56 protein-coding genes and 2 pseudogenes (1 of these 58 only partly in view) are annotated in these 55,770 nt (G+C 67.5%); 45 read left to right on the top strand and 13 right to left on the bottom strand.

All coding sequences use genetic code 11. The annotated features are described in order from the left end of the window. Positions 1-426 carry the 3' end of a LysR substrate-binding domain-containing protein gene (locus tag HWX39_RS06370; RefSeq protein WP_175966249.1) on the top strand. It extends 435 nt beyond the left edge of the window, so 426 of the gene's 861 nt are visible here — the last part of the coding sequence; its start codon lies beyond the left edge, outside the window; it ends in the stop codon at positions 424-426. A 51-nt stretch (positions 427-477) separates the two neighbouring features. Here the strand turns inward: HWX39_RS06370 and HWX39_RS06365 are convergent, their stop codons facing one another. Further along, a complete protein-coding gene (locus HWX39_RS06365) occupies positions 478-828 on the bottom strand; it encodes a VOC family protein (protein ID WP_011355015.1) in 351 nt (116 codons plus the stop codon). Positions 829-1,088: 260 nt separating this feature from the next. On the opposite strand from HWX39_RS06365, the gene HWX39_RS06360 reads away from it, so the two are divergent. The 10 genes from HWX39_RS06360 (at position 1,089) to HWX39_RS06315 (ending at position 11,207) form a co-directional block, all read left to right on the top strand. Further along, the gene (locus tag HWX39_RS06360; protein ID WP_175966247.1) at positions 1,089-2,228 is read left to right on the top strand and encodes an LLM class flavin-dependent oxidoreductase; all 1,140 of its coding nucleotides are present in this window, start codon (positions 1,089-1,091) and stop codon (positions 2,226-2,228) included. 165 nt (positions 2,229-2,393) lie between these two features. Then, the gene (locus HWX39_RS06355) at positions 2,394-3,587 is read left to right on the top strand and encodes an acyl-CoA dehydrogenase family protein (protein ID WP_175966245.1); all 1,194 of its coding nucleotides are present in this window, start codon (positions 2,394-2,396) and stop codon (positions 3,585-3,587) included. A gap of 10 nt (positions 3,588-3,597) precedes the next feature. Next, the gene (locus tag HWX39_RS06350) at positions 3,598-5,358 is read left to right on the top strand and encodes an FAD-dependent oxidoreductase (protein WP_175966242.1); all 1,761 of its coding nucleotides are present in this window, start codon (positions 3,598-3,600) and stop codon (positions 5,356-5,358) included. Continuing rightward, positions 5,355-5,873, top strand: coding sequence for a flavin reductase family protein (locus HWX39_RS06345; RefSeq protein WP_175966240.1), 519 nt, complete (start codon positions 5,355-5,357; stop codon positions 5,871-5,873). Before HWX39_RS06350 ends, HWX39_RS06345 begins: the two co-directional genes overlap by 4 nt. Before the next feature lie 15 nt (positions 5,874-5,888). Further along, complete coding sequence (locus HWX39_RS06340) at positions 5,889-6,938, top strand: ferredoxin--NADP reductase (protein ID WP_175966237.1); 1,050 nt, start codon at positions 5,889-5,891, stop codon at positions 6,936-6,938. A 39-nt stretch (positions 6,939-6,977) separates the two neighbouring features. Further along, entirely contained in the window at positions 6,978-8,564 is a 1,587-nt protein-coding gene (locus tag HWX39_RS06335) for a FadD3 family acyl-CoA ligase (RefSeq protein ID WP_279613065.1), read from the top strand. Positions 8,565-8,596: 32 nt separating this feature from the next. After that, positions 8,597-8,773 (top strand): hypothetical protein, encoded by a 177-nt coding sequence (locus HWX39_RS06330; protein WP_244134931.1) that lies wholly within the window; start codon positions 8,597-8,599, stop codon positions 8,771-8,773. A gap of 734 nt (positions 8,774-9,507) precedes the next feature. Next, on the top strand, positions 9,508-10,161 hold the full coding sequence (locus tag HWX39_RS06325) for a hypothetical protein (RefSeq protein WP_175966233.1): 654 nt from the start codon (positions 9,508-9,510) through the stop codon (positions 10,159-10,161). A 406-nt stretch (positions 10,162-10,567) separates the two neighbouring features. Further along, entirely contained in the window at positions 10,568-10,804 is a 237-nt protein-coding gene (locus HWX39_RS06320) for a DNA-binding protein (RefSeq protein ID WP_014899176.1), read from the top strand. Continuing rightward, positions 10,737-11,207 (top strand): type II toxin-antitoxin system VapC family toxin, encoded by a 471-nt coding sequence (locus HWX39_RS06315; protein WP_175966231.1) that lies wholly within the window; start codon positions 10,737-10,739, stop codon positions 11,205-11,207. Before HWX39_RS06320 ends, HWX39_RS06315 begins: the two co-directional genes overlap by 68 nt. Before the next feature lie 133 nt (positions 11,208-11,340). Here the strand turns inward: HWX39_RS06315 and HWX39_RS36775 are convergent. Continuing rightward, a pseudogene (locus tag HWX39_RS36775) lies at positions 11,341-11,562 on the bottom strand (hypothetical protein); the annotation flags it as partial. A gap of 152 nt (positions 11,563-11,714) precedes the next feature. Between HWX39_RS36775 and HWX39_RS36125 the strand changes: the two are divergent. Then, a complete protein-coding gene (locus tag HWX39_RS36125) occupies positions 11,715-11,960 on the top strand; it encodes a hypothetical protein (RefSeq protein WP_244134930.1) in 246 nt (81 codons plus the stop codon). Between the two features lie 13 nt (positions 11,961-11,973). Here the strand turns inward: HWX39_RS36125 and HWX39_RS06305 are convergent, their stop codons facing one another. Then, positions 11,974-13,419, bottom strand: a complete 1,446-nt coding sequence (locus HWX39_RS06305) for a GSCFA domain-containing protein (RefSeq protein ID WP_175966229.1) — start codon at positions 13,417-13,419, stop codon at positions 11,974-11,976. Between the two features lie 545 nt (positions 13,420-13,964). On the opposite strand from HWX39_RS06305, the gene HWX39_RS06300 reads away from it, so the two are divergent. From HWX39_RS06300 to infA, 20 genes are all read left to right on the top strand, one after another. Continuing rightward, positions 13,965-14,861, top strand: a complete 897-nt coding sequence (locus tag HWX39_RS06300) for a VOC family protein (protein ID WP_175966227.1) — start codon at positions 13,965-13,967, stop codon at positions 14,859-14,861. 9 nt (positions 14,862-14,870) lie between these two features. Next, positions 14,871-15,764: a CoA transferase subunit A gene (locus HWX39_RS06295; RefSeq protein WP_175966225.1), complete on the top strand. Its 894-nt coding sequence runs from the start codon at positions 14,871-14,873 to the stop codon at positions 15,762-15,764. A gap of 10 nt (positions 15,765-15,774) precedes the next feature. Beyond that, a complete protein-coding gene (locus HWX39_RS06290; protein WP_175966223.1) occupies positions 15,775-16,572 on the top strand; it encodes a ketoacid CoA transferase in 798 nt (265 codons plus the stop codon). 8 nt (positions 16,573-16,580) lie between these two features. Continuing rightward, positions 16,581-17,507 carry an enoyl-CoA hydratase gene (locus tag HWX39_RS06285; protein WP_175966221.1) on the top strand — a complete coding sequence of 309 codons (927 nt, stop codon included), beginning with the start codon at positions 16,581-16,583 and terminating at the stop codon, positions 17,505-17,507. Next, complete coding sequence (locus HWX39_RS06280; protein ID WP_175966219.1) at positions 17,504-18,592, top strand: nitronate monooxygenase; 1,089 nt, start codon at positions 17,504-17,506, stop codon at positions 18,590-18,592. Before HWX39_RS06285 ends, HWX39_RS06280 begins: the two co-directional genes overlap by 4 nt. Positions 18,593-18,617: 25 nt before the next feature. Beyond that, positions 18,618-19,427 (top strand): enoyl-CoA hydratase family protein, encoded by an 810-nt coding sequence (locus HWX39_RS06275; protein ID WP_175966217.1) that lies wholly within the window; start codon positions 18,618-18,620, stop codon positions 19,425-19,427. Continuing rightward, positions 19,424-20,593: an acyl-CoA dehydrogenase family protein gene (locus HWX39_RS06270; RefSeq protein ID WP_175966215.1), complete on the top strand. Its 1,170-nt coding sequence runs from the start codon at positions 19,424-19,426 to the stop codon at positions 20,591-20,593. Before HWX39_RS06275 ends, HWX39_RS06270 begins: the two co-directional genes overlap by 4 nt. Positions 20,594-20,628: 35 nt before the next feature. Then, the gene (locus HWX39_RS06265; RefSeq protein WP_175966213.1) at positions 20,629-21,699 is read left to right on the top strand and encodes an acyl-CoA dehydrogenase family protein; all 1,071 of its coding nucleotides are present in this window, start codon (positions 20,629-20,631) and stop codon (positions 21,697-21,699) included. Next, on the top strand, positions 21,696-22,847 hold the full coding sequence (locus HWX39_RS06260) for an acetyl-CoA C-acetyltransferase (protein WP_175966211.1): 1,152 nt from the start codon (positions 21,696-21,698) through the stop codon (positions 22,845-22,847). Before HWX39_RS06265 ends, HWX39_RS06260 begins: the two co-directional genes overlap by 4 nt. A 33-nt stretch (positions 22,848-22,880) precedes the next feature. Beyond that, positions 22,881-23,759, top strand: coding sequence for an SDR family oxidoreductase (locus tag HWX39_RS06255; protein ID WP_175966208.1), 879 nt, complete (start codon positions 22,881-22,883; stop codon positions 23,757-23,759). Positions 23,760-23,762: 3 nt separating this feature from the next. After that, positions 23,763-25,001, top strand: coding sequence for an acyl-CoA dehydrogenase family protein (locus HWX39_RS06250; protein WP_175966206.1), 1,239 nt, complete (start codon positions 23,763-23,765; stop codon positions 24,999-25,001). Next, positions 24,998-26,200, top strand: a complete 1,203-nt coding sequence (locus HWX39_RS06245) for an acyl-CoA dehydrogenase family protein (RefSeq protein ID WP_175966204.1) — start codon at positions 24,998-25,000, stop codon at positions 26,198-26,200. Before HWX39_RS06250 ends, HWX39_RS06245 begins: the two co-directional genes overlap by 4 nt. Continuing rightward, positions 26,197-26,997: an SDR family oxidoreductase gene (locus HWX39_RS06240; protein ID WP_175966202.1), complete on the top strand. Its 801-nt coding sequence runs from the start codon at positions 26,197-26,199 to the stop codon at positions 26,995-26,997. Before HWX39_RS06245 ends, HWX39_RS06240 begins: the two co-directional genes overlap by 4 nt. After that, positions 26,997-27,482, top strand: coding sequence for a MaoC family dehydratase (locus tag HWX39_RS06235; RefSeq protein WP_175967604.1), 486 nt, complete (start codon positions 26,997-26,999; stop codon positions 27,480-27,482). Before HWX39_RS06240 ends, HWX39_RS06235 begins: the two co-directional genes overlap by 1 nt. A gap of 18 nt (positions 27,483-27,500) precedes the next feature. Then, complete coding sequence (locus HWX39_RS06230) at positions 27,501-28,706, top strand: acetyl-CoA C-acyltransferase (protein ID WP_175966200.1); 1,206 nt, start codon at positions 27,501-27,503, stop codon at positions 28,704-28,706. Between the two features lie 150 nt (positions 28,707-28,856). After that, positions 28,857-29,816 carry a sialidase gene (locus HWX39_RS06225; protein WP_175966198.1) on the top strand — a complete coding sequence of 320 codons (960 nt, stop codon included), beginning with the start codon at positions 28,857-28,859 and terminating at the stop codon, positions 29,814-29,816. A gap of 55 nt (positions 29,817-29,871) precedes the next feature. Continuing rightward, positions 29,872-32,337, top strand: a complete 2,466-nt coding sequence (locus HWX39_RS06220; protein WP_175966196.1) for an MMPL family transporter — start codon at positions 29,872-29,874, stop codon at positions 32,335-32,337. A 66-nt stretch (positions 32,338-32,403) separates the two neighbouring features. Continuing rightward, positions 32,404-33,483, top strand: a complete 1,080-nt coding sequence (locus tag HWX39_RS06215; RefSeq protein ID WP_175966194.1) for a Rieske 2Fe-2S domain-containing protein — start codon at positions 32,404-32,406, stop codon at positions 33,481-33,483. A 290-nt stretch (positions 33,484-33,773) separates the two neighbouring features. Further along, positions 33,774-33,977: a cold-shock protein gene (locus HWX39_RS36770; RefSeq protein ID WP_006483056.1), complete on the top strand. Its 204-nt coding sequence runs from the start codon at positions 33,774-33,776 to the stop codon at positions 33,975-33,977. A 471-nt stretch (positions 33,978-34,448) separates the two neighbouring features. Then, positions 34,449-34,712, top strand: coding sequence for a translation initiation factor IF-1 (gene infA / locus HWX39_RS06205; protein ID WP_175966183.1), 264 nt, complete (start codon positions 34,449-34,451; stop codon positions 34,710-34,712). A 173-nt stretch (positions 34,713-34,885) separates the two neighbouring features. On the opposite strand, the gene HWX39_RS06200 is transcribed toward infA, so the two are convergent. Beyond that, complete coding sequence (locus tag HWX39_RS06200) at positions 34,886-36,040, bottom strand: alpha/beta hydrolase (RefSeq protein ID WP_244134929.1); 1,155 nt, start codon at positions 36,038-36,040, stop codon at positions 34,886-34,888. 72 nt (positions 36,041-36,112) lie between these two features. On the opposite strand from HWX39_RS06200, the gene HWX39_RS06195 reads away from it, so the two are divergent. Further along, the gene (locus tag HWX39_RS06195) at positions 36,113-37,360 is read left to right on the top strand and encodes an alkaline phosphatase family protein (protein ID WP_175966181.1); all 1,248 of its coding nucleotides are present in this window, start codon (positions 36,113-36,115) and stop codon (positions 37,358-37,360) included. After that, positions 37,357-37,605, top strand: a complete 249-nt coding sequence (locus HWX39_RS06190) for a hypothetical protein (protein WP_175966179.1) — start codon at positions 37,357-37,359, stop codon at positions 37,603-37,605. The genes HWX39_RS06195 and HWX39_RS06190 overlap by 4 nt, the downstream gene beginning before the upstream one ends. Positions 37,606-37,772: 167 nt before the next feature. Here HWX39_RS06190 and dmpG read toward each other — a convergent pair whose 3' ends face one another. The 6 genes from dmpG to HWX39_RS06160 all read right to left on the bottom strand — a co-directional run bounded on the left by dmpG (position 37,773) and on the right by HWX39_RS06160 (position 44,544). Then, positions 37,773-38,804 carry a 4-hydroxy-2-oxovalerate aldolase gene (gene dmpG / locus HWX39_RS06185; protein ID WP_175966177.1) on the bottom strand — a complete coding sequence of 344 codons (1,032 nt, stop codon included), beginning with the start codon at positions 38,802-38,804 and terminating at the stop codon, positions 37,773-37,775. Positions 38,805-38,820: 16 nt separating this feature from the next. Continuing rightward, complete coding sequence (locus HWX39_RS06180; RefSeq protein WP_175966175.1) at positions 38,821-39,720, bottom strand: acetaldehyde dehydrogenase (acetylating); 900 nt, start codon at positions 39,718-39,720, stop codon at positions 38,821-38,823. A 10-nt stretch (positions 39,721-39,730) separates the two neighbouring features. After that, positions 39,731-40,513 (bottom strand): 2-oxopent-4-enoate hydratase, encoded by a 783-nt coding sequence (gene dmpE / locus HWX39_RS06175; protein WP_175966173.1) that lies wholly within the window; start codon positions 40,511-40,513, stop codon positions 39,731-39,733. 109 nt (positions 40,514-40,622) lie between these two features. Next, complete coding sequence (locus tag HWX39_RS06170) at positions 40,623-42,005, bottom strand: DUF1329 domain-containing protein (protein ID WP_175966170.1); 1,383 nt, start codon at positions 42,003-42,005, stop codon at positions 40,623-40,625. A 40-nt stretch (positions 42,006-42,045) separates the two neighbouring features. Continuing rightward, on the bottom strand, positions 42,046-43,611 hold the full coding sequence (locus HWX39_RS06165; protein WP_175966168.1) for a DUF1302 family protein: 1,566 nt from the start codon (positions 43,609-43,611) through the stop codon (positions 42,046-42,048). A gap of 153 nt (positions 43,612-43,764) precedes the next feature. Continuing rightward, a complete protein-coding gene (locus tag HWX39_RS06160; protein ID WP_175966166.1) occupies positions 43,765-44,544 on the bottom strand; it encodes an SDR family oxidoreductase in 780 nt (259 codons plus the stop codon). Between the two features lie 137 nt (positions 44,545-44,681). On the opposite strand from HWX39_RS06160, the gene HWX39_RS06155 reads away from it, so the two are divergent. The 8 genes from HWX39_RS06155 (at position 44,682) to HWX39_RS06120 (ending at position 51,249) form a co-directional block, all read left to right on the top strand. Next, entirely contained in the window at positions 44,682-45,518 is an 837-nt protein-coding gene (locus tag HWX39_RS06155) for an alpha/beta hydrolase (RefSeq protein ID WP_175966164.1), read from the top strand. 66 nt (positions 45,519-45,584) lie between these two features. Next, entirely contained in the window at positions 45,585-46,373 is a 789-nt protein-coding gene (locus HWX39_RS06150; RefSeq protein WP_175966162.1) for an SDR family NAD(P)-dependent oxidoreductase, read from the top strand. A 38-nt stretch (positions 46,374-46,411) separates the two neighbouring features. After that, positions 46,412-47,161, top strand: coding sequence for an electron transfer flavoprotein subunit beta/FixA family protein (locus HWX39_RS06145; protein WP_175966160.1), 750 nt, complete (start codon positions 46,412-46,414; stop codon positions 47,159-47,161). Between the two features lie 16 nt (positions 47,162-47,177). Then, complete coding sequence (locus HWX39_RS06140) at positions 47,178-48,110, top strand: FAD-binding protein (protein ID WP_175966158.1); 933 nt, start codon at positions 47,178-47,180, stop codon at positions 48,108-48,110. Positions 48,111-48,113: 3 nt separating this feature from the next. After that, positions 48,114-48,641: a transferase hexapeptide repeat family protein gene (locus tag HWX39_RS06135; protein WP_175966156.1), complete on the top strand. Its 528-nt coding sequence runs from the start codon at positions 48,114-48,116 to the stop codon at positions 48,639-48,641. A 98-nt stretch (positions 48,642-48,739) separates the two neighbouring features. After that, positions 48,740-48,988: a hypothetical protein gene (locus tag HWX39_RS06130; protein ID WP_175966154.1), complete on the top strand. Its 249-nt coding sequence runs from the start codon at positions 48,740-48,742 to the stop codon at positions 48,986-48,988. 278 nt (positions 48,989-49,266) lie between these two features. After that, on the top strand, positions 49,267-49,566 hold the full coding sequence (locus HWX39_RS06125) for a hypothetical protein (RefSeq protein ID WP_175966152.1): 300 nt from the start codon (positions 49,267-49,269) through the stop codon (positions 49,564-49,566). A 396-nt stretch (positions 49,567-49,962) separates the two neighbouring features. Further along, positions 49,963-51,249: a collagen-like triple helix repeat-containing protein gene (locus tag HWX39_RS06120; protein ID WP_175966149.1), complete on the top strand. Its 1,287-nt coding sequence runs from the start codon at positions 49,963-49,965 to the stop codon at positions 51,247-51,249. Positions 51,250-51,370: 121 nt separating this feature from the next. Here the strand turns inward: HWX39_RS06120 and HWX39_RS06115 are convergent, their stop codons facing one another. Then, the gene (locus HWX39_RS06115; protein ID WP_175966147.1) at positions 51,371-51,832 is read right to left on the bottom strand and encodes an Lrp/AsnC family transcriptional regulator; all 462 of its coding nucleotides are present in this window, start codon (positions 51,830-51,832) and stop codon (positions 51,371-51,373) included. A gap of 116 nt (positions 51,833-51,948) precedes the next feature. On the opposite strand from HWX39_RS06115, the gene HWX39_RS06110 reads away from it, so the two are divergent. Then, complete coding sequence (locus HWX39_RS06110) at positions 51,949-52,581, top strand: LysE family transporter (RefSeq protein ID WP_175966145.1); 633 nt, start codon at positions 51,949-51,951, stop codon at positions 52,579-52,581. Positions 52,582-52,687: 106 nt separating this feature from the next. Here HWX39_RS06110 and HWX39_RS06105 read toward each other — a convergent pair whose 3' ends face one another. Both HWX39_RS06105 and HWX39_RS06100 read right to left on the bottom strand, forming a co-directional pair. Next, on the bottom strand, positions 52,688-53,335 hold the full coding sequence (locus HWX39_RS06105; protein ID WP_175966143.1) for a LysE family translocator: 648 nt from the start codon (positions 53,333-53,335) through the stop codon (positions 52,688-52,690). 96 nt (positions 53,336-53,431) lie between these two features. Beyond that, a complete protein-coding gene (locus HWX39_RS06100; RefSeq protein ID WP_175966141.1) occupies positions 53,432-54,277 on the bottom strand; it encodes a GNAT family N-acetyltransferase in 846 nt (281 codons plus the stop codon). A gap of 191 nt (positions 54,278-54,468) precedes the next feature. Between HWX39_RS06100 and HWX39_RS06095 the strand changes: the two genes are divergently transcribed. Both HWX39_RS06095 and HWX39_RS36120 read left to right on the top strand, forming a co-directional pair. Then, the gene (locus HWX39_RS06095) at positions 54,469-55,020 is read left to right on the top strand and encodes a hypothetical protein (protein ID WP_175966138.1); all 552 of its coding nucleotides are present in this window, start codon (positions 54,469-54,471) and stop codon (positions 55,018-55,020) included. Positions 55,021-55,523: 503 nt separating this feature from the next. Continuing rightward, positions 55,524-55,770: pseudogene (locus HWX39_RS36120) on the top strand (IS30 family transposase); the annotation flags it as partial.

The raw sequence follows: 55,770 nt of genomic DNA, 5'->3' as shown, positions 1-55,770 counted from the left end.
AAGCGGCGGCTCGGCGAGCGGCGCGGCACGCCGCTGCTGCGCACGCGGCTCGAATGGGTCGCGCGGCCCGGCACCGTCGTCGATCCGGAGCGGCCGCTGCCGCTCGTGCTGGTCGCCGAGCCGAGCGTGACGCGCGCGATCGTCCTGAACGCGCTGGCGGAGAAGGGAATCGGCTGGGAAGTCGTGTGCTCCAGCAGCAGCCAGCCGGGCTGCATCGCGGCCGCCCGTGCGGGGCTCGGCCTGACCGCGACGTCGCATTACTTGTCGACGCGTGGGCTCGCGCCGCTGGTCAACGGCGACGCGCTGCCGGTGCTGCCCGACATCGAATTCATCGCGCTGGCCGCGAAGCGGCTCAGCCAGCCGGCGCGCACGCTGCTCGAGTTGCTCGAAGCGAGCGACCTGAGCACGCCGGGCGCGCACGCGTAACGGCCCTGCCACGCGCACGGCGCCCGCATCCGGCGCCCGCGCCGCGTGCCGTCATGCGGCCCGTTTCTGCGAAATCACGAGCAGCGCGCCGTTCTTGTCCTCCAGCACCGCGCGGTATTCGTGCGGCCCGGCCTGCACGGGCACGCGTACCGACGCACCGGCCTTCACGACCCGCGCCATCGCCGCATACAGGTCGTCGTCCTCGTCGACGCGCAGCGTGAGCGCCGCGCGCTCGACGATCTGCTCGTCGCCCGCGACCAGCGCGATCGTCAGCGGGCCGCCGTCGAGCGCGCAATAGCGGTCGCCGTCGCGGAACTTCACGTTCAGGCCGAGCCCGTCGACGAACAGCGGCAACGCCGTGTCGATGTCGTCGACCGGATACAGCAGCATCGATACCTTCATCCCGGTTCTCCCTTGTCTTGATGTGGGCGGCGTGCAACGTGCCGCCTTTCGATGCTAGCGCGCCGCCTGCGCGCTCACGCAGTCCGATCGGATGACGGTGAAACCCCTCTGTCCCCGCACGCATGCCGTTACTCCAAACAGACGATGTCCGCACCGGCCCGCGCGCCGACACTCCCATTCGTGGACCGTCGCGCTTCGTCCGTATCGTGCGGGCGGGTTGCACGACCCCGACTCGTCCAACATACATGGAGACGCACGCAATGAAGTTTTCCCTCATCTACGAAGCCCAGACCACCGACGCATCGCGCGAGGGCGACCACCGGGTGTTCAAGGAAACGGTCGAACAGGCGCTGCTCGCCGAGCAGGTCGGCTTCGACACGATCTGGTGCGTGGAGCACACGTCGCTCACAAACTATGCGCACATGAGCGCGCCGGAAACCTTCCTTGCGTACCTGGCCGGCCGCACGACGCGCATCGGGCTCGGCCACGGCGTCGTGTGCCTGCCGCCGGCGATGAACCACCCGATCAAGGTCGCGGAGCGTGTGGCACTGCTCGACATCCTGTCGGGCGGCCGTGTGCACTTCGGCGTCGGCAAGGGCGGCAGCCAGCAGGAAGCCGGCGCGTTCGGCTACGACCTCAACGAGCTGCAGCCGATGATCGACGAATCGATGTACCTCGTGCCGAAGATGTTCGTGCAGGACGAGATCGAGCACGACGGCAAGTACATCAAGATTCCGAAGCGCCCGATCCACCCGAAGCCGTTCCAGGATCCGCACCCGCCGATGTACCTCGCGTGTACCAACACCGACGCGCTGCTGCGCGCCGGCCAGCGCGGGATGGGCGCGCTGGTGCTCGGTTTCGGCGGCCCCGACGAAGTCGCGAAGAAGAACGCCGTGTATCGCGAAGCGTGGGCGAACCGCAAGCCGGAAGACCAGGTCGGCTTCCGCCCGACCCAGCACCTCGCGGCGCTGTGCCCGACGGTCGTGATGGCCGACGGCCAGGCCGCCCGCAAGATCGGCATCCGCGGCCAGCGCTACTTCATGGAATCGCTCGCGTACTGGTACACGGGCGGCGAGCGTCCGGACCCGGCGAAGTGGGGCGACGACCTCGTGCAGGCCGACACCGGCGAGATGGTGATCCGCTCGCGCTTCGCATCGGAGGAAGTCGTCGTGAACTTCGCCGACCCGGCGCTCGCGATGATGAACCCGAACCATGCGTACGGCACGGTGGACGACTGCATCGGCTATGTCGGCCGCCTGCAGGAAGCCGGCGTCGACGAAGTGCTGTTCCTGTGCCAGATGGGCACGGTGCCGCACGACGCGCAGATGGAGACGATCCGCAACATCGGCGAGCACGTGATCCCGTTCTTCAACAAGGAGCAGGAACGCGCCTGCGCGTAAGGCGGGTCGGGCCACGCCCGTCGTCCCTTCGGACGATGCGGCGCGGCCGCGCGACGCCGACCATCGACGGTGGCGAGCATTGCCCGCGGCCAGGCCGCGCAGAACAACCATGAACGAGAGCAGGGCAGGCGCCGCGGCGCACGCCCCGTTTCACAGGAGACATTCGTGCATCGCGACAACGATTCGAACGCACTGGCCGCCACGCTGATCGCCCGGGCCGAGGCACTGGCGCCGACGCTGGCCGGCCGCGCCGCGCAGGCGGAAGCGCAGGGCCGCATCCCGGCCGAGACGATCGCCGACATGCAGGCCGCCGGCTTCTTCAAGGTGCTGCAGCCGAAGCGCTACGGCGGCTACGAGCTCGATCCGCAAGTCTTCTTCGACATCCAGATGGCGCTCGCGCGCGGCTGCATGTCGACCGCCTGGGTGTACGGCGTCGTCGGCGTGCACAACTGGCAGCTCGCGCTGTTCGACGAGCGCGCGCAGCAGGATGTGTGGGGCAACGAACCGGCGACGCTGATCGCGTCGACCTACATGCCGGTCGGCCGCGTGACGCCGGTCGACGGCGGCTTCCGTCTGTCGGGCCACTGGAAATTCTCGAGCGGCAGCGAACTGTGCGAATGGGTGTTCCTTGGCGCGCTGGTGCCGCCTGCCGAAGCCGGCCAGCCGCCCGAATACCGCACCTTCCTGCTGCCGAAATCCGACTACCGGATCCGGCAGGACTGGGACGTGCTCGGCCTGCGCGCGACGGGCAGCCACGACATCGTCGTCGACGACGTGTTCGTGCCCGCGTACCGCACGCACAAGGCGATCGACGGGATGATGGGCACGAGCCCGGGCCTCGCCGTCAACGACGCGCCGCTGTTCAAGCTGCCGTTCGCGCAGATCTTCGTGCGTGCGGTGTGCACGTCGTGCATCGGCGCGCTGCAGGGCGCACTCGACGATTTCACCGGCTATGCGGCGACGCGCGTGTCGGCCAACAGCGGCGCGAAGACGTCCGACGATCCGGGCGCGCAGAACGCGTGCGCGAACGCGGCGGTCGCGATCGACGAGATGACGGTGCTGCTCAAGCGCAATTTCGCGGAACTGATGGCGTCGGTCACCGGCGGTCCCGCCGTGTCGATCGGGCGCCGCGTGCATTTCCGGTACCAGTCCGCGCAGGTCGCGGAGCGCTGCGCGCAGGCCGCGAACGCGCTGCTGCGCTACGCGGGCGGCAATGGCATCTATCACCGCAATCCGCTGGTGCGCCGCTTCCTCGACCTGCACGCGGCCCGCGCGCACTACGCGAACAACGTGGACCGCTTCGGCCAGAACCTCGGCGCCGTGTTGCTCGGCCGCGAGAACACCGACTTCTTCATCTGACGAGGCCGCGATGAACGACCCGCAAGCACCGCAATACGTGTTCGACGTGGTGGTCGTCGGTTCGGGCGCGGGCGCGCTGCTCGCCGCGTGCCGCGCGGCCGACCGCGGCCTGTCCGTCGTCGTGATCGAGAAGACGGCGCTGTACGGCGGCACGTCGGCCGTCTCGGGCGGCGGCATCTGGGTGCCGTGCAATCACCATATCGCCGAGCTCGGCGCGACCGATTCGCGCGAGGCCGCGCGCGGTTATATCGCAGCCTGCGTGGCCGGCGAATCGACGCGCGAGAAAATCGACACGTATCTCGACCGCGCGCCGGAGATGCTGCGCTACCTGGAATCGAAGACGCCGGTGCGTTACCAGTCGCTGCCGAAGTACGCGGACTATTTCCAGAAGGTGCCGGGCGCGATGCCGGGCTACCGCGCGCTCGATCCGCTGCCGTTCGACGGCGGGCTGCTCGGCGACGAATTCGACCGGCTGCGGCCGGCGTCGCCCGGCACGCTGATCGGCGGGCGCGTGGCAGTGACGTCGAAGGAGGCGCACACGCTGTTCTCGCGCGGCCCCGGCTTCATGAAGCTCGCGATCGCGCAGTTCGGCCGCTACTGGCTCGATGTCGGGATGCGCCGCCGCACGCGGCGCGACCGGCGCCTGACGCTCGGCAACGCGCTGATCGGCGGGCTGCGCCGTGCGCTGCTCGATCGCAACGTACCCGTGTGGCTCGATACGCCGATGCGCGACCTGCTCGATGCGGACGGCCGCGTGACGGGCGTGCGCGCGCAGCGCTTCGGGCAGCCCGTGACGATCGCCGCGCGGCGCGGCGTGATCCTCGGCGCGGGCGGCTTCGAGCGCAACCAGCCGATGCGCGAGCGCTACCTGCCGCAGCCGACGCAGGCGCAGTGGAGCGCGACGCCGCCCGCCAACACCGGCGACGCGATCGCCGAAGGCCACCGGCTCGGCGGCGCGCTGGCGCTGATGGAGCACGTGTGGGGCGCGCCGACGGTCGGTGTCGCGGGGGAGGAGAAGCAGCGCGCGCTGTTCGTCGAACGCAACCTGCCGGGCTGCGTGATCGTGAACGGCCTCGGCAAGCGTTTCGTCAACGAAGCCGCGCCGTATTCCGAATTCGTGCCGGCGATGTATCGCGACCATGCGCGCACCGGCGCGAGCGTGCCGGCATGGATGGTGTTCGACGCGCGGTTTCGCCGCCAATACCCGTGCGGGCCGATCATGCCGGCGTCGATGATGCCCGATTCGCGGATTCCGGCCGCGTTCCGCGACGTGATCGTGAAGGCCGACACGGTCGACGCGCTGGCCGCTCGCATCGGCGTCGATGCGGCCGGCCTGCATGACACGCTGCGCGACATGGCGCGCTACGCGGCCACCGGGATCGACGAGGCATTCGGCAAGGGCGACAACCTGTTCGACACGTACTACGGCGATCCGCGGAACAAGCCGAACCCGTGCCTCGGGCCGGTCGACCAGGCGCCGTTCTACGCGGTGCGGATCGACGCGGGCGACATCGGCACGAAGGGCGGGCTCGTCACCGACGTGCACGCCCGCGTGCTGCGCGCCGACGGCGAGCCGATCGACGGCCTCTATGCGATCGGCAACACCAGCGCATCGATGATGGGCGCGAGCTACCCCGGCGCGGGCTCGACGCTCGGCCCGGCGATGACCTTCGGGTATCTCGCCGCCGACCACCTGGCTGCTCGCGCAGCTGACGCCGGCGGCCCGCCCGCCCGGCCATCCACGACAGAACTTGACGGAGTCCGACCATGAGCGACCTCACCCCCCATCCGCTGCGCACCGACATGCTGCTCGCGATGCGCCGCCTCGCGCGCTCCGTCACGGTCATCAGCAGTGCGCACGACGGCCGGCGCTACTCGATGTCCGCGACGGCGGTCGATTCGCTGTCGACCGATCCGCCTTCGCTGTTGATCTGCATCAACCGCAGCGCGTCGCTGTACCCGCCGCTCGACGCGGGCGCGGGGTTCTGCGTGAACGTGTTGTCGGCGGCCCACGAAGGGATCGCGATCGACTGCAGCGGCCGCCTGAAGGGCGAGGCGCGCTTCACGACCGGCGACTGGCACACGTCGCCGCACGGCGTGCCGTATCTGCGCGACGCACAGGCGAGCCTCGTGTGCGAACAGGACGGCCGCTTCGAATACGGCACGCACACGGTGTTCATCGGGCGCATTCGCGAGGTGCTGATGAGCGGCGACGTCGATCCGCTCGTCTATCTCGACGGCGCCTACACGACGCCCGGCGCGCCGGTGGCCCGTGCGGCCGCGTGACGTGAGGAGCCGGCCATGAGCGATTCGCGCTTCCATCGGCTGACCGTTGCCGAAGTGATTGCCGAAAGCGACGACGCGTGCTCGTTCGTGTTCGACGTGCCGGCCGCGTTGCGCGACGCATTCGCGTACCGGCCCGGTCAGTTCCTGACGCTGAACGTGCCGTGCACGGACGCGACCGTCGCGCGCTGCTATTCGCTGTCGAGCGCGCCGGGCATCGACGCCGCGCCGAAGATCACCGTCAAGCGGGTGCGCGACGGCCGCGCGTCGAACTGGCTGTGCGAGCGCGTGAAGGCGGGCGACGCGCTCGACGTGCTGCCGCCGGCCGGCGTGTTTACGCCGCGCACGCTCGACGGCGACCTGCTGCTGTTCGCGGGCGGCAGCGGCATCACGCCCGTGCTGTCGATCCTGAAATCGGCGCTCGTGCACGGACGCGGGATGCTGACGCTGATCTATGCGAACCGCGACGAACGCTCGGTGATTTTCCGCGACGAACTGCGGCAGCTCGCGCAGCGCCATCCGGGCCGCGTGCGCGTGATCCACTGGCTCGACAGCGTGCAGGGCATCCCGCAGCAGCGCCATCTCGAGGAACTCGCACGGCCGTTCAGTCAGCAGGAGACGTTCATCTGCGGGCCCGCGCTGTTCATGGAGAACGCGCTGGCCGCGATGCTCGGCCTCGGGTTGCCACGGGCCCGCGTGCACGTCGAGCGTTTCGCGTCGCTGCCCGATGCGCCGGCGCAGGCTGCCGAGACGGCTGCGTCGGGCACAGCGGCGGCCGCGGCGTCGGGCGACGTCGCGGCGATCGAGATGGTGCTCGACGGCGAAGCGTTCGCGTTCGACAGCGCGCCCGGCGAAACGCTGCTCGACGCGATGCTGCGCGCGGGCGTGCCGGCGCCGAATTCCTGCCGGATGGGGCAATGCGGCGCGTGCATGTGCCGGATCGAGCGCGGCGAGGTCGCGCTCGACAGCAACCACGTGCTCGACGACGACGAGATCGCGGCCGGCTGGACGCTCGCCTGCTGCGCCCGCCCCGCGAGCGACGCGCTGCGCGTGGTGTTTCCCGACTGAGCCGTGGCGCGCCGGTGGCGCGCGCGGCCACCCTGATCGATGACGATGGACAACGAAATCCTGACCACGCCCGCGCTGATCGCACGGGCAGCCATGCAACACGGCGCGCATCCGGCGATCGAGTCGGAGCATGGCCGGCTGACCTACGCGGGGCTCGACGCGGCGCGCCTCGACGCGGCCCGCGCGCTGCTCGCGAGCGGCATCGCGGCCGGCGACCGCGTCGCGGTGTGGGCGCCGAACCTGCCGCAATGGATCGTCGCGGCGCTGGCGATCCACACCGTCGGCGCGATCCTCGTGCCGGTCAATACGCGAATGAAGGGGATGGAGGTGGGCGGCATCCTGCACGACGGCGGCGCACGGCTGCTGTTCTGCTGCGGCACCTTCCTCGGCGAATCCTATCCGGCCATGCTCGCGCCGCACCGGCCCGCGACGCTCGAGCGCGTCATCGTGTTCGACGGCGAGCCGCCGCCCGGTGCGCGCGACGAGACCTGGAACGCGTTCCTCGCGCGCGGCGCCGAGGTGCCGCTGGCCGCGGTGCGCGAACGCGAGGCGCAGGTGACGCCCGACACAGTGATGGACCTGATGTTCACGTCCGGCACGACCGGCCGCCCGAAGGGCGTGATGACCGCGCACGGCCAGAACCTGCGCGCCGCGCAGGCGTGGGCGGCGATCGCGGGCGTGCGCCACGACGACCGCTACCTGATCGTCAATCCGTTCTTCCACACGTTCGGCTACAAGGCCGGCTGGCTCGCCGCGCTGTCGAGCGGCGCGACCGTGCTGCCGCATCTCGTGTTCCAGCCGGACGACGTGCTGCGGCGCGTCGCCGACGATCGCGTGTCGGTGCTGCCCGGCCCGCCGACGCTGTACTACGCGCTGCTCGACGCCCCCGATCGCGCGACGCGCGACCTGTCGTCGCTGCGGATCGCGGTGACGGGCGCGGCGGCGATCGCGCCGAGCCTGATCGAGCGGATGCGCGCGGAGCTCGGCTTCGAGACGGTGCTGACCGGCTACGGGCTGACCGAATCGTGCGGTTTCGCGACGCTGTGCCGTCAGGGCGACGATGCCCAGACGGTTGCCTATACGTCCGGCCGGCCGATGCCGGATGTCGAGCTGCGCATCGCGGGGCCGGACGGCGCGCCGCTCGGGCCGGGCGAGACCGGCGAGATCTGGGTGCGCGGCTACAACGTGATGCGCGGCTACTTCAACCAGCCGGACGCGACGCGCGAGACCGTCGATGCCGATGGCTGGCTGCATACGGGCGATCTCGGCTGCGTCGATGCGAACGGCAACCTGAAGATCACCGACCGTATCAAGGACATGTTCATCGTCGGCGGCTTCAACTGCTATCCGGCCGAGATCGAGCGGCTGCTCGCCGCACATCCGGCGATTGCGCAGGTTGCGCTGGTCGGCGTGCCCGATACGCGACTCGGTGAAGTCGGGCACGCGTATGTCGTCCTGCGGCCGGGCGCGCATGCGGACGCCGACGAACTGAACGACTGGGCGCGCCGCAACATGGCGAACTACAAGGTGCCGCGGCATTTCACGTTCGTCGCGCAACTGCCGACGAGTGCCGCGGGGAAGGTGCTGAAGTACCGCCTGCGGGCGGGGAGCGAGGCGGCGGCCTGAGCGGCGCCGCGACACACGGACGGGATGAACGCATGAACGACAACGGGTTTCCGCAGGGCGCGGTGCTGGTGTTCGGCGGCAGCGGCGGGATCGGGCAGGGTGTCGCGCTCGAATTTACGCGCGCCGGCGTGCCGGTCGCGGTGGGGTACCGCAGCAAGGCCGACGTGGCCGAGCGTGTCGCGCGAGACGTCGGTTGCCCCGGTCGCTGACAGAGCCTGCCTATCCCCCTTCTCCAGCGCGTCGACGACGCTGGCCGGTTTGCCGATCGGCTCGCGTATCGCTTCCGTGCGCGACACCGGCAAGATGCATGCGCACGCATCGGTGTTCACCCTGTCTCGTCACGCACGATTGCGCATCCGCATCGCGTGCACCCGGCGCGAGGTCGAAGTTTTGCAACGTTTCGTCAATGTGCCTCGCCCGACTCGATTGACTGCAACGACGACTTGCACGCGCTGACGGCTTTCCAGCCTAGTTCGGCATGCGTTCCGATCTCGATGCGCGATAGATCAAATCGCGTGTTCCCGCGTGTCCCGCCGAATGCGGATACGTTCCTGAAACATTTCCCCCGGATTGCGACCGTCGTGACCGCCTGTGTGTGACGGTGACGCTTGTCCCGCTTCGGTTTGCGCCGCATGGCACGCGCTTTGCGGTTGACCCGGTGCCGCTGGCGCAAACGAATGTCGCAACAACGATGAGCGCATCCGCGGCATGCAACGACATCGATAGAAACGGGGAATCGGATCGGGCCGCGGGTGCCGTATGTTGCGGCGCTTGCGCTGCGCATGTCGTATCGGCGATGCGCACCGGGCAACGTGTTCCCGATCCGTCGAACAGCAAGCGTGCTTGCAAGGTGTCGTGTCGGGGCTCGCATCACGCAGCGCGGCGCAGGCCGCATGCGTTGGCGAGGCGCGCCCGGCACAAGTCGGGGGAGGCGCCCGTGAAAATGACGGCGAACCAATGGGCAGCGGTGGCGGTGATGTGCGCCGCGAGCGCGCACGCGCAGGAGATCTACCTGCAGGGTGGCACGCAGGGCGTCGGCATCGGCGCGGCCGTGAGCTTCAATTCGATGCTGGGTGCGCATGCGGACTTCAATGCGATCGATCTTTCGCATGACTTCACGGTGGCCGGCAATCGCTATCAGGACGACCTGAAACTGCGCCAGGGTGGCCTGTACGCGGACATCTTTCCGTGGCGCGGCAGCGGCTTCCGCGCGACGCTCGGCCTGCGTTTCAGCGACGACGAACTGCGCGGCGTATCGGTGCCGACCAATGGGACTTACGTGTTCGGCGGCAAGCGCTATCCGGCGATGCCGGGGATGTACGCGGTGGCGGAAGCGCGCTATCCGGCCGTGATGCCGTATGTCGGGATCGGCTACGGGCATCGGCCGGCGTCGAAGGGGCTGGGATTCGTCGCCGACCTCGGCGTGGCGTACGGGATACCGAAATGTTCGTACACGCTGTCGCCGGAACTCGCGGCCGCGGCCGGACCGGCGAAGAGCCAGATCCTTGCCACGAGCGGGCTGGATTCGCTGCGGCAGGTGATGTCGCGCTATCGGTGGTACCCGGTGTTGCAGATCGGGATTTCGTATCGGTTCTGAGTGGTCGGGTTGCCGTTGTGCGTGCGGGCCGGGCTAGTGTCGATATTTGCCGACAAGGGTTAGGGGTTTGACAACGGTTGCCTGCGATCCCGAATGCGTCGACGGATGGGGGCTGCGTTGCGTGATCGACGCGGAAGCGATGAATGACGCCGCCCTGCGCGGGTCCACGCGTGCCGCCTGTCTGCGAATAGCCGTTCGGCCGTCTTTTACGTCGTTCCGATCTGCCTTACCTTGCGGACAGCAGTTCGACGTGTCGGGCGAGCGGCGGAAGCCGGGTGGATTCATGCTGGCTGCTGCCGTTGGCCGACGCCAACCCTCGTCTTCCATCCATTCGTGACGATGATAGCAATGCTTGCAATTCACCGTCATGGCGCTATCATTGATAGCAACCTGGATGGAGGGACCTATGGCAAATCTTCTGGTGCGTAACGTGGATGACAGTATCGTTCAGAGCCTGCGAGAGCAGGCTGCGGCAAATGGCAGGAGTGCCGAGGCCGAACATCGAGCCATTCTGGCCGATGCACTCGGCCGGCCGAAGCGAAGGACATTTGCGCAAGTGCTGATGAGCATGCCCGATGTTGGCGAAGACGCGGATTTCCAACGTGTTCAGGATTCCGGCGAGGTCAGGCGTGTTTTTGATTGATACGAACGTCATCAGCGAAATCAGGAAGGGCAAGCGCGCGAACAGCGGGGTGCGCGCGTTCTTCCGTGAAGCCGGAAACGACGGCAGCAGTCTCTACCTGTCCGTCGTGACGGTTTCCGAACTACGCCGCGGCGTCGAGATGATCCGCCGCCGCGGCGATACGCAGCAGGCGTCGACACTCGATGCCTGGCTGGCCGCGCTCATGTCCGACTATGCGCCCAACATCCTGCCGATCGACATCGATGTCGGCCAGTTGTGGGGCCACCTGCGTGCTCCGCATCCGGAGCACGCGCTGGACAAGCTGATTGCCGCAACGGCGCTCATCAACGACCTGACGGTCGTCACCCGCAACGTCGGCGATTTCGAGAAGACGGGAGTCCGGCTGGTGAATCCGTTCGACTAGCGTCGCGCGTTCGACCGAAGCGCGGGTTGGCCCAGGGCAACGCAGAGCGTGCGTCGCGTGAAGCGTCGGCCGGCGGCGCCGACTCGGCACGACGAACGCAATGCCACGCGCGACGTGTTACGTCAGGCTGCCGTCAACACGCTGCCGGCGTGCTGCCGCATACGGTATTCACGAGCGTCACGAGGTTGCTGCTCGTGAACGGCTACGCGCGTTGCCGTTTCACCGCGGAATCCGTATCACCCCAGCTCTTTACGCCGACCACAGCATGGTGCGAGGTGGCGTTGCCGAAGGCCGTGCCGTTAAGTGTCGGCGGCATGGCAAGATTGACGAGCCACGGGCCGCCGCGCGCCTCCCCGGCTGACCGAACCCCCGCCGCACTCCCGTCGAGGCCGTCCCGCCCCCGTCCGTTTCCTCTCCGCCTCTCGTCCCAACAGACGATGTGACACCACCCCCGACCGGCCAGAATCCTTTCACGAACAACGGATTCTGAACCAGGAGGAGGCCGACATGATCGATGTCCGTGCGCTTGGCTATGCCGTCGTCGAGGCGACGCACGTCGATGCGTGGCGCCGCTACGCGGAAGACGTGCCGGGCATGCAGGCGCTCGACACGTATGTCGGCACTGCCGTGCGCGGCCGGAAAGGTTCGCAAGGTGGTGTTCGGCTTCGTGTCGCATCAGCGGTTGCTACCGATGCTGTTGGCGCGGCAATTCGTAAGGCAAACCTCGGCTGTCACCTGACTGCAAAAAGCTGACGTGGGGCAGCTTTCACGAAAAGTGCTCGATAAATGAATCCGTGATCGCCTTGACGACATCGTCGCCCACATGAAGCGCCGCGTCGTCATCGTTGCCATAATACGGTCCTACATGTCCGCCCAGCCAGCGTACGATCTCGAAGCTGGGCCAATAGATGACTTCGGGGTTTTTAGTAACGAATTCGTGAGCGACAACACGGAGCGTCGATTTGGAAATGCAATCCGCCTGTATCGCGGACTTGAACTCGAACGTGGTCTTTAGCGGCACGGGGCTGACAGTAAGCACGATCTTGATGTCGGGATTCAACGCCTTGACGTGAGAAACAATGTATTCAAGGTTGTCCAGATTTTGCTGGACCGTAGTAGTACGAAAATCGTACATCTCTGCAAACGCACGCGAGCCGAGCGTCGAATTCGAAGGCATCACGAATTCGCCGGATTGTCTGTCGAAGAAGGCAGGAGCTACACCAAGTGTATAGACGAACACATTTGCAGCAGCCAACCGGGCTCTGAGATTCTCCGGGGTAATATTGAGTGAGGCAAACAGTTCGTCGAGCCGCTCCCGGCTTTGGCCCATGCATTGACCTAACGCCCAATCAACCATGCTGCGGTTTGCGAAGCTTGAATTGATGTGTTCGACGACTTCAAAGAAGTCAGCCTGATAGCCCCGTTCTATCAAACGTACGGCAATTTCTCTTGCAAAACACGAGCCGAGCGTAAAGAGCCGCGTCCCCTTGTCGATGAAACGTTCCTTCTGCAAGCCGTTTAACAAGGTGGACCGGATCACGGCCTTCAAGTCCTGTCTCATTTCTTGCGTGGTTGGATACTTTGCCCGTGCAATCGTTTTTCGCCGCGCACCATCCGAAAGCACTTTGCGGGAAAATTCAATGTCGGTCCTGTTGCCAACGGCAGGGTTGATTGCTTGTGCCGTATCGATAAGTGCAACGGCTTCTTCGAGGTCGTCGTTTGCGCGGAGTTGGGAGAGATTGGCGTAGTGATCGGCATTCGCCGGATCGATCTTGATCAGCCAACGATAGGCGAACTCCGCATCCTCAGAAGGACCGACATAGGTTGCCGCCGTCGCCAGCATCTCGAGACAGAGTTTCAGTTGGGGCCACGTCGCGGCTTCAGCGGTATTTTCGACAAGGCGGAGTGCGCTCTTTGCGTGGTCCCGCCGAATGGCCCAGCTCTTGTGGAACCCGGGAAACTGCAAGGCGTGAAAGCACCCCAGGAAGAATATCGCGTCAGGATTCCGCTGGTTTTGGCCAAGTGATCGTTGAAGACATTCGACGGCAAGGTTCAGCTGCCCGGTTTGGCCATAGAGAATGCCAAGATAAAGGTTGACTTCCCAGTCAAGATTTTCGACGCGACTGTCGCCTAGCAGGGCGATTGCATCTTGTGCACCGGTGTTTCTGGCAAGCGCCTGTTTCGCTTGATCCTTCCAGCTACTGATATCCATCTGACGTTTCCGTAGTGAGCTTCGAGCTTTCCAATCAGCTACGCGCAATTTTGCTTGAGCGTTCCGCCCGATCGAGCGCAGCCATGACAAGTATGTGACACGCGTGTTGGACGTTCAGTCGTGGGCATCATATCGGCATCGTTCGTGCCAAACTTTAGAGTGGCTCGTGCAGGTGATGGATTGAAAGCGCGGTGCGGGGATCCGGGCATTGCGCCGCAGGCTCCCCATTTCGACCGCCGGATGCGTATCGAATGCCGTCACCGGCGTGCGCGTGATGACCTTCCTGCCGCTGCGAATGCCCGGGGCAGGCAGTCGATGAGCTGATCCCGTTTCCGGTTCGCAAGCGTCCGGCAACAACCTGGCAACAACCCGACCGCAACCGATCCGCGTTTTCCCAGTCCTCCCACATGCCCGCGCCGTCCCGCCGGGCTTTCGCGAACGTCCCGTTCCCCGCCGCCTCTCGTCCCAACAGACGATGTAACGCCACCCCCGACCGGCCAGAATCCTTTCACGAACAACGGATTCTGAACCTGGAGGAGGCCGACATGATCGATGTCCGTGCGCTTGGCTACGTCGTCGTCGAGGCGACGCGCGTCGATGCGTGGCGCCGCTACGCGGAAGACGTGCTGGGCATGCAGGCGCTCGACGCGCCCGACGGCGCGCTGTACCTGAAGATGGACGAGCGCGATTTCCGCTACGTGATCGTTCCCGGCTCGACCGACCGCTATTTCGCGTCGGGCTGGGAACTGCCCGACGGCGTCGCGTTCGACGCCGCGCTTGCGGCGCTGCAGCGTGCGGGCGTCGAGCCGGTGCGCGCGACGCCCGCCGAAGCCGCGCTGCGCCGCGTGCAGGCGATGGCGTGGTGCATCGACCCGTCCGGCAACCGCCACGAACTGTACTGGGGCGCGCGCTGCGACTTCCGCCGCTTCGTGTCGCCGCTGGGCGTCGCGCGTTTCGTCACCGGCGACATGGGGCTCGGCCACGCGGTGTTGCCCGCGCCGCAGTTCGATGCGACCGACGCATTCGTGCGCGGCGTGCTCGGCTTCGAGCTGTCCGACATCTATCGCGTGAAGTTCACGCCCGATCCGGCCGAACCCGAGAAACGCATCCACTTCATGCATTGCCGCAACGCGCGCCATCACAGCCTCGCGCTGTTCGAGATGGCCGTGCCGTCGGGCTGCGTGCACGTGATGGCCGAAGTCGACTCGATGGACGAAGTGGGGCGCGCGCTCGATCGCGTGGCCATGCACGACGTGCAGATGTCCGCGACGCTCGGCCGTCATTGCAACGACCAGATGATCTCTTTCTACATGAAGACCCCCGGCGGCTTCGATCTCGAATACGGCTTCGGCGGCCTCACGGTCGACTGGTCGAAGCACGCGGTATTCGAGGCCACCAAGGTGAGCCAGTGGGGCCACGATTTCAGCATCGGATACCGGTAAGCCAGCACGATGACGATGAAATCTCTCGACAAGACGATGTCCGCGCGCGACGTGGTCGCGCAACTCGCCGACGGCATGACGATCGGCATCGGCGGATGGGGGCCGCGGCGCAAGCCGATGGCGCTGGTGCGCGAAATCGCGCGCTCGAACCTGAAGGACCTGACGATCGTCGCGTACGGCGGCGCCGATGTCGGGCTGCTGTGCGCGGCGGACAAGGTGCGCAAGGTGGTGTTCGGCTTCGTGTCGCTCGACGTGATTCCGCTCGAGCCGCATTTCCGCCGCGCCCGCGAGCAGGGCCGCGTCGACGTGCTCGAACTCGATGAAGGGATGCTGCAGCTCGGCCTGCGCGCGGCCGCCGCGCGCCTGCCGTTCCTGCCGACCCGCGCCGGGCTCGGCACCGCGCTGCTCGATCACGCACCGCAACTGCGCACGGTGCAGTCGCCGTACGGCGATGGCGAGACGCTGCTCGCGATGCCCGCGATCGAACTCGACGTCGCGCTGCTGCACGTGAACGCGGCCGACCGGATGGGCAACACGCGCATCGACGGCCCCGATCCGTTTTTCGACGCGTGGATGGCGCGGGCCGCGCAGCGCTGCTACGTGTCGGCGGAACGGGTCGACTCGTCGATTGCGACAGAAGACCTCGACGCCGCGAAGCGCAACCCGTTCGAGCGCGCGCTCGTCACGGGCGTGGTGCACGCGCCGGGCGGCGCGCATCCCACGTCGTGCGGGCCGGCCTACGGCTGGGACCTGCCGCACCTGCGCGCGTACTGCGCCAGCGCGGAAGACGACGCGAAAACGACGGCGTACCTGCGCGACGTGGTCGGCCGGGACGAACGCCAGTACCTCGACGGCGTCGGCGGCCTGTCGCACGTGACGACGCTGCCGTTGCCGATTCTGTAAAGGAGCGCCTGTGAGCGAATCTCTCGACCATTCCCTCGCGGAACTGATGATCGTCGCGTCCGCGCGACTCTGGCGCGACGACGGCGAAGTGCTGGCGACCGGCATCGGTACGGGCCCGCGGCTCGCGGCCGGCCTCGCGCGGCTCGCGTACAACAACGGGCTGATGCTGACCGACGGCGAAGCGTACCTCGTCGAGGAGCCGGTGCCGCTCGGCCCGCGCCCCGTCGGCTATCGCGTGAAGGCGAGCGGCTGGATGACCTACGAGCGCGTGTTCGACTGCCTGTGGCACGGCCGCCGCCACGCGCTCGTGATGCCGACGCAGATCGACCGTTTCGGCCAGGCCAACATCTCGTGGCTCGGCGACGACTACGCGCGCCCGAAAACCCAGCTGCTCGGCGCACGCGGCTTTCCCGGCAACACGACGAATCATGCGAACTCGTTCTTCGTGAGCGGCCACGGCAAGCGCACGTTCGTCGAACACGAAGTCGACATGGTGTGCACGGTCGGCTACAACCCGGCGCGCCGGCTGCCCGGGATGAAGACCTTCGTCGACCTGCGCAGCATCGTCACCGACCTGTGCGTGATGGATTTCGGCGGGCCCAACCACGCGATCCGCGTGCGCTCGCTGCATCCGGGCGTGAGCTTCGACGAGGTGCAGGACGCGACGGGCTTCCCGCTGATCGCCGCACCCGACATCGACACGACGGCCCCGCCGAACGCGGAAGACCTGCGCATCGTGCGCGCGCTCGATCCGCACAACCTGCGCGCGACGATCGTGCGCAACAATCCGGCGCCGCGCCGGGGATGAGGTCCGACATGGAAGCGACCCAGGTGAGCTTCGGCGACGGTGTCGTCGACTACGCGGTCGACGGCGGCATCGCGACGATCACGATGAACCGTCCCGAGTATCACAACGCGCAGAACTCGAAGATGACGTACGCGCTCGATGCGGCGTTCCGGCGCGCGGCGCACGACGATGCGGTGAAGGCGATCGTGCTCGCTGGCGCAGGCAAGCATTTCTCGGCGGGCCACGACATCGGCACGCCGGGCCGCGACATTCACGAGTCGTTCGACCGCGCATCGCTGTGGTACGACCACGTCGACAAGGACGGCGGCGAATTCCTCTATGCCCGCGAGCAGGAGGTGTACCTCGGGATGTGCCGGCGCTGGCGCGACCTGCCGAAGCCGACGATCGCGATGGTGCAGGGCGCGTGCATAGCGGGCGGGCTGATGCTCGCGTGGGTGTGCGACCTGATCGTCGCGTCGGAGGATGCGTTCTTCGCCGATCCGGTCGTGCGAATGGGGATTCCGGGCGTCGAGTATTTCGCGCATGCGTACGAGCTGAACCCGCGCATCGCGAAGGAATTCCTGTTCCTCGGCGAGCGGATGCCGGCCGAGCGCGCGTACCAGATGGGGATGGTCAACCGCGTGGTGCCGCGCGAGCGGCTGTGCGACGCGACCTATGCGATCGCCGCGAGGATCGCGACGATGCCGCGCCTCGGGCTCGCGCTGACCAAGCAGGCGCTGAACCACGTCGAGGAACTGCAGGGCAAGCGTGCGGCAATGGACGCGGCGTTCGCGTGGCATCACTTCGCGCATGCGCACAACGAGCTGGTGAGCGGCGACCGCCTCGGCGGCTACGACGCGCGCAGCATGGCCAGCTCGCAGCGCCAGCCGAACGGCGCGGACCGTAGCGACGCGCACGCGCCCGCGCCGGTCGCCGTCAACGGAGCCGCCGCATGAGCACGACGCTGCATACGCCCTTGTGCGACCTGCTCGGCTGCCGCTATCCGATCGTGCAGACCGCGATGGGCTGGGTGGCCGATGCGCGGCTCGTCGCGGCCACCAGCAACGCCGGTGGCTTCGGCTTCCTGGCCGGCGCGACGCTCGAACCCGGGCAGGTCGAGGCCGAGATCCTGAAAGTGAAGTCGCTGACCGGCCAGCCGTTCGGCATCAACTTCCACATGTTCCAGAAGAATGCGCAACAGGTCGTCGAACTGGCGATCAAGCACCGGCTGCGCGCGGTCAGCTACGGCCGCGGGCCCGATGCGAAGACGATCCGCCGCTTCAAGGATGCGGGCATCGTCTGCATGCCGACCGTCGGCGCGCCGAAGCATGCGGCGAAGGCTGTCGAACTCGGCGCGGACATCGTCACCGTGCAGGGCGCGGAAGGCGGCGGCCACACGGGCTCGGTGCCGACCACGCTGCTGCTGCCGAAGGTGCTCGACGCGGTGCGCGTGCCGGTGGTCGCGGCCGGCGGGTTCTTCGACGGGCGCGGGCTGGCCGCCGCGCTCGCGTATGGCGCGGCCGGCATCGCGATGGGCACGCGCTTCCTGATGAGCACCGAATCGCCGGTGCCGCGCGAGACGCTCGAGCGCTACGTCGCGGTCGGCGACCCGGCGCGCATTCGCGTGTCGGACGCACTCGACGGGCTGCCGCAACGGATGATCGACAACCCGTATCTGCTGAAGCTCGAACGTTTCGGCCCGCTGCGCCGCACGCTGTTTGCGCTGAAGACCGCCGAAGCATGGCGGCGCCGGAACGGCCTGAGCACGGGCGACATGCTCGGCCTGGCAATCAAGGCGCTGCGCTCGCACGACTACACCGCGAGCCAGACGCTGATGGCCGCGAATGCGCCGTTCCTGATCCAGCGCGCGATCGTCGACGGCCATCCGGATGAGGGCGTGCTGCCGAGCGGCCAGGCGGCCGCGATGATCGGCGCGATCGAATCGTGCGACGCATTGATCGCGCGGATCGTCGCGGAAGCCGGCGAGCGGCTCGACGCACTGGCCGCGCTGCGCGCCGCGCCGGCGGCACAGGCCGCGTGAACACCATCACAGGGAGGCAGAGGAGATGACAGCATCCAACCCCCCGGCCGGCGCGACGCCGTTCCGGATCGATCGTGCCGACGGCATCGCCGAACTGGTAATCGCCCATCCGCCCGTGAACGCGCTCGACGCGCAGGGCTGGCACGCGCTCTCGCGGGCGCTCGACGCACTCGGCGAGGACGACGACGTGCGCGTGATCGTCGTGCGCGGCGAGGGCCGCGGCTTCTGCGCGGGCGTCGACATCAAGGAACTGGCCGCGCACCCGGAGCGGATCGTGGCGGTCAACGCAGGCAACTACGAGACGTTTCGCGCGGTGCACCGCAACCCGAAGCCGGTGATCGCGGCCGTGCACGGCTTCGTGCTCGGTGGCGGGATCGGCATCTGCGGCGCGGCGGATATCGTCGTCGCGGCCGACTGCGCACGCTTCGGCGTGCCTGAGATCGACCGTGGCGCGATGGGCGGCGGCGCGCATCTGCAGCGGCTGTTCGGCGTGCAGAAGGTGCGCGCGATGTACTTCACCGGCGACCTGATCGACGCGGCCGAAGCGTACCTGCTCGGCGCGGTCGAGCAGGTCGTGACGCGCGACATGCTGCGCGACGCGGCGCTCGCGATCGCCCGCAAGATCGCGGAGAAGAGTCCGGCGATGGTACGGCTCGCGAAGGAGGCGCTGAACGGCGTCGAGGACGGCGATCTCGAGGACAAGTACCGCTGGGAGCAGGGCTTCACGCTGCAGGCGTACCTGACGAACGATTCGACGGAGGCGCGCGCCGCGTTCGTCGAGAAGCGCGATGCGCGTTTCGACGTGCAGGCAACCGCCGGGGAGGCACGCGCATGAACCTGACCTATACGCCGCGGCAACAGGCGTTCCGCGCGGAGATCCGCGAATGGCTCGCCGCGCACGTGCCGCGCGAGCGGCTGCCGAGCTTCGACACCGAGGCAGGCTTCGCCGCGCACCGCGAGTGGGAGCGCACGCTGCACTCGGGCCGCTGGAGCATGGTCACGTGGCCGCGCGAACTCGGCGGGCGCGGCTGCGACCTGATCGAGTGGCTGATCTTCGAGGAAGAGTACTGGCGTGCCGACGCACCGATGCGCGTGAACCAGAACGGCATCTTCCTGCTCGGCCCGACGCTGATGGATTTCGGCACGGCGGAGCAGAAGGCGCGCTTCCTGCCCGCGATGGCGGCCGGCGAGCACGTGTGGGCGCAGGGCTGGTCGGAGCCGAACGCGGGCTCGGACATGGCCGCGATCCGCACGACGGCCGCCCGCATCGGCGACGAATACGTGCTGAACGGACAGAAGATCTGGTCGACCCGCGCGGTGTGGGCCGACTGGCTGTTCGGCCTGTTCCGCAGCGACCCGGAATCGTCGCGTCATCACGGGCTCACGTTCCTGATGGTGCCGCTGTCCGCGCCGGGCATCACGGTGCGGCCGATCCGCCAGCTCAACGGGCAGACGGGTTTCGCGGAAATCTTCTTCGACGACGTGCGCGTGCCGGTCGAGAACCGGCTCGCGGCCGAAGGCGCGGGCTGGCAGGTCGCGATGGCGACGGCCGGGTTCGAGCGCGGGCTGATGCTGCGTTCGCCGGCGCGGTTCCAGCGCACCGCCCAGCTGCTGCGCGACCTGTATCTCGCCCACCGCGACAGCGCCGAGCGCGATCCGACGCTGCGCGAGCGGGTGGTGCAGGCGTGGATGGATGCGCAGGCCTATGCGCTGTCGACCTACGCGACCGCAAGCCGGCTGCTGAAGGGCGGCCATATCGGCGCGGAGTCGAGCACCAACAAGGTGTTCTGGTCGGAGCTCGACCTGCGCATGCACCAGACCGCGCTCGACATCCTCGGCGCGCACGGCGAGGTCGTCCCGCAGACGGCCGCGCAGCACGCGGCGCTCGGCCACTGGCTCGACGGTTTCCTGTTCGCGCAGGCCGGCACGATCTACGCGGGCACCAACGAGATCCAGCGCAACATCGTCGCCGAACGGATGCTCGGCATGCCGCGCGCCTGAGCGCGCCGGCGCCACCCTTACAGAACGGACATCGTATGGATTTCGTATTCGATGAAGACCAGGAAGCGCTCGCGGACAGCGTGAAGCGCCTGCTGATGACCGAGATGACGCCCGAGCTGATCCGCGAGCTCTGGGCCACGCCGACCGGTCGGTCGGACGACCTGTGGGCGCTGTTTGCGTCGCAGGGGCTGACCGCCGTGTCGGTGCCCGAGGCGCACCGCGGCCTCGGCCTGAGCGAAGCGGAATGGGCGCTGCTCGCGCAGACCTACGGCTATTTCGGCAGCCCCGAGCCGCTGCTCGACACGGCGCTCGTGTCGGCCGGCGTGCTCGCGCGGCTGCCGCCGAGCGGCTGGCGTGACGCGCTGCTGCGCGACATCGCCGAAGGGCGCGCGCGCGTGGCGCTCGTGCATCCGGTGAATCCGTACGCGGCCGACGTGCACGTCGCGCAGACGCTCCTTTGCGAACACCGTGGCGAGCTGCACCGTGTCGATCCCGCGCAGTGCGCGTGGCGCGCGGTCGACAGCGTCGACCCGTCGCGGCGGCTGTTCACGCTCGACTGGGAGCCGTCGGCCGCCACGCGCATCGCGAGCGCCGACGAAGCCGCGCCGCTGCTGGCGCGCGCGCTCGACCACGGCGCGTTCGCGGCCGCCGCGCAGCTGCTCGGCCTCACGCAGCGCGTGCTCGACGTCGCGATCGACTACAGCGCGCAGCGCAAGCAGTTCGGCAAGGCGATCGGTTCGTACCAGGCGCTCAAGCACCTGCTCGCCGATGTCGCGATCCGCTACGAGTTCGCGCGGCCGGTGGTCGCACGCGCCGCGCAGGCGATCGCCGACGATCACCCGCAGCGCGCGGTGTTCGTTTCGCACGCGAAGCTCGCGGCGACGTCGGCCGCGCAGCTTGCCGCGCGTCATTCGATGCAGGTGCACGGCGCGATCGGCTACACGTGGGAGCTCGACCTGCAGATCTTCATGAAGCGCATCTGGGCGCTCTCGGGCACCTGGGGCGACAGCGCGTTCCACAAGGCGCGCGTGGCCGACGCGATCCTCGGCGATGCGTTGCCGATCGGCCCCGCGCAGACCTTCGACCTCGAGGAGTTGAACGGATGAAACAAGCTTATATCGTCGACGCGCTGCGCACGCCGACCGGCCGCCGCAAGGGCGGGCTCGCGCACGTGCATGCGGCGGACCTCGGCGGCTTCGTGCTGAAGACGCTGGTCGCGCGCAACGCGATTCCCGCGGACGAATACGACGACGTGGTGTTCGGCTGCGTCGACACGATCGGCCCGCTCGCGGGCAACATCGCGCGCACCTGCTGGCTCGCGGCCGGGCTGCCGCTGCAGGTGCCCGGTGTGACGGTCGACCGTCAGTGCGGGTCGTCGCAGCAGGCCGTGCACTTCGCCGCGCAGGCCGTGATGAGCGGCGTGCAGGACGTGGTGGTGGCCGGCGGCGTGCAGACGATGACGCAGATCCCGATTTCGTCCGCGATGACCTGCGCGGCGCCGCTCGGCTTCAACGACCCGTTCTCGGGCAGCAACGGCTGGCGTGCGCGCTTCGGCGACGCGCCGGTGTCGCAATTCGTCGCCGCGCAGCGGATCGCCGATCACTGGAACCTGTCGCGCGACGCGATGGAGCGTTATGCGCTCGAAAGCCACCGCCGCGCGGTTGCGGCGATCGAGGCCGGGCATTTCAAGCGGGAAATCGTGCCGCTCGAAGGCGTGGTGCACGACGAGACGCCGCGCCCCGACACGTCGCTTGAAAAGATGGCGACGCTCGAACCGCTGACGCCGGGCGGCTCGCTGACGGCGGCCGTCGCGAGCCAGACCTGCGATGCGGCCGCCGCGCTGCTGATCGTGTCGGAGCAGGCGTTGAAGCGCTACGGGCTCACGCCGCGCGCGCGCATTCACCACCTGAGCGTGCTCGGTGACGATCCGCTGTGGATGCTGACCGCGCCGATCCCGGCGACGAAGGCCGCATTGAAGAAGAGCGGGCTCGACTGGGCGCAGATCGACGTCGTCGAGATGAACGAGGCGTTCGCGTCGGTCGCGCAGGCCTGGCTCGCCGACACGCGCTTCCCGCACGAAAAGACCAACCCGAACGGCGGCGGCATCGCGCTGGGCCATCCGCTCGGCGCGACCGGTGCGCGCCTGATGACGACGCTGCTGCACGAACTGGAACGCACGGGCGGCCGCTACGGGCTGCAGACGATGTGCGAAGGCGGCGGCCTCGCGAACGTCACGATCATCGAGCGCCTGTGAGCGCGTCACCTTCACGATCCACGAGGCACAAGCATGGGAATCTGTAACGGACGCACCGTCATCATCACCGGCGCGGGCGGCGGGCTCGGGCGCGAGTACGCCCTTGCGTTCGCGGCCGAAGGCGCGGCGGTCGTCGTCAACGACATCCGGCACGATGCCGCGCAAGCAGTCGTCGACGAAATCGCGCAACGCGGCGGCCGCGCGCTTGCGAATGCGGACGACATCACGCGCGTCGACACCGCGCAGCGGATCGTCGACGCGGCGCGCGAAGCGTTCGGCGACGTGCACGTGCTCGTCAACAACGCGGGCATTTGCCGGGACAAGATGTTCACGAGCATGACCGAAACCGACTGGGACGACGTGATGCGCGTGCACCTGCGCGGCCACTTCTGCCTGTCGAGCGTGCTGGCGCGGGTGTGGCGCGATGCGGCGAAGGCCGGCCGCGCGGTCGATGCGCGGATCGTCAACACGAGTTCGGGCGCCGGGCTGCAAGGCTCGATCGGCCAGTCGAACTACGGCGCGGCGAAGGCCGGGATCGCCGCGCTCACGCTGATGCAGGCGGCCGAGTTGCAGCCCTACGGGGTGCGCGTGAATGCGCTGGCGCCGGCCGCGCGCACGTCGATGACCGAAGGCGTGTTCGCCGACATGATGAAAAAGCCCGAGGACGGCGGCTTCGACTATTTCGATCCGGCCAACGTTGCGCCGCTGGTCGTGTGGCTCGGCAGCGCGCTGTCGGCCGATGTGACGGGCCAGGTGTTCGAGGTCGCGGGCGGGATGATCGCGGTCGCGGAAGGCTGGCGCACCGGCCCGCGCGCCGATCGCGGCGCACGCTGGGCAGCGGCCGAGGTTGGCCCGGCGGTGGCGAAGTTGCTTGCCGATGCGCGTCCCGCGCAGCGCGTGTACGGGAGCTGAGCCATGGATCTGGCGCTCACCGACGAACAGGCGATGATCCGCGATGCGGCAGCCGACGTGCTTGCGCAACGCAGCGCGTCCGCCGACGTGCGCCGCGCGCTCGCGCAGTCGGCCGGCCGCGACGATGCGCTGTGGGCCGCGCTCGCGGGGGAACTCGGCTGGAACGCGCTTGCGTTGCCCGAGGCGGCCGGCGGGCTGGGGCTCGGTGCGCTCGAGCAGACGGTGCTGATGGAGCAGCTCGGCCGGCGCGTCGCGTGCGTGCCGTATTTTTCGACCGCCTGCCTCGCGGCGACGGCGCTCGCAGTCTGCGCGGGCACGCCGCTGGCAAACGGCTGGCTCGGGAAGATTGCCGAAGGCGCGTGCAGCGCGACGCTGGCGCTGCCGTTCGACCTGCCGGCCGGTGCGTGGCAACTGCCGATCGTCGCGGAAGAAGCGGCGGGCGGTTATGCGCTGTCCGGCACGATCGAACAGGCGATCGACGGCGCGCGCGCCGACCTGCTGCTGGTGCCCGCGCGGATCGCGAACGAAGGGCAGTCGATCGGGTTGTTCGCGATCGACGTCGCAACGGCGTCTGGGCTCGACGTCACGCCGCTCGACACGCTCGACGCCACGCGGCCGATCGCGCGGATCGTGCTCGACGAAGCCCGCGTGAGCCGCGACGCGCTACTCGCGTGTGGCACCGCGGCGGCCCAGTTGCTGGAACGCACCGCGTGGTTCGCGGCGCTCGCGCTGGCCGCCGAACAACTCGGCGGCGCACAGCAATGCCTCGACCTGACGCTCGACTACACGAGCCAGCGCGTGCAGTTCGGCCGCGCGATCGCGTCGTTCCAGGCCGTCAAGCACCGCTGTGCCCAGATGATGGTGCTGATCGAAGCGGCGCGTTCGGCGGTGCTCGGCGCCGCGCATGCATGGGATGCGGAAGCCGCCAGCGTGCTGCCGGGCGACGCATTGCGCGCAGATATCGCCGCCGCGAAATCCGCCGCGAACGATGCGTATGCGTTCTGCGCACAGGAAGCGATCCAGTTGCACGGCGGCGTCGGCTTTACGTGGGAATACGACCCGCATCTCTATTTCAAGCGCGCACAGGCGTCGGGTGCCCAGTTCGGCAGCACGCCGCAACTGCTCGAATGGATCGCGTCCCATGCGATCGACGGCGGCGCCTCGCGTCGCGACGAAGCGTTCGCACCTCCCGCCGCCGCGGCATCTCGTCCATCGGCAGCACGCGCAGGAGCCCTCCAATGAACAGCGACACGCGCGAACAGCAATTGCGGCATGAAGTGGCCGACTGGGTGCGATCGCACCTGACCGGCGACTTCGCGTGCCTGAAATACCGCGGCGGCCCCGGCGACGAGGAAGCCTGGCCCGAGCTGCGCAAGGCGTGGGAGAAGGAACTGGCGAAGGGCGGCTGGACCGGCCTTGGCTGGCCGACGGACGCCGGCGGGCGCGGCTTCCCGGTCGCCGAGCAGGTGATCTTCCACGAGGAATACGCCCGTGCGGGCGGCCCCGGGCGGATGGGGCACATCGGCGAAGGGTTGCTCGGGCCGACGCTCGTCGCGTGCGGCACCGACGATCAGCGCGCGCGCTTCCTGCCCGGCATCCTGGCCGGCACGCAGTTCTGGTGCCAAGGTTATTCGGAGCCCGGCGCGGGCTCCGACCTGGCCAACGTGCGCACGCGCGCCGAACAGGATGCGGACGGCGCGTGGCGCGTATACGGCCAGAAGGTCTGGACGTCGCTCGCGCACGATTCCGACTGGATCTTCGTGCTGGCGCGCACGGATCCCGCGTCGAAGGGCAACAAGGGGCTGTCGTTCCTGCTGATGCCGCTCGACCAGCCGGGCATCGAGATCCGGCCGATCAAGCAGCTCAACGGCGGCGCGGAATTCAACGAAGTGTTTTTCGACGGCGCGCGTGCGGAAGCCCGCGACCTCGTCGGCGCGCCCGGCGACGGCTGGCGGATCGCGATGACGCTGCTCGGCTTCGAGCGCGGGATGTCGACGCTCGGCCAGCAGATGCAGTTCGTCCGCGAACTCGAATGGGTGATCGACGCCGCGCGCGAATCGGGCGCGGACCGCGACCCGGTGCTGCGCCAGCGGATCGGCCGCGCGTGGGCCGGGCTGCGCGTGATGCGCTACAACGCGCTGCGGATGCTGTCCGGGGCGGACGACGCCGCTGGCGGGGCCGCCGCGCCGCTGCGCCGCGAGGCGCTGATCTACAAGTATTTCTGGTCGAACTGGCACCGCGACCTCGGCCAGCTCGCGATGGATGCGCTTGGATCCCGCGCGAACGTGATCGATCCGGCCGACGAAAAGCTCACCCATCTGCAGCGCGTATTCCTGTTCTCCCGTGCGGACACGATCTACGCCGGCACCAACGAAATCCAGCTCAACATCATGGCCGAGCGCGGGCTCGGCATGCCCAGGGAGGCAAGAGGAACCGCATGACCGAACCCCAGATCCAGAAAGCGCCCGCCTACGTGCCGGGCCACCAGCTGCTCGCCGGCAAATCGGTGCTGATCACGGCCGCCGCCGGCGCCGGCATCGGCTTCGCGGCCGCGCGCCGCTGCGCGGAAGAAGGCTGCCGCGCGTTGTTCATCTCCGACATCCACGAAAAGCGGCTCGAGCAGGCGGTCGAGACGCTGCGCGCCGAAACGGGGCTGCAACAGGTCCACGGCCGCCTGTGCAACGTCGCGGTGGAGGCCGACGTGCAGGCGCTCGTCGCGCAAGCGCAGGACGCGCTCGACGGCGTCGACGTGCTGATCAACAACGCCGGGCTCGGCGGTTCGACCCGCATCGTCGATATGGACGATGCCGAATGGTCGCGCGTGATCGACATTAGCCTGACCGGGACGTTCCGGATGACGCGCGCGGTGCTGCCGCACATGCAGGCCCGAGGCCGCGGCGCGATCGTCAACAACGCATCGGTGCTCGGCTGGCGCGCGCAGGCGGAACAGGCGCATTACGCGGCCGCGAAGGCGGGCGTGATGGCGCTCACGCGCTGCGCGGCGCTCGAGGCGTCGCCGTACGGCGTGCGCATCAACGCGGTCGCACCGAGCATCGCGATGCACGATTTTCTGAAGAAGTCGGCCCCGGCCGACCTGCTGAATCAACTGGCGTCGCGCGAAGCCTTCGGGCGCGCCGCCGAAGTCTGGGAGGTCGCGAACGTGATGGTGTTCCTTGCAAGCGATTACGCGTCGTACATGACCGGCGAAGTGCTGTCGGTCAGCAGCCAGCACGCATGATGAGCACGCCCCTCGACCCCGTGCGCACGACGCCCCGCGTGTTCGCGCATCCCGGCGAACTCGCGGCGGCCGTCGGCGAGACGCTCGGCGCGAGCGCGTGGCTCGCGATCGACCAGCGCCGCATCGACGGCTTCGCCGATGCGACGGGCGACCACCAGTGGGTGCACGTCGACCCGGTGCGCGCGAAGGACGGCCCGTTCGGCGCGTGCATCGCGCACGGGTACCTGACCTTGTCGCTCGTCAATGCCTTCCTGCCTCAGATCGTGCGGATCGACGGCGCGCGGCTCGGCGTCAACTACGGCTGCGACAGGATCCGTTTCCCGTCGCCGGTGAAGGTCGGCGCGCGCGTGCGCGGCGTCGGCGAGCTGCTGCGCGTCGAGCCGCTCGAAGGCGGCGTGCAGGCATGGATTCGCGTGACCGTCGAGATCGAAGGCGAAGCGAAGCCCGGTTGCGTGGCCGACACGATCAGCCGTTACACCTTCTAGATTCGGAGCGCCACACACATGGAAGACGCAGTCATCGTTTCCGTCGCACGCACGCCGATCGGCAAGGCGTTTCGCGGCATGTTCAACGACACCGAGGCGCCGGCGCTGGGCGGCCACGTCGTGCGCGCGGCACTCGAACGCGCCGGCGTCGCGCCGGCCGACGTCGACGACGTGCTGATCGGCTGCGCCGCGCAGCAGGGCACGCAGGGCTACAACATCGGCCGCCTGTCGGCTGCTGCGGCCGGGCTGCCGGCGTCGGTGCCGGGCATGGCCATCGACCGCATGTGCTCGTCGGGTCTGATGTCGATCGCGAGCGCTGCGCGCAGCATCGGCGCGGGCGACGCGCGAATCGTCGTCGCGGGCGGCGTCGAGTCGATCTCGCTCACCCAGAACCAGCACAAGAACGCATATCGCGCGCGTTCTCAGGCCGTGCTCGACCATCAGCCGGCTGCGTACATGGCGATGATGGAAACGGCCGAGATCGTGTCGCGCCGCTACGGGATCTCGCGCGCCGCCCAGGATGCATTCGCGCTGCAGAGCCACCAGCGCACGGCCGACGCCCAGGCGGCCGGCCGCTTCGACGCGGAAATCGCGCCGCTCGACGTGCGGCGCGCGCTGTTCGACAAGGAAGGCAACCCGGCCGGTTACGAGGACGTGCACGCGGCGCGCGACGAAGGCGTGCGCGCCGACACGACGGCCGAGCGGCTCGCGGGGCTGAAGCCGTCGTGGAGCGGCGGCAAGGTCGTCGAGCAGGGCGAGTTCGTGACGGCCGGCAATGCGTCGCAGCTGTCGGACGGCGCGGCGGCCGTCGTCGTGATGTCGCGCAGCGAAGCGGCGCGCCGCGGCCTGACGCCGCTCGGCGCGTTCCGCGGCCTCGCGGTGGCCGGCTGCGAGCCGGACGAGATGGGCATCGGCCCGGTGTTCGCGATTCCGAAGCTGCTGGCGCGCGTCGGGATGACCGTCGGCGACATCGGGCTGTGGGAGTTGAACGAGGCCTTTGCGTGCCAGGCGCTGTACTGCCGCGACACGCTCGGCATTCCCGACGATCGGCTGAACGTGGATGGCGGGGCGATCGCGCTCGGCCATCCGTTCGGCATGTCGGGCACGCGGATGACGATGCACGCGCTGCTCGAAGGCGCGCGGCGCGGCGTGCGGCACGCGGTCGTGACGATGTGCATCGGCGGCGGGATGGGCGCCGCCGCGCTGTTCGAAGTCGGCGCGTAGCGGCACGCGGGCGGGCCGCGCCGCTCAAGCGGCCCTCCATTCAGGACCCTTCGAGGCCGCGGCAACGACCGACGGCCCGGAGACTGGCGGGCGAAGGTGGTGGGCGCCGTGGCGCGAACCGTCGTCGAACGCAGACACAGGAGACAAGCGATGAAACGAACTTTGCCCGGACTCGCGATATCGGCGCTGGTGCTCGGCGCCGCGCTGTTCGCGTTTTCGCCGCGCCCGCTGCCGGCGTTCCCGGTCACGGCGATCCACGCGGACCGGCTGCAGATCAACGGGCTCGCCCGGGCCGGCGCACGCATCGTCGCGGTCGGCGAACGCGGCGTGATCCTGCTGAGCGATGACGCGGGCGCCCGCTGGCGACCGGCATCGGTCACGCCCGACCAGGCATCGACACTCACGCAGGTGCGCTTCGTCACGCCGGCGCTCGGCATCGCGGTCGGCCACGACGGCCGGATCCTCCGCAGCGACGACGCCGGCATGCACTGGCGCGAAGTGCACATCGACCACGAGCATTCCGATCCGTTGCTGTCCGTGTGGGGCACGGCCGACGGCCCGCTGTTCGCGGCCGGCAGCTTCGGCCAGCTGCTGCGTTCGGACGATGCCGGCATCAACTGGCAGACCGTGAAGACCCCGGCCGGCGACCGCCACCTGAACGCGATCGTCGGCGACGGCCACGGCAACCTGCTGGTCGCGGGCGAGAGCGGCACGCTGCTGCGCTCGATCGGCAACGGCGCCACGTGGGACAAGCTGCCGTCACCGTACGCCGGCTCGCTGTTCGGTGCGCTGATGCTCGCGAACGGCGACTGGGTCGCGTACGGGATGCGCGGCAACGTGGTGCGCAGCACCGATCGCGGCGCGACCTGGACGCATGTCGACAGCCACGTGCCGGTGTCGTACTTCGGCGCGACCCAGCTCGCCGACGGTGAACTCGTGCTGGTGGGCCAGGGCGGCGCGATCGTCGCGTCGCGCGACGGCGGGCTGACCTTCGACGTGCGCAAGCTCGGCGGCGTGCAGAGCCTCGCGGCCGTGCTCGACATGGGCCACGGCGCGCTGCTGCTCGGCGGCGAAGCCGGCGTCGCGCCGCTCGCCGGCTCGCCGTCCTGACGCCCGGCCGTCCTGCTGCCTGCTCCCGTTCGTATCGCATCGACAAGAGAATTCCATGAACGACCTGTCACGCTCTCCTGAAGCCGTTCCCGCGTCGCGCCTCGCCGCGTTCGTCGAGCGCTGCGCCAACACGATCATCCGCCGGCGCCGGTTGCTGATGCTGCTGTGCGTTGCGGTAACGCTCGCGCTCGGGCTGTCCGCGACGCGCCTGAAGCTCGATCCCGGCTTCAACAAGATGATCCCGATGCAGCACCCGTACATGCAGGTGTTCGAGCGCTATGCGGGCGCGTTCCCCGGCGCGAACACGATCCTCGTGAGCCTGCGCTGGAGGGGCGACGGCGACATCTACAACCAGGCGTTCATGGACGCGCTGCGCCACGCGACCGACGACGTGTTCTTCATTCCCGGCGTGAACCGCTCGCGCGTGTTCTCGCTGTTCACGCCGAACGTCCACTACACCGAGGTGACCGAGGCCGGCTTTCGCGGCGACGTGGTCGTGCCGGGCCAGTTTTCGAGCGCGAACCCGGACGATCTCGCGAAAGTGCGCCGCAATGTCGCGCGTTCCGGGCAGATCGGCCGCCTCGTCGGCAACGACCTGAAGTCGGCGCTGATCCGCGCGGAGCTGCGCGAGACCGACCCGGCCACCGGCAAGCGGCTCGACTACAGCGCGGTCGCGCGCCAGCTCGAGGAGATCCGCGCGAAGTACGCGAAGCAGGGCATCGACGTGAACATCATCGGCTTCGCGAAGCTGGTGGGCGACGTCGAGAACGGCATCGCGGGCGTCGTGGCGTTCTTCGCGCTGGCCTTTCTCGTCACGGCCGCGCTGCTGTTCGCCTATACGCGCTCGCTGAAGACCACCGTGCTGGCGCTCGCCGTCGCGCTGCTGCCGGTCGTCTGGCTGCTCGGCGCGCTGCCGCTGCTCGGGCTCGGCATCGACCCGATGTCGATCCTCGTGCCGTTCCTGATCTTCTCGATCGGCGTGTCGCATGCGGTGCAGATGACCAACGCGTGGAAGCAGGCGCTGGTGCGCGGCGCATCGTCGGCGGAGGCCGCGCGCGACGCGTTTCGCAAGCTGTTCGTGCCGGGCACGGTCGCGCTGCTGACCAACGCGCTCGGCTTCATGGTGATCATGCGGATCAGGATCGACATCGTGCGCGAGCTGGGCATCACCGCGTGCCTCGGCGTGCTGCTGATGATCGTCACGAACAAGGTGTTCCTGCCGATCCTGCTGTCGTACACGCGCCTCGAGCGCGGCACGCTGGCGCGTGCACAGCGGATGGCGGCGGCCGGCGGCAGCCGGATGTGGTCGCGCTTCGCGGTGTTCGCGCGGCCGGCGCCGGCGCTCGGCGTGTTCGCGGTGGCGCTCGCGCTGCTCGCGTACGGCACGCTCGAATCGCGCAAGCTGGAGATCGGCGACATCGGCACCGGCGCGCCGGAACTGCGCGCGAACTCGCGCTACAACATCGACAACGCGGCGATCACGCACCAGTACAACATCGGCGTGGACGTGCTGTCGGTGATCGTCGAGACGACCGGTTTCGACGACGCGTGCCTGCATTACCCGGTGATGAGCGCGATCGAGAAGTTCGAGATGACCATGCGCGGCGTGGCCGGCGTGCAGTCGGTGACGAGCGTGTCGTCGCAGGGCAAGGTGTTCATCGCCGCGTTCAACGAAGGCAACCCGCGCTGGGCCGCGTTGCCGCGCTCCAGCGACGGGCTCACGCAGGGTTCCAGCGCGTTCGACCCCGACAACGGGATGAACACCGCGAACTGCAAGGCGATCCAGGTGCTGATCTACACGAAGAACCACGAAGGCACGACCCTCGCGCACATCGTCGACGAGATCAAGCGCTTCGCGGCCGGGAACCCGACACCGAACGTCGCGTTCCGGCTCGCGGGCGGCAATGTCGGCGTGATGGCCGCGACCAACGAGGCCGTCGGCGACGCGGAGATCGCGATGCTGCTGTCGATCTTCGGCGCGATCGCGCTGCTCTGCGCGGTCACGTTCCGCTCGTGGCGCGCGGTGTTGTGCATCGTCGTGCCGCTCACGCTGGTATCGATCCTGTGCAACGCGGTGATGGCGCGGCTCGGCATCGGGCTGAAGGTCGCGACGCTGCCGGTGATCACGCTCGGCGTCGGGGTCGGCGTCGACTACGGGATCTATCTGTACGAACGCCTGCAGCACGACCTCCGCCACGGCGCGACGCTGCCCGACGCATTCGCCGACGCGATGCGCCAGCGCGGCACGGCGGCGTTGTTCACGGCCGTCACGATGTTCATCGGCGTCGGCACCTGGGCGTTCTCCGCGCTGAAGTTCCAGGTCGACATGGGCGTGCTGCTCGCGTTCATGTTCCTCGTGAACCTGTTCGGCGCGGTGTTCCTGCTGCCCGCGCTGGCCGCGTGGCTCGGCGTGGAGCGTGCCGAGCGCCGCGCGCCGGCGGCGCAGCCCCGGCAGGCGCCGGCTGCCGCGCCGCCGCCTAAGCCGGCGCACGCACTCGAATCCGGCAATCCGGTGCGCTGAGCGCGCCCCTCATCACCCCGAGCGCGCGGCGGGCCGCCGCGCGCGTCCACCAGGAGACGACACACCATGTCCGCACGCCCCTACAAGATCGAAGCCCAGCCGCTCGTGCAGCGCTATGCGCGCGGCTGGCACTGCCTCGGGCTCGCCCGCGACTACAAGGACGGCAAGCCGCATACGCTGAACATCTTCGGCCGCAAGCTCGCCGCGTTCGCCGATTCGACCGGCAAGGTCAACATCGTCGACGCGTACTGCCCGCACATGGGCGCGGACCTGAGCCTCGGCACGGTCGACGGCGACACGCTCGTGTGCCCGTTCCACGGCTGGGCCTGGAACGGCGAAGGGCAGTGCGCATCGATCCCGTACTGCAAGCGGATCCCGCCGAAGGCGCGCATCGGCGCGTGGCCGACCTGCGAGGAAAACAACCTGCTGTTCGTGTGGAACGACCCGGAAGGCAACGCGCCGCCGGAGGCAGTCGCGATTCCGCGTCTCGACGTGTGTTTCTCCGACGAATGGTCGGACTGGGTCGTCGACAAGATGGTGATCCAGGCCAATTGCCGCGAGCTGGTCGACAACATCTCGGACGTCGCGCACTTCGCGACCGTGCACCGCGCGCCGATCGACTATTTCGCGAACCTGTTCGAGGATCACAAGGCGACGCAACTGATGGTCGGCCGCAGCGAGAAGCTCGGCGGCGACGCCCTGACCGCGCTGTCGACGTATTTCGGGCCGGCCGTGCACATCACGCAGATGACGGGGCAGAGCAACGGGCAGCCGATCCACTCGGTGCTGCTGAACTGCCATGTGCCGATCGACATGAACAGCTTCGAGCTGCGTTACGGCGTGATCGTGAAGAAGGTGGCCGGGCTGACCGACGCGCAGAACATGGAGATCGCGAACGCGTACGTGAAGGAAGCGCAGCGCGCGTTCTACGAGGACGTCGACATCTGGCACAGCAAGACGCGGATCGACAACCCGCTGCTGTGCGAAGGCGACGGGCCGCTGTACCAGATGCGCGACTGGTATTCGCAGTTCTACCTGGACGTGGCGGACGTGCGGCCGACGAGCGTCGCGCGCAAGGCGTTCGAGATGCGGATTCGCGAAGGCGCCGCGCCGCCGGCGCTGCATCACGTGTTCGAGCCGCGGTAAAAACCGGCGCGCCGGCCGAAAAAAAGGGGGACATCGAAATATGTGCCATCGGCCGGCAATGCCCGTCGCGCAAGGCGAACGGGGCGGGCGCGCTGGTGCGTCGCATCAAAATGACTTGACGAAGCGGCCACTACCGCGTAGTGTCCATGACCGAAGTGTCCAAGAAGTTCGATTGCTCATCATTGGCCGCACTCCGTGCGGCGGTCGTTGGTCTCTCCCTCTTTAGATTCTTTCTGTGCCCGTTGCGGGCGCATGTTCAATTATTCGTCATTTGTATTAAGGAAGTATTTGTGGATACCGGTACCGTCAAGTGGTTCAACGAAACCAAGGGCTTTGGTTTCATTTCCCCGGACAACGGCGGCGACGATCTGTTCGCCCATTTCTCTGAAATTCGCGGCACGGGCTTCAAGACCCTGGCCGAAGGCCAGAAGGTCAGCTTCGAAGTGAAGCGCGGCCCGAAGGGTCTGCAAGCGTCGAACATCACGCCGCAGTAAGCCGCATCGGCAGCGGCCGCCAAGCGGTGGCCGCCGCCGGACGGATTCGCGCGCAGGGCGCCGCTTCGGCGGCAGCCGGCGCGCTTCCGATGCGCACGACCGATGCATCGCGACATCCACGATGCATCGGTCGTGACGCCTCCCTCAACGCATGCGTGATCCGCGTGCGACGCAACGCCTTCGTGAAGCGCCCGCCGCTTCGCGAGCGCATCACCGCTTCAACGCATCAACCCGAGCAGACCGCCGCCATGCCGTAGTAGCCGGCGCGGTCCCGACTTGCGCGGCGCTCCATGCGCCGCCGCCACTGACCGCCCGAACGCCGCAACGCGCCGGGCTCCGATCGCAAGACAGGCCCTGGGCCCGTCTGAACGAACCGATCCCCGGCAGCCTGCCGGCCGCTGTCCCATTGCGGGTACGGCGCCGGGCAGATCGCCGCGGCTGCGGTCAATCACCTTGTCTGGAGGAATTGGTTTGGCAAAAGAAGAACTGCTGGAACTGGACGGAATCGTCGACGAAGTGCTGCCCGACAGCAAATACCGTGTCACGCTGGAAAACGGCGTCGTGGTCGGCGCGTACGCGTCGGGCCGCATGCGCAAGAACCACATCCGCATTCTCGCGGGCGATCGCGTGACGCTGGAACTGTCGATGTACGACCTGACCAAGGGCCGCATCAACTTCCGGCACAAGGACGCGAATTCGACGCGTCCGCAGCGCGCCGGCCAGCCGCGCCGTTAAGCGGCAACGATCGGCGCGGGCCCGCAGCACCGCTTCGTCGATCGAATCCCGTCCGGCCGACGAGGCTTGACGAACCAGGTGGGCGACACATCGCGTGCCGTTCACCGGCCACCCCGGCATCGTCATGCCGGGGCAGCCTACCGCCGTTACCGGCCGCCGCGCGTGCGCAACGCTCAAGCGGCCGCGTCCCGCAGGAAATCCTCGATGACCGTCGCGAAGTAGGGCGGGCATTCCTGCATCGGGTAATGCCCGCAATTCGGCATCGTCACGAGCCGCGCGTTCGGGTGCCAGGCCAGGAACGTCGCGCGCATCGCCGCTTCGTCGAGCCCCGGATCCTTGTCGCCGACGATCACCAGAAAGCGCGTGTCCAGCCCGCGGATGTCGTCGACGAAATCCGTTCCCGTCAGCATGTCGAGATACGCGAGCCGGCAAGCCGGCGCCACGCGCTCGCGGTTCTGCCGCAGCTTCAAGTCGGCCCAGCGCGCCGACAATCCCCCCGTCACGAAACGCATGAGCCGGCAAAACGCATCGTCGTTGACAGTCGTGCTCGCGAAGAAGGCGCGCGCGTCGTCGTTCAGGCGATTGCCGGCCGCCGACACCGGGCACACGGCGATCGCGCTCTTGATGCGCGACGGCGCGTCGGCGGCGATCCGTTGCGTTGCCATGCCGGTCATCGAATGGCCGATGATGTGAAAGCGCGGCCAACCGAGCCGGTCCGCGAGCGCGAGACAATCGGCCGCGATCTCGTCGACGGTGCAGGCGCCGTTCAGGTGGATGGATGCGCCGTAGCCGCGCAGGTCGACGAAGACGTAGGTGAAGGCGGTTTCGTCGAGATACGGCAATAGCGCCGCGTAGTTGGTCCGGTCGCCGAGCCAGTCGTGCATGACCAACACACGTTCGGGGCCGGTGCCGTGCTGCTGGTAGCCGAGGCCGTCGTGGTCGGCGTTCGGGCGGGAGGCGAGGGGGGCGACAGGGTTCATTTCAAGTGATTTCCGTTTGGTGGGTGAACCAAAACGAAACGCCCTCCGGGCGGACCGGGAGGGCGTCTTGAAAGTGCGTCGATCGTATCGGGCCGACCGGCGAAAGTCAACGTTCGGCGCACCATCCCGCCCGAAACGTCGATGCGCTGCGAAATTGATCCGGCGGACCCGGCGGTTGTCGTGCGACACCCGCGCCGCGATCGTCGACCCGATGTGCGTTACGCGGAAAAACCGCGTCGTCCGACAGCGGAACGCGCGCGCCGCAGCGCGGTTCGCGTACGGCTTTACGTGTGGGGCGGCGCGGTCGTACACTCGTCGGCAATTCGTGGCCCGCGCCTTGGCTTTCAATACCTTCAGCGGCTTTCAGCGGGCCAACGACCGTGCCAGCAGGACTTTCGTCGCGCGACGCCAGGAGGCGCCATGAGTGCAGACGCAGCCCCCGCATCCCCGTCGGTTCAGGACCGCATCCGGCACGTGTTCGTGCTGATGCTCGAGAACCGCTCCTTCGATCACCTGTTCGCGCTGTCGGGCTATCCCGACATCGTTGCCGCGTCACCGGGTAACAGCAATGCGTATGGCGACGCGGTCTACCCGTTCGGCGGCGGCGCGCCCGACCGGATGCCGACCGATCCGTGCCACGAATTCACCGACGTGCTCGAGCAGCTTTGCGGCGCGGGCGTGCCGTTCGTGAAAGGGCAGCCGTATCCGCCGGTCGGCAATACCGGGTTCGTGTCGAACTACGCGACGTCGCATTCCGAAGGCACGCCGCCGCAGCCGGCCGATGCGGGCAAGATCATGCAGGGCGTCAATATCGCGACGCAGGCGCCGTTGCTGTACGCGCTGGCGAACGCATTCGTGCTGTGCGACGCGTGGCACGCGTCGATGCCGGGGCCGACCTGGCCGAACCGGTTCTTCCTGCACGGGGCGTCGTCGGCCGGGCTCGACCATTCGCCGACCAAGGAAGAAATGGCCGGGTGGGACGTGTTCGGCGGCTTTCCCTATCCGAAGGGTTCGATCTTCGCCGCGCTCGGCGACGACAACTGGCGCATCTACCAGGACCAGACGGGCGACCCGCTCGGCCACGTGCCGCAGGTCGCGTCGCTGAAGGGCATCAGCTTCTTCGACATCGACGACCTCGCGCATTTCGAGGCCGATCTCGCGGCCGGCTATACGGCGCGCTATACGTTCATCGAGCCCGGCTACGGCGACATCGTGCACGGTACCTACCAGAACGGCAGTTCGCAGCACCCGATGGATGGCCTGGCCGGTGGCGACCAGCTCGCCGCGCGCGTGTACGACGCGATCCGCAATTCGCCGGTGTGGAACAGCAGCCTGCTCGTGATCTGCTACGACGAGCATGGCGGCTTCTACGATTCGGTCAGGCCGGGCGCCGCGCCGCCGCCGAACGATGGCGCGGCGGCGACGTTGAACGCGAGCGGCTTCGGGTTCGACGTATACGGCGTGCGGGTGCCGGCGATCGTGATTTCGCCGTGGGTCGCGGCCGGGCAGGTCGACCATACGCCGTACGACCATGCGTCGGTCGCCGCGACGCTCGAGCGGCTGTTCGGCCTCGCGCCGCTGACGGACCGCGACCGTCTCGCGAACGACCTGCTGGCGCTCGTCACCACGACCTGCCGCACCGACTGCCCGCAAAGGATCGGATCATGAGTACCACACCGGCCCCCGACCCGCGCGATGCGCTGCCCGTGCGCGACGGCACGAGCCTGATCGCGTTCCTGCACATCCTGAAGAAAGCGCATGCGGCGCTGGTCGGCCATGACAAGGCCCATCAGCGCTTCAGCGAGATCGTGACGCGCGGGCAGGCGCGGCAATACATCGAGGAGCTGATGCCGTCGCTGCTGCAGGCGCGTGCGGAACATCGGCGGCGCCGGCATGGCGGGAAGCATCGTTGACGGATATGGCTGCGCGAGGTCGGGGCGTTTGAGGGCGGTGTCCTGGTGAAAGAGGCCGCGACGCGTCACGCGGCCTGCCGGGCGCGCAGCGCGCCTACCCCTGTCAAAAGAAAACGGGGCGAGCGCCCTGTTCACACAGCTTCCGGATGGAAGACGGCCGGATGCGATTACGCCGCCACCGACCGCGCCCGCACCATCGTCAGCGCCGCGTCCTCGATCATGTCCTCCTGCCCGCCGACGAGCCGTTGCCGGCCCAGCTCGACGAGGATGTCGCGCGCGGGAATCCCGTACTTCGCTTCCGCGCGCTTCGCGAACAGCAGGAACGACGAGTAGACGCCCGCATAACCGAGCGTCAGCGCGTCGCGGTCGAGGCGGATCGGCGCATCCATGATCGGCACGACGAGATCCTCGGCGACATCCGAGATCGCGAACACGTCGACGCCCGTCTCGATCCCCATCCGGTCGCATACCGCGACGAACACTTCCATCGGCGTGTTGCCCGCGCCGGCGCCGAGGCCGGCCGCGGCCGCGTCGATCCGGTTCGCGCCGGCAGCGACGGCCGCGACCGAGTTCGCGACGCCCATCGCGAGGTTGTGGTGGCCGTGGAAACCGAGTTCCGTCTCCGGCTTCAGCGCGTCGCGCACCTGGGCGATCCGTGCGGTCACATCGTCGGGCAGCATGTGGCCGGCCGAGTCGGTGATGTAGATGCAGTTCGCGCCGTACGATTCCATCCGCTTCGCCTGCACGACGAGCTGCCCGGGCGACGACATGTGCGCCATCATCAGGAATCCGACCGTATCGAGCCCGAGCGTGCGCGCGAGGCCGATGTGCTGCTCCGACACGTCGGCCTCGGTGCAGTGCGTCGCGACGCGGATCGTGCCGACGCCGAGCGCGTGCGCCATGCGCAGGTGCTCGACGGTGCCGATGCCGGGCAGCAGCAGCGCCGACACCTTCGCCTGCTTCAGCTCCGGAATCACGGCGCTCAGGTACGCCTCGTCGGTATGCGCGGGAAACCCGTAGTTGACCGATGCGCCGCCGAGCCCGTCGCCGTGCGTGACCTCGATCAGCGGCACGCCGGCCGCGTCGAGCCCGCGCGCGATGTCGCGCATCTGGTCGAGCGTGATCTGGTGGCGCTTCGGGTGCATCCCGTCGCGCAGCGACATGTCGTGGACGGTGATCTTCTTGCCTGCAAGTGACATCGCGTGGCTCCTCAACTCAAGCGGTGGCGGCCGTCGCGGCCAGCATCTGTTCGGCGAAACGCTCGGCCGTGGCGGCCGCGGCGGCGGTCATGATGTCGAGGTTGCCCGCGTACTTCGGCAGGTAATCGCCGAGCCCCTCGACTTCCATGAACACCGACACGCGATTTCCGTCGAACACGGGGCCGTTCTTCAGCGTGTAGCCGGGCACGTAGCGCTGTACTTCCTTGACCATCGCATGCACGGATGCCGTGATCGCCTCGACGTCGGGCGGCCCGTCGGTCAGGCAGTGGATCGTGTCGCGCATGATCAGCGGCGGCTCGGCCGGGTTGATCACGATGATCGCCTTGCCCTGGCGCGCGCCGCCGACCTGTTCGATCGCGCCGGACGTCGTGCGCGTGAATTCGTCGATGTTCTTGCGCGTGCCGGGGCCGACCGAGCGCGACGACACGGTCGCGACGATCTCGCCGTATGCCACCGGCTGCACGCGCGACACCGCATACACCATCGGGATCGTCGCCTGGCCGCCGCAGGTCACCATGTTCACGTTCATCTGCGCGCTGTCGAGATGCGCGTCGAGGTTGACCGGCGGCACGCAGTACGGGCCGATCGCGGCGGGCGTCAGGTCGATCATTTTCACGCCGAGCGCGGTGAGCTTGTCGGAGTTGTCGCGGTGCACGTAGGCCGACGTCGCGTCGAACGCGATGCGGATGTCGTCGGCGGCCACGTGCGGCATCAGCCCGTCGACGCCTTGGTCGGTGGTCTTCAGGCCGAATTCGCGCGCCCGTGCGAGACCATCGGATGCAGGATCGACGCCGACCATCCACACGGGTTCGAGCACCGGCGAGCGGCGCAGCTTGTAGAGCAGGTCGGTGCCGATGTTGCCGGGCCCGATCAGTGCGCATTGGATTTTCTTCATCAGGGTTCCTTTAGATAAAGCGGACGTCGCAGCCGCCGATGCCCGAGATCTGCATCGACAGTGCGTCGCCGGCCGTGACCGGAATCAGTTTCGCGAGCGAGCCGGACAGCACGATCTCGCCGGCAAGCAGCGGCACGTCGTAGGCGGCGAGCGTGTTCGCAAGCCACGCGACCGCGTCGGCAGGGTTGCCGAGTGCGGCGTCTCCGCGCCCTTGCGCGACGCGCTCGCCGTTTTTGTCGATCGTCATTTCGCACGCCGCGAGATCGAGCGTGCGCGGATCGACGTGCGCGTCGCCGAGCACGTACACGCCGCACGACGCGTTGTCGGCGACGGTGTCCTCGATGCGGATCGCCCAGTCGCGGATGCGCGAATCGACGATCTCGAAGCAGGGCGCGACGGCGGCCGTCGCGGCGATCACGTCGGTGCGGTCGATGCCGGGGCCGCGCAGGTCGCGCGCGAGGATGAACGCGATCTCGCCCTCGGCACGCGGCGCGATCAGCGAATCGGCGACGATCGCTTCACCGGCCGCGTAGTGCATGCCGGACAGCAGGATGCCGAAATCGGGCTGGCGCACGTTCAGCATGTCCTGCACGGCCTGGCTCGTCACGCCGATCTTCTTGCCGACCACGGTCTCGCCGTGTTCGACGCGGCGTTCGATGAAGCGCTGCTGGATGCGGTAGGCATCGTCGAGCGACAGGCGGCGCGGGCGGCTCGACAGCGGTGCGACCGGCGCACGCGCGTGCCACGCGGCGTACAGCTCGTCGCCGAGCGTCGTATGCAGGCGGGAAGACATGAAAGGGCCCTCGAATCTCGAATGGAACAGGCAGCCGCCACGGGCGGCGCCGGGCGCCGGAGCGTGGCGCCGGCGCGTGGGGTGCGTACATGCCGCGCCAGCAGGTTGATTAGTTTCCCGAACTGCGGATCGCGTCCGGCGAGAAGTACGCCTCGTTGAACTGCGGGCTGTTGTCGAGCTTCGGCATCGGGCCTTCGTTCGTCAGGCGGTCGGCCATGTACGCGCCGGAGATCAGGTCGTGGTAGAACACGACGCCCGGGTAGAACACCTTCGCGTCATACGCGTACAGCGTCGTCGCGACGTTGGTGCGCCACAGCTGGCCGCGTGCGTCGTAGTTGTCGGCGAGCAGCGTCATCCACGAATCCTCGTCGATGTAGAGCACGCGCTTCGCATACTGGTGACGGTAGTTGCTCTTCAGCGTCGCCTGCAGCACCCACACGCGATGCAGTTCGTAGCGGATGGCCGACGGGTTCTCGTGGCCCTTGGTCAGCAGGTCGGCGTACTTCACCGAGCTGTCCATCGCCTTGTAGTTGTCGTACGGCACGTAGATCTCGCGCTTGCCGACGATCTTCCAGTCATAGCGGTCGCCGGGGCCGTTGTACAGGCGGTCGTCGTCGACGGTGCGGAAGCCGCCCGGGCCTTGCGGCTGGTCGTAGCCGTACTCGGGCGCCTGGCGCACGCGGCGTGTGCCGGGGTTGTACATCCACGTGCGCGACGAGTTGTCCGCGCCGGCCTTGTCCCAGTTCGTGAAGCCGACGATCAGCGAGCCGCGATCGGACAACGGCAGCTCCGTCGCGTTGCGGTAGTACGTGCGGTTGTTCAGGTCGTTCTTCACGTCGAACTTGCCGGAATTGCGCGGCGAGTAGATGTCGTAGCGCACCTTGCCCCACGCGATGTTGCCGTCCGAGTACACGACCGCCTGGTCGTAGGTCGCCTGCTCGGCGCCGATCGCCGACGAGAAGCGCTGGTTCCACAGCAGCTCGGCAGCGGTCTTCGGGATCGGGTACGGCACCGTGGGCGGCGCGTTCGTGAGGCCGTTCGCGTCGGACGTCATCGTCGAATCCGGCGCGTACGTGCGGATGTCCTTGTACACGGAATCCGCGTAACGGAAGTCGCGATGGCTTGGGTAGACGTTGATCTTGAACGTGGCCGGGTAGCGCTTGAACATCGCCTTCTGGCCGTCGGTCAGGTGCTCGGCGTACTGCGCCATGTTTTCCGCGGTGATCGTCGCGATCGGCTTGTCGCTCGCGAACGGATCGGGGTAGCGGCTGCCGCGCTTGTACTGCACGTCCGGCGGCGTGCCGAGCCACTTGCCCGACCACTCCGGCACGCCGCTGTCCTTGCTCGCGGCGCGCACCGCGCCCATCGGCGTCAGCGGGCCGTCGAGCGCCTTCAGGTCGTCCGGCGTGACCTTCGGGAACGACGCCGTCGCGACGACCGCGCACGCGGCCATCACCGACGCGCGCAGGAGGGGGAGATGAATGCGTTTCATATCGATCCTCATATGGCTGAATGACGAGCGGCCGGGCCGCTCAGAAGTGGTAGGTCGCCGTGGCCAGCACGTAGTCGCGATCCGCGAGCGGGCGCGTGACCGGGTTCGGCGATCCCAGGAACTTCGCGTAGACGAGCGACAGCTGCAGGTTGCTCAGGCGCGTGAAGGTGACGCCCGCCGTCACGCGGTGGTCGCCCTGGCCCGTCAGCGAGCCGAGCGCACCGGCGAGCGGCGACGTGCCCGTCAGGTCGTGCGTGTAGGTCAGCGGCACGTCGAGATCCCAGCCGTTGAACACGTTCTTGTAGCTGAGCGTCCACGCGATCTCCATCGCGAGCGCATTGCGCGAATTCGCGAGCGTGGTCGAGCCGTCGAGTTCCGAGATGCCGCCGGCGTGCACGTACGTGAGTTCGCCGATCAGCGACTGCGAATTCGCGAGGAAGCTCGGCCCGATCGAGTAGATGCCGGACAGGTTGGTCTGCAGCACGTTCGCGCGGGTCGACTGCGGGCCCATCGGCGTGTTGACGAGCACCGCCGCGCCCTGGCGGTACGACACTTCGCCCGCGACGTTCACCGGGCCGACCTGTGTCGAGAAGCTCGCGCCGGTCAGCTTGATGTTGCTGAAGTAGGTCTGCTGGTACTGGAGCGTCGGGAAGTACGTCGTGACGACGCTCGGGTTCATGTCGTTGTAGTGCAGGTGGTACAGGCCGAGCTCGGTGTCGCCGAGTACGCGGAGGCGCGCGCCGATCCCCCACTGGTTGCGCGCGCTCGGCTTGTCGTCGGGGCCGCGCGGAATGATCATCCCGCCCGGGCCGATGATGAACTGCGCACCGGGGCCCGTGACGTCGGAATAGCTCCAGTACGTGCCGGGTGCGGTCAGGCGGTTCTGCTGGTACGAGAACTGGTAGTAGCCGAGCAGGCTGAAGTTCGGCGTGATCTGCCACTGCGTCGAGATCTGCGGCACCGGCAACAGGATGTCCTTCACTTCGGCGCCGGCCATGTACGACTTGGTCGCGTCGGACGGCCCCTGTGCGCCCGCGATGTTCGGGAAGAACAGGCTTTCGCCCCACGCGACGACCTGGTCGCCGACTTTCACGTTCAGGCTCGTCGAGCCGATCCTGAACGTGTTGTACGCATATGCGGCAAGCAGCGTGGTGTGGCCGCCCGACCAGTAGCGCGCGTCGCTCGTGAAGTTGTTGTACTGGCCCGACTGGTTCACGGTGCCCGGCGCGTCGTTGTAGTTCGGGCGGCGATACGCCTGGTCGTAGAACGTGTCGGCGCGCACGAACACGCCCCAGTCGTCGTGCTTCAGGTTCACTTCGCCGAGCAGGCTGACCTGGTTCTCGATCAGCTTGTTCTTCGCGAAGTTGCGGTCGCCGTCGTCGCCGTTGATGTTCGCCGGCGTAAGGAGATTGCCGCTCGGTGCACGCGTACGCATGCCGAGGCCGTAACTGAGCGTGAACGTGTAGTCCAGCGTCGTGCCGGCGCCCAGCTCGATCGTGCTGCCTGCATGTGCGCCGGGAGTGGTGCACGCCAGCAAAGCGGCGGCCAGCGTCGACAGCGTGGCGGTTGCCCGCTTGTCGGTACGGCGCGAAATCCGTTGATGCATGGTGTCTCCTCTTGGGGGTATCGACGACGGTCGACTATGTGTTGTCGTGAGAGGCAGAGTAGGGAGATCGCGGTAGCAGGGAATCGTCAAAATGAACTAGATGACTTCCCTAGCAGGCTGCTGAAAAGCGCCGCACCGTTTGTCATGCGTGCATCAGCGCGCCGCCGCCTGCGCGGCCGACAGGAACGCGGGCCGCTCGCCGCCGCCGTCGAGCCGCAGGTTCGCGCCCGACGTGTACGACGCTTCGGGCGACGCGAGGAACAGGCATGCGGACGCGACGTCGTCCGGTGTCGCGAGCCGTCCGGCGGGAATCGTCGCGCGGATGGCGTCGAGCGCATCGTCGTCGCCGTAGTGGCCTTCGGTGGCCGATTCCGTCTGCACGAGGCTCGGGCTGATCGCGCCCACGCGCACGCGCGGCGCCCACTCGACCGCGAGCGACGTGACCGCGTTGACGAGGCCCGCTTTCGCGGCGCCGTATGCGGCCGTGCCGGGCGATGGCCGCGACGCGCTGACGCTCGCGATGAACAGCATCACGCCGCCGTCGGGCTGCGGCTGCATGATCGCGTTCACGCGCTGCGCGAGCTGCAGCGGCGCGATCAGGTTCAGCCGCACGATCGATTCGGTGAAGCGCGGCGACGCATCGGCCGCGAGCGCGAACGGCGAACCGCCCGCATTGTTGACGAGCACGTCGAGGCCGCCCGCCGCATCGCGGATCGTCGCGAGCATCGCGTCGACCTGTTCGAGGTCGCGCAGGTCGGCCGCGACGAATGCCGCCGTGCGGCCGCCGGCCGACGGCGGTGTGTCGGGCGCGCTGCGTCCGCAGACGAACACGCGCGCCCCCGCCGCGAGGAACCGCTCGGCGATGCGCCGCCCGATGCCTTTGGTGCCGCCCGTCACGAGCACCGTCTTGCCGCTGTAGTCGAATCCGTTCATCGTCGCCTCCGTTTCGGTGGGCCGATGATAGGAACAAGCGCGCGCGCCTTCGTAGTCTGAAAGGATGATGCCAGCCGGCGCCGGTGGCGCAATCATCGTGGCAGACATCCATCGAACGACGAAGGAGACAACCCGCGATGACGATCCCCACGACGCCGCCGGCCGGCATCTTCACCGACGTGCCGGGCGGCCTGCGCCTGCACCACTACGAGGCGGGCGAAGGCCGGCCGGTGGTGTTCATCCACGGCAGCGGCCCGGGCGCCAGCGGTTTCAGCAACTTCAAGCACAACGTGCCCGCCTTCGCGGCGGCCGGCTATCGCGCGATCGTCGTCGACCTGCCTGGTTACGGGCAGTCGTCGAAGCCGTCGGACGTTGCCTATACGCTCGATTTCTTCGTCGGCGCGCTGCATGCGCAGCTGAACGCGCTCGGGATCGGTCCGGCCGTGCTGCTCGGCAATTCGCTCGGCGGCGCGATCGCGGTGAAGTATGCGCTCGACTACCCGGACGAAGTCGACGGGCTGATCATGATGGCGCCGGGCGGCGTCGAGGATCGCGACACTTACTTCCGGATGGAAGGCATCCAGCGGATGGTGCAGCGGTTCACCCATCGCCAGATGAATGACGACACGATGCGCGAACTGCTGACACTGCTCGTGCACGACCCGGCGATCGTCACCGACGCGCTCGTCGCGGAGCGAATGACGGTGTGCGTCGAGCAGCCGACCGAAGTGCTGTCGACGATGAGCGTGCCGAACCTGACCGACGCGCTCGGCGACCTGCGTGCGCCGGTGCTCGGTTTCTGGGGCACGGACGATCGCTTCAATCCGGTCGGCGGCGCGCTGAAGTTCCTCGAACGCTGCCGCGATGCGCGCTTCGTGCTGATGAATCGGTGCGGCCACTGGGTGATGGTGGAGCACGCCGGCTATTTCAATCGGGAATGCCTCGATTTTCTTGCGACGCGCAATACGCGATAACACCGGATGCCCCTGACGGCCGGCCGCTTTAACGGCGGCCCGTCTGAACACCTGCATGGAGACGACATGAAGCTCATTGAAGACCTGTTCGACCTGCGCGGCAAGGTGGCCGCGATCACCGGCGGCGCGCGCGGCATCGGCGCGGAGACCGCGCGCACGCTGGCTGCCGCGGGCGCGAGCGTCGCGATTCTCGACGTGCTGTCGGAACCGGCGCAAGCGCTGGTCGAGGACATCCGCGCGCAGGGCGGCCAGGCCGCATTCTGGTCGCTCGACGTGACGCACGAGGCCGAGGTGGCGCGCGTGTTCGGCGAGATCGTCGCGCGCTTCGGGCGCCTCGACGTGCTCGTGAACAACGCGGGCATCGAAGGCCACAACGTGCCGACGCACGAGCTCACGCTCGCGCAATGGCAGCGCGTGCTGGACGTGAACGTCAACGGCGTGTTCCTGTGCACACGTGCCGCGATTCCGCATATCGATGCGGCCGGCGGCGGCTCGATCGTGAACCTGTCGTCGATGTACGGGATCGTCGGCGGCCCCGACGTGCCCGCGTATCACGCGTCGAAGGCTGCGGTGCGGATGATGGCGAAGGTCGACGCGATGCTGTACGCGGCGAAGAACATCCGTGCGAACTCCGTGCATCCCGGCTATATCCGCACGCCGATGCTCGAGGAAGCGTTTCGCCAGATGGGGCAGGACCCCGATCGTGCCTTCGAGTACATGCAGACCAACGTGCCGATGGCGAAGATCGGCAGCCCGCGCGACATCGCGGCCGGCATCCTGTATCTCGTGTCGCCGGCGGGCCGTTACGTGACGGGCGCGGAGCTCGTGATCGACGGCGGGTTTACCGCGCGCTGACGCGGCGCGGCGCACGCAACGGAACAGGAGACAGGCAGTTGAAAGCGCTCGTGGCAGTAAAACGCGTGGTCGACGCGAACGTGAAGGTCGGCGTGAAATCCGACCGGACGGGCGTCGACATCGCGAACGCGAAGATGTCGATGAACCCGTTCGACGAGATCGCGGTGGAAGAGGCCGTGCGGTTGAAGGAGGCCGGCGTCGTGACCGAAGTGATCGCCGTGTCGGTCGGCGTCGCGCAGGCGCAGGAGACGCTGCGCGCGGCGCTCGCGATCGGCGCGGATCGCGCGATCCTCGTCGAATCGAATGACCGTGCGGAGCCGCTCGGCGTCGCGAAGGTGCTGAAGGCGCTGGTCGACAAGGAGCAGCCGCAACTGGTGATCCTCGGCAAGCAGGCGATCGACGACGATTCGAACCAGACGGGCCAGATGCTGGCGGCGCTGGCGGAGTTGCCGCAGGCGACGTTCGCATCGAAGGTGGCGGTGGCCGACGGCCGTGCGACGGTCGCACGCGAAGTCGACGGCGGCGCGGAAACGCTGTCGCTTCTACTGCCTGCTGTCGTCACCACCGACCTGCGCCTGAACGAGCCGCGTTACGTGACGCTGCCGAACATCATGAAGGCGAAGAAGAAGCCGCTGGAAACCGTGAAGCCGGAAGACCTGGGCGTGGATGTGACGCCGCGCCTGAAGGTGCTCGAGGTGAACGAGCCGCCGAAGCGCGCAGCAGGCGTGAAGGTGCCGGACGTGCAGACGCTGGTCGAGAAGCTGAAGACCGAAGCCAAGGTGCTGTAAGAGGGAGCGGAAAGAAATGACGATTCTGGTGATTGCGGAACACGGCAACGCGTCGATCAAGGCCGTGACGCTGAACACGGTGGCGGCGGCAGCGAAGATTGGCGGCGACATTCACGTGCTGGTCGCGGGCCACAATGCGCAGGGCGCAGCCGACGCGGCAGCGAAGGTCGCCGGTGTGTCGAAGGTACTCCTGGCCGACGCGCCGCAACTGGCTGGCGGGCTGGCCGAGAACGTCGAAGCGACGGTGATGACCGTGGCGAACGGCTATTCGCACATCGTTGCGCCCGCCACGGCCTACGGCAAGAACATTGCGCCGCGCATTGCCGCGAAGCTGGATGTTGCACAGATCTCCGAGATCACGGCGGTGTTGTCGGCCGACACGTTCGAGCGCCCGATCTACGCCGGCAACGCGATCGCGACGGTGCAGTCGGGCGATCCGGTCAAGGTGATCACGGTGCGCGCGACGGGGTTTGATCCGGTGGCAGCGGAAGGCGGCAGCGCAACGGTCGAGAAGATCGAGGCGGCAGCCGACGCAGGCAAGTCGCAGTTCGTGAGCCGTGAGGTGACGAAGCTGGATCGTCCGGAACTGACGAGCGCAAGCATCGTCGTGTCGGGCGGCCGTGGTCTCGGCAGCGGCGAGAACTACACGAAGGTGCTGGAGCCGCTGGCCGACAAGCTGAACGCGGCACTGGGCGCCTCGCGCGCGGCGGTCGACGCCGGCTACGTGCCGAACGACTACCAGGTCGGCCAGACCGGCAAGATCGTCGCACCGCAGCTGTACATCGCGGTCGGCATCTCGGGTGCGATCCAGCACCTGGCCGGCATGAAGGATTCGAAGGTGATCGTCGCCATCAACAAGGACCCGGAAGCGCCGATCTTCAACGTGGCCGACTACGGTGTGGTCGGCGACCTGTTCACGCTCGTGCCGGAAGCGGCCGCGGCGCTCTGACCGATGCCGCTGTTCGAGTTCAACGGGATGCGCCCGCGCGTCGATCCGACCGCGTATGTCGATCCGAGCGCGGTCGTGATCGGCGACGTGACGATCGGCGCGCGCTGCTACATCGGCCCGCATGCGAGCCTGCGCGGCGACTTCGGCGCGATCGTCGTCGAAGACGGCAGCAACGTGCAGGACGGCTGCGTGCTGCACGTCGGGATCGGCGAGACCTGCCGGCTCGGCGTCAACAGTCACATCGGCCACGGTGCGATCGTGCATGGTGCGACGCTCGCGCCCGACACGATGATCGGGATGAATGCGGTCGTGATGGACGGCGCGACGATCGGTGCCACGACGATCGTCGCCGCGTGCGCGTTCGTCAAGGCCGGTTACGACGTGCCAGGCGGCGTGTTGCTCGCGGGCATGCCGGGGCGCGTCGTGCGGCGGCTGAGTGATGCGGAGATCGACGCGAAGGCGAACGGCACGCGGATCTATCAGCAACTGGCGGCGGACTGCCTGAGGACGATCCGGCGGATCGACGGGTGAGCGGCGGGCATCCGGGTGCCCCAGGATGCGACGGATTGCCGGGCAGGTTGCCGTTGCCGTAAGATCGTCACAGGCTTTCCCACCGGCATCCGCATGACATGAAAAAGAACATCCGTTTGCGGCTCACAGTCATTGCGTCGGCTTTTGCCGTCTACAGCGTCTACATGCACATCCAGCAGTTCATCGGTGGCTGTGTGTGGGTCAGGGGCCATCAGCGCTGCAGTTTTGAAAACAGCGCGAACTTCGAAGGCTGGATGGATCTCGACCTGATGATCGCCTGCTGCTGGGTCGCGGCGGCGGTGGTGGGCTGGATTTCCGTCTTGCAGGCCGCGAAGAAGCCGGGTTGAAGGCGGGCGCTTCTTTCGCACGAAAGCGATCGCTGTCGATCCGTGACAACGATCGGCCGTGCGGCGCCGCCGCAATCGTCCGTGTTGCACCCGGATCCCCGTGCCGCGGGAGCAACCGGCCAACAGGCTCGGGATTCTTTCGATCGTCGATGCATCGTCGGCGCAGACGCCGCTACGGGCCTCGTTTCCATCCGCCGCCATCGGCGGTCGTTGTGCTGATTCCTTCCATGCCCGGATAATGATCCGGCGTCGCGCACGCCGCGCGAGGGGAGGCTCCCATGCAATTTCCGACGGGATCGGTGGTCGCGCTCAGTTCGGCCGCCGCGACGATGTTTTCGATGGGCATGCTGTTTCTCGGCTACTGGGGTTTGCACGAGCCGCTGCCGTGGCGGTTCGGCGACTACGTCGTGATCCTGCCCGCGCTGGCCGGCTTCGCGTGCCTTGCCAGCGTGCCGTTTCTCGCGACATCGCCGATGAAAGCGCCTGACGACGAGGCGCGGATGTTCGTCGCGCGGCGCGTGTTTCTGTGCGGCGCGAGTGCGGTGTGGTGTGCGATCGTCGCATCGCTGTTCGTTTGAGAGTCGTGTGGGAGCGAGTGAGCCGGCGCGGCCCCGTGCGGGCGTGTCGAAACGCCTTGCGTGCGTTCTTGACACACGGATTTCAAGCGTCAACTCGGGCCGTCGTGGCGGTTTCGATTTCCCCGTGCATCGCACGAAACGATGGCGATAGGGGCGGGACTGCGTCTTTCGTCACACGATGCTACGTAACGCAGGGCCCGCGTTACGCACTTGTTACCCTGGACGCAGGGCTTGATCGCAGGAGTGGAGGCGAGTTCGGATGTCATGCGTCGCCGCCCGGATGTTCGTTGGAATACGGTAGTCCGGCATATGTGTGAAGCCGTCGATGATGCCGATCGCAATGGCACGATAGATGCTTGTCGGGATGATCGAGCTGAAAAGCGAACGGGGGCTTCCATGCAAAATCATTTCATCAAGGCGAATGCTGCAGTCGCCGCCATTGCTGCGGCGTGTGCATTGGCTGCGTGCGGCGGCAGCGATGTCACATCTCCGACGCCGGGCGGTAACAACGTTGGAACGACAAGTACGAGCGGGACCAGCGGCACAAGCGGCACAAGCGGCACAAGCGGGACCAGTGGTACGAGCGGAACCAGCGGTACGAGCGGAACCAGCGGTACGAGCGGAACCAGCGGTACGAGTGGAACCAGCGGTACGAGTGGAACCAGCGGTACGAGCGGAACCAGCGGTACGAGTGGAACCAGCGGTACGAGTGGAACCAGCGGCACGAGTGGAACCAGCGGCACGAGCGGAACCAGCGGCACGAGTGGAACCAGCGGCACGAGTGGAACCAGCGGCACGAGTGGAACCAGCGGTACGAGCGGCACCCCCGGCACCAACGGCATCATCAGTTCCGTCGGCGCGGCCGTCATTGACGCGGGCGTCACGATCAGCGGCGTGAGCCCGCCCGTGGGCAAGGGCGTGACCACCGGCCTCGGCAACACGGTCACGGGCGCGGGCACGATCATCCGCGACACGTCGAACGCCGTGAGCAACGGCATCGGCCAGATCGGCTTCACGACGAACCCCGTCGGCACGACGGTCGCCGGGCTGGGCTCCATCGTCGGCTCGGTCAGCAACCCGGTCACCGGCCTCGGCGAAACGGTGAAGGCGCTCGGCACCGGCCCGCTGTCGCCGTTGGCGCCGCTCACGACCCCGGTCGGCGGCCTGCTCGATACGGTGGCGGGCGGCATCAAGACGGGCGGCACCATGCTCGGCTCGGCGCTTTCGTCGGGCCCGGTCCAGCAGACGACGCAGGCGATCAGCACGGCGATCACGCCGCTCGTCACGACCGTCGGCCAGGTCACGCAGCAGGTCGGCACGGCAACCGGCCTCGGGCAGCCGGTCGCCGGCCTGCTCGGGCAGATCGGCGGCGCGATCACGTCGGCGGGATGGAAGGTGACGTCCACGTCGCCCCAGCCGCTGGTCGGTGGCGTCGGCGGACTCGTTCGCGCGGTCGGCAACACCGTGACCAATGTGGGCGGCCTCGTGAACCCGAGCGGTGCGAACGGCGCGGTGCCGGTCGCCGGCCTGGTGACGAGCGTGGTTGGCGGCATTCCGGCGACCGTCCACGACGGTTCCGCGACCGGCACGGGCGGCGGCTCGGGGTTGGGTGGTCTCTCCAATCCGCTCGCGCCCGTTACCGGGCTGGTGGGCGGCCTGCTTGGCGGCTTGGCCGGCAAGTAGGCGATCGATTCCGATCGTCACGGCGGTATCCGGCCAAGCGAACCTCGGCCTCCGGTTACCGCCGGCCAGAATGGCGGGATGATCCCCTGCGGGAACCGGATCGGACGGGCCGCTCGATGCGTCAATCGCGAACGACGTCGCGCTGCGACGGCGGCCGCGCCAGCCCGCGTGCGGGCAGCGGCGTCGACATCACGATCGACGTGCGTGTTTCGCCGTACAGGTTGATGCGTTCGATCAGTTGTTCGAGATGCGTCATGCTGATCGCGGCGAGCCGCATCATGTACGAGTCCGCGCCCGTCACGTGATGGCATTCGACCACTTCGGGAATGCTCTCCAGCAACCGGAGGAATTTCGCTTTCGCCGGTTGCGGCACCGTGATGCCGATCAGCGCGCTGACCGGATAGCCGGCCGCGGCCGGATTGATCCGGGCCGTATAGCCTTCGACGACCCCGGCCGCTTCAAGCCGCTTCACGCGCTCCGTCACCGCCGGCACCGACAGGTGCACCTGGCGCGCCAGCACCGTGTAGCTGATGCGGCCGTTGGCCTGCAACAGCGTCAGTACCTTCCAGTCCAGATCGTCCATCGCGGCGGGATTTTTTAAGGCGGAGTGACCATTTTTCCTTAAAAACCGTATTCAGCGACGACGGGATTTTCCCTACGATGCCTGTTCCACCCGTTGCATCTCGCAAGGAGCAGGCGATGCTGTTCATCAAATCCGTCGTGATGGGGCTGTCGATCGCGGTGCCGGTCGGGCCGATCGGCATGCTGTGCATCCAGCGCAGCCTGAGCCGCGGTTTTCAGGCGGGATTCGCGACGGGCGTCGGCGCCGCGTGCGCCGATGCGATCTACGGCCTGCTCGGTGCGCTCGGCATCGCGGGCATCGTCACGGCATTCCCGATGCTGACCGTCGGCCTGAAAATCGGCGGCGGCGCGTTTCTCGTGTGGCTCGCGTGGACTATCGCGCGCCAGGCGCCGGCCGCGTCGACCGCGCAACGCGACCTGCCGCGCACGACCGTGCTGCGCGATTTCGTGACGACGTTCGGCCTGACGCTGTCGAACCCGATGACGATCCTGTCGTTCGTCGGGATCTTCGCGGCGCTCGGCCCGCTGTCCGGGGCGCGGCAGGGGGCGATGTGGCCGGCCGTGGCGTTGATGGTCGCCGGCGTGTTCATCGGTTCCGCGACGTGGTGGCTGTGCCTGAGCGGTACGACCGCCGCGCTGCGCACGAAGATGTCGCTCGCGTTCATGCACGGGCTGTCGCGCATGTCGGCCGCGGTCATCGCGGTATTCGGCGTGATTCAGGTCGTCGCGGGCGTGCGTGCTGTCGTTTAGGTCGATACGTCGTCGCGCGTGTCGCGTCGTGACCGGATGGCGTCGAATCAAGTCATCGAGCGTCCCGACATCGAGGACAGCACGCGGCCATCCCCGGAGGGAGAGATTACGCGGCAGGCCGACGCAGCATTGCCAGCAACACGCCGAACCCGATCATCAGCGAACCACTGGCCCGGTTCAGCCACGTGAAGCCCTTGGGGTTCGTCGCCAGCGAGCGCAGCCGTGCGCCGATCACGGCGTAGGTCACGATGGCCACGAGTTCCAGCATCAGGAACGTCGCGCCGAGGGCAGTGAAGCTGAGGGCGTAGTGCGTTCGGTCGACGAACTGGGGAAAGAATGCCGTAAAAATCAGAATGGCCTTCGGATTGCCGGCCGCCACATAGAATTCCTGTTTGCAGTGCTTCACCAGCAAGTCCGCCCGGTCCTTCCGGGCCACCGCCGGCTCCGTCTCCACGACAGGCTGTTCGGCAGGCTTCGAACGCAGCAACTTGATACCTAGCCAGACGAGGTAGGCTGCACCGCCGAACTTCAATACCGAAAACAAGGTTTCGGAAGCGAGCAACAATGCGCCGAGGCCGAACCCGGTAATCGCGATCATGATGGCAAACGCCGCGAGACGCCCGAACGATGCGGTCACCGAATGCAGCACACCGTTGCGTGCGCCGTTGGACAGCGAAAGGACGTTGTTCGGTCCGAAGGCCATATTGAGCGCAAAGCAGGCCGGCAGAAACAGCAGGTAGGTATGCAATGACATGTCGTGAATTTTCGTGGTTGTTTGCCGCAGTTTACAACGGCGAAAACGGCACCGCGATCCCGCTCGATGCGCGTTCAGTCGCCTTGCTCGTGACGATCACCCCAGCTCGAACGACGTCACCCCGAAGACGCGATCGATTGCGATCGCCGGCGCGTCTTTCGTGTACATCCGGGCGGTTTCGAAGACGCTCGTCATGCCGTGCCGTTCCGCCAGCGCGACGGCCGCGGGGTTCGTTTCCGGTACGTCGAGCACCATGACCTCGCCAGGCATGCGCGCCGCCAGCGCACGAAATATCCCGGTGGCGACGCCGGCGTCATCGGCGAAGAGCGGGCCGATCTTGCAGCCGGTCTTGCAACGCCGCACGACACCGTAACCGGCAATACGGCCAGCGTCGACTGTCGCGAGCGCAATCGCATCCGGCTGCGCGATCCACGCGGAAACGAAACGCTCGCGCGCCGCGGGAAAACACTGGCGATCGTAGGCGAGCAATGGCTCGAACGGCACGTCGGCCGCTGCCGCCACATGCGCGCACCCGATGCCGTCCACGCGCCCCTGGTAGCGGATGTTGCGGTACGCGAGCCGGAACCCGGACTTCCGGTAGTTCGTCTGCTGGGCAACGACCCCGTCGAGCCCGATGTTACGGTCTCCAAGGTAGTGCATGCCGTGCTGCCAGATTCGCATGCCGAAGCCTTTGCCCCGAAACCCGGGTTTGACGATGTAGAGACCGATGAAGCCGAAGCGTTCGTCGTAGGCGACGGCGGAAAGGCACGCGACCGGCTCGCCGCGCCAGAGGCCGACGAAAAAACCGGCCGGATCCGCTTCCCTGAAACACGATGGATCGTGTAGGCCGGGGTTCCAGCCTTCTGCCGCCGCCCATTCGACCGCCATGGCGACCTCGTCGGCCGACATGGTGCGCACGATGAAGTCTTCGCGTTGATCCATGGTTCGCCCCAGTCGCGGCGTAGAGGATTGCCGCGTCGCGTTACGGGATGGGCATCGGGGAAGCGCCGGCAGGCGACCCCGTGGCTGCCGAACGCGTCATCATAATCCTCCCGAGAGCGGGAAGGTGACGCCGTGCCGTCGCGGGATGTCTGGTGTTGGTCGAAGGGGATGCTTGTGGCGGCGCCCGGCGAATGTTCGGAATCAGCTTTGGAACCGTCATCGAGATTGTTTCGATCCGAGGTGCGCTGGAATTGACTCGGTTCGGCCAGGAACTGACGTTGGACCAACAGTCGGAGATTGGCGACAATCGGCCATTCAAGGGAAGATGGTACGAAGCGCTTGCTATGGAAGAATGGAAATCTCGCCTCGGTGTGTTGGCCCGGTCAGAGCTGCTCAGGGCCGCCGCGGCGAGCGTGATCGCAGATTACGGCGATGACGTTTCGCCAACAGTGCTGCATGGCGGTCTCGGCCGAACTCTCGCACGCGACTTCAGTTCACTGTCATCCGCGGACAAGACCCAAGTTTGCGATGCTATCGAAGAAGCTATGAATAGCGACGATACGAACCGCGTGGCATTAGTCGCCACAGGGCTCCTTGAGGCACTATTCACAGCCTCTAGAGCGCTATCTCACTGGGAGCAAGTTGTGCCGTTTCTCGGGATGCAATCAAGAAGCTACCTTTCAGCTTGGGCCAAGTGGGGCGACGACGCGGCCTCGAACGGCCGTTTTGCGGGAAGTGATTGACGGTTCGGGGTCGGGTTGAGTCAGTTGCGCTTTGTCGGTGCAGCCACGGACCGGGTTCGGCCAGTTTCGGACACTCGACCATAAGGGCTGAATCGAAGACAATCTTGAGCACACGCTTGCCTTTGGTCAATAACGATGAAAGTTTCGAGAGATTTCGGGATCGTTGTCCGACGGGCTGCGCTAGCGGCCAAGAATGTCGACCTATCCGCGCTTATGGTCGAGTTCAATTTTCGGAAATATTTTGACGAATCCGACAGCCTTATATCACTTGGCCCGTTCTTTGGGGGCGATGCGGCCGACGAGTGTACGAGGTCATTGGAGCGGCTTGGGCTGACATACATCGACGACTTTTTTGTCTTCGAGGGGTTTGTGCCCGACTGGTGTTCGTTCGAAGTATTTTGACGTGCGTGCCGATATCGAGCTTCCGAAGACTGCTGTCGGCTGCGGATTCAACCGGTCGATGCAACACACTAGAATCTGCGCAAGCAGTGGAGGTGTTGCAAATGAAGCAGAGGCCGAGGATCTACTATTCTGAGAGTCAGAAAGCACTCATGTGGGACCGCTGGCGCAAAGATGAAACGATTCATCAAATTGCCAAACTGTTCGATCGGGGCCACTCTTCGATACAGCGGATCCTGTCAGAGGCCGCGGCATCGAGCCACCGCAAAGACATCGCGCACCGCAGACATTGACGCTCGCGGAACGCGAGGAAATCTCTCGCTGCCTGGTGAGCGGATTATCGATTCGGTC

Origin of the sequence: Burkholderia sp. BCC0322 (genome assembly GCF_902833045.1) — a bacterium.
Classification (GTDB): Bacteria; Pseudomonadota; Gammaproteobacteria; order Burkholderiales; family Burkholderiaceae; genus Burkholderia.
Note: the sequence above shows the minus strand (reverse complement) of the source record. Positions and strands in the feature narration are given on the sequence as shown.

What these genes read in the sequence shown, in the direction of transcription:
- HWX39_RS06365 (WP_011355015.1), bottom strand. Translation starts at nt 828, where the DNA reads ATGAAGGTATCGATGCTGCTGTATCCGGTCGACGACATCGACACGGCG.
- HWX39_RS06360 (WP_175966247.1), top strand. Translation starts at nt 1,089, where the DNA reads ATGAAGTTTTCCCTCATCTACGAAGCCCAGACCACCGACGCATCGCGC.
- HWX39_RS06350 (WP_175966242.1), top strand. Translation starts at nt 3,598, where the DNA reads ATGAACGACCCGCAAGCACCGCAATACGTGTTCGACGTGGTGGTCGTC.
- HWX39_RS06345 (WP_175966240.1), top strand. Translation starts at nt 5,355, where the DNA reads ATGAGCGACCTCACCCCCCATCCGCTGCGCACCGACATGCTGCTCGCG.
- HWX39_RS06340 (WP_175966237.1), top strand. Translation starts at nt 5,889, where the DNA reads ATGAGCGATTCGCGCTTCCATCGGCTGACCGTTGCCGAAGTGATTGCC.
- HWX39_RS06335 (WP_279613065.1), top strand. Translation starts at nt 6,978, where the DNA reads ATGACGATGGACAACGAAATCCTGACCACGCCCGCGCTGATCGCACGG.
- HWX39_RS06330 (WP_244134931.1), top strand. Translation starts at nt 8,597, where the DNA reads ATGAACGACAACGGGTTTCCGCAGGGCGCGGTGCTGGTGTTCGGCGGC.
- HWX39_RS06325 (WP_175966233.1), top strand. Translation starts at nt 9,508, where the DNA reads ATGACGGCGAACCAATGGGCAGCGGTGGCGGTGATGTGCGCCGCGAGC.
- HWX39_RS06320 (WP_014899176.1), top strand. Translation starts at nt 10,568, where the DNA reads ATGGCAAATCTTCTGGTGCGTAACGTGGATGACAGTATCGTTCAGAGC.
- HWX39_RS06315 (WP_175966231.1), top strand. Translation starts at nt 10,737, where the DNA reads ATGTTGGCGAAGACGCGGATTTCCAACGTGTTCAGGATTCCGGCGAGG.
- HWX39_RS36125 (WP_244134930.1), top strand. Translation starts at nt 11,715, where the DNA reads ATGATCGATGTCCGTGCGCTTGGCTATGCCGTCGTCGAGGCGACGCAC.
- HWX39_RS06305 (WP_175966229.1), bottom strand. Translation starts at nt 13,419, where the DNA reads ATGGATATCAGTAGCTGGAAGGATCAAGCGAAACAGGCGCTTGCCAGA.
- HWX39_RS06300 (WP_175966227.1), top strand. Translation starts at nt 13,965, where the DNA reads ATGATCGATGTCCGTGCGCTTGGCTACGTCGTCGTCGAGGCGACGCGC.
- HWX39_RS06295 (WP_175966225.1), top strand. Translation starts at nt 14,871, where the DNA reads ATGACGATGAAATCTCTCGACAAGACGATGTCCGCGCGCGACGTGGTC.
- HWX39_RS06285 (WP_175966221.1), top strand. Translation starts at nt 16,581, where the DNA reads ATGGAAGCGACCCAGGTGAGCTTCGGCGACGGTGTCGTCGACTACGCG.
- HWX39_RS06280 (WP_175966219.1), top strand. Translation starts at nt 17,504, where the DNA reads ATGAGCACGACGCTGCATACGCCCTTGTGCGACCTGCTCGGCTGCCGC.
- HWX39_RS06275 (WP_175966217.1), top strand. Translation starts at nt 18,618, where the DNA reads ATGACAGCATCCAACCCCCCGGCCGGCGCGACGCCGTTCCGGATCGAT.
- HWX39_RS06270 (WP_175966215.1), top strand. Translation starts at nt 19,424, where the DNA reads ATGAACCTGACCTATACGCCGCGGCAACAGGCGTTCCGCGCGGAGATC.
- HWX39_RS06265 (WP_175966213.1), top strand. Translation starts at nt 20,629, where the DNA reads ATGGATTTCGTATTCGATGAAGACCAGGAAGCGCTCGCGGACAGCGTG.
- HWX39_RS06260 (WP_175966211.1), top strand. Translation starts at nt 21,696, where the DNA reads ATGAAACAAGCTTATATCGTCGACGCGCTGCGCACGCCGACCGGCCGC.
- HWX39_RS06255 (WP_175966208.1), top strand. Translation starts at nt 22,881, where the DNA reads ATGGGAATCTGTAACGGACGCACCGTCATCATCACCGGCGCGGGCGGC.
- HWX39_RS06250 (WP_175966206.1), top strand. Translation starts at nt 23,763, where the DNA reads ATGGATCTGGCGCTCACCGACGAACAGGCGATGATCCGCGATGCGGCA.
- HWX39_RS06245 (WP_175966204.1), top strand. Translation starts at nt 24,998, where the DNA reads ATGAACAGCGACACGCGCGAACAGCAATTGCGGCATGAAGTGGCCGAC.
- HWX39_RS06240 (WP_175966202.1), top strand. Translation starts at nt 26,197, where the DNA reads ATGACCGAACCCCAGATCCAGAAAGCGCCCGCCTACGTGCCGGGCCAC.
- HWX39_RS06235 (WP_175967604.1), top strand. Translation starts at nt 26,997, where the DNA reads ATGAGCACGCCCCTCGACCCCGTGCGCACGACGCCCCGCGTGTTCGCG.
- HWX39_RS06230 (WP_175966200.1), top strand. Translation starts at nt 27,501, where the DNA reads ATGGAAGACGCAGTCATCGTTTCCGTCGCACGCACGCCGATCGGCAAG.
- HWX39_RS06225 (WP_175966198.1), top strand. Translation starts at nt 28,857, where the DNA reads ATGAAACGAACTTTGCCCGGACTCGCGATATCGGCGCTGGTGCTCGGC.
- HWX39_RS06220 (WP_175966196.1), top strand. Translation starts at nt 29,872, where the DNA reads ATGAACGACCTGTCACGCTCTCCTGAAGCCGTTCCCGCGTCGCGCCTC.
- HWX39_RS06215 (WP_175966194.1), top strand. Translation starts at nt 32,404, where the DNA reads ATGTCCGCACGCCCCTACAAGATCGAAGCCCAGCCGCTCGTGCAGCGC.
- HWX39_RS06195 (WP_175966181.1), top strand. Translation starts at nt 36,113, where the DNA reads ATGAGTGCAGACGCAGCCCCCGCATCCCCGTCGGTTCAGGACCGCATC.
- HWX39_RS06190 (WP_175966179.1), top strand. Translation starts at nt 37,357, where the DNA reads ATGAGTACCACACCGGCCCCCGACCCGCGCGATGCGCTGCCCGTGCGC.
- dmpG (WP_175966177.1), bottom strand. Translation starts at nt 38,804, where the DNA reads ATGTCACTTGCAGGCAAGAAGATCACCGTCCACGACATGTCGCTGCGC.
- HWX39_RS06180 (WP_175966175.1), bottom strand. Translation starts at nt 39,720, where the DNA reads ATGAAGAAAATCCAATGCGCACTGATCGGGCCCGGCAACATCGGCACC.
- dmpE (WP_175966173.1), bottom strand. Translation starts at nt 40,513, where the DNA reads ATGTCTTCCCGCCTGCATACGACGCTCGGCGACGAGCTGTACGCCGCG.
- HWX39_RS06170 (WP_175966170.1), bottom strand. Translation starts at nt 42,005, where the DNA reads ATGAAACGCATTCATCTCCCCCTCCTGCGCGCGTCGGTGATGGCCGCG.
- HWX39_RS06165 (WP_175966168.1), bottom strand. Translation starts at nt 43,611, where the DNA reads ATGCATCAACGGATTTCGCGCCGTACCGACAAGCGGGCAACCGCCACG.
- HWX39_RS06160 (WP_175966166.1), bottom strand. Translation starts at nt 44,544, where the DNA reads ATGAACGGATTCGACTACAGCGGCAAGACGGTGCTCGTGACGGGCGGC.
- HWX39_RS06155 (WP_175966164.1), top strand. Translation starts at nt 44,682, where the DNA reads ATGACGATCCCCACGACGCCGCCGGCCGGCATCTTCACCGACGTGCCG.
- HWX39_RS06150 (WP_175966162.1), top strand. Translation starts at nt 45,585, where the DNA reads ATGAAGCTCATTGAAGACCTGTTCGACCTGCGCGGCAAGGTGGCCGCG.
- HWX39_RS06140 (WP_175966158.1), top strand. Translation starts at nt 47,178, where the DNA reads ATGACGATTCTGGTGATTGCGGAACACGGCAACGCGTCGATCAAGGCC.
- HWX39_RS06135 (WP_175966156.1), top strand. Translation starts at nt 48,114, where the DNA reads ATGCCGCTGTTCGAGTTCAACGGGATGCGCCCGCGCGTCGATCCGACC.
- HWX39_RS06130 (WP_175966154.1), top strand. Translation starts at nt 48,740, where the DNA reads ATGAAAAAGAACATCCGTTTGCGGCTCACAGTCATTGCGTCGGCTTTT.
- HWX39_RS06125 (WP_175966152.1), top strand. Translation starts at nt 49,267, where the DNA reads ATGCAATTTCCGACGGGATCGGTGGTCGCGCTCAGTTCGGCCGCCGCG.
- HWX39_RS06120 (WP_175966149.1), top strand. Translation starts at nt 49,963, where the DNA reads ATGCAAAATCATTTCATCAAGGCGAATGCTGCAGTCGCCGCCATTGCT.
- HWX39_RS06115 (WP_175966147.1), bottom strand. Translation starts at nt 51,832, where the DNA reads ATGGACGATCTGGACTGGAAGGTACTGACGCTGTTGCAGGCCAACGGC.
- HWX39_RS06110 (WP_175966145.1), top strand. Translation starts at nt 51,949, where the DNA reads ATGCTGTTCATCAAATCCGTCGTGATGGGGCTGTCGATCGCGGTGCCG.
- HWX39_RS06105 (WP_175966143.1), bottom strand. Translation starts at nt 53,335, where the DNA reads ATGTCATTGCATACCTACCTGCTGTTTCTGCCGGCCTGCTTTGCGCTC.
- HWX39_RS06100 (WP_175966141.1), bottom strand. Translation starts at nt 54,277, where the DNA reads ATGGATCAACGCGAAGACTTCATCGTGCGCACCATGTCGGCCGACGAG.
- HWX39_RS06095 (WP_175966138.1), top strand. Translation starts at nt 54,469, where the DNA reads ATGTTCGGAATCAGCTTTGGAACCGTCATCGAGATTGTTTCGATCCGA.